33 protein-coding genes are annotated in these 46,188 nt (G+C 59.8%); 8 read left to right on the forward strand and 25 right to left on the reverse strand.

Annotated elements, in window-relative coordinates:
- Window positions 1-233: 233 nt before the first annotated feature.
- Window positions 234-1,547, reverse strand: coding sequence for a site-specific integrase (locus ACFE70_RS16625; protein WP_375418903.1), 1,314 nt, complete (start codon window positions 1,545-1,547; stop codon window positions 234-236).
- A gap of 519 nt (window positions 1,548-2,066) precedes the next feature.
- Entirely contained in the window at window positions 2,067-3,170 is a 1,104-nt protein-coding gene (locus tag ACFE70_RS16630) for a LacI family DNA-binding transcriptional regulator (RefSeq protein ID WP_375418904.1), read from the reverse strand.
- 492 nt (window positions 3,171-3,662) lie between these two features.
- Between ACFE70_RS16630 and nagB the strand changes: the two genes are divergently transcribed.
- The 5 genes from nagB to ACFE70_RS16655 all read left to right on the forward strand — a co-directional run bounded on the left by nagB (window position 3,663) and on the right by ACFE70_RS16655 (window position 13,743).
- Entirely contained in the window at window positions 3,663-5,579 is a 1,917-nt protein-coding gene (gene nagB / locus ACFE70_RS16635; RefSeq protein ID WP_375418905.1) for a glucosamine-6-phosphate deaminase, read from the forward strand.
- A gap of 207 nt (window positions 5,580-5,786) precedes the next feature.
- Window positions 5,787-6,701: a glycosyl hydrolase family 18 protein gene (locus ACFE70_RS16640; RefSeq protein ID WP_375418906.1), complete on the forward strand. Its 915-nt coding sequence runs from the start codon at window positions 5,787-5,789 to the stop codon at window positions 6,699-6,701.
- An 87-nt stretch (window positions 6,702-6,788) separates the two neighbouring features.
- The gene (locus tag ACFE70_RS16645) at window positions 6,789-9,872 is read left to right on the forward strand and encodes a SusC/RagA family TonB-linked outer membrane protein (RefSeq protein ID WP_375418907.1); all 3,084 of its coding nucleotides are present in this window, start codon (window positions 6,789-6,791) and stop codon (window positions 9,870-9,872) included.
- A gap of 171 nt (window positions 9,873-10,043) precedes the next feature.
- On the forward strand, window positions 10,044-11,627 hold the full coding sequence (locus tag ACFE70_RS16650) for a SusD/RagB family nutrient-binding outer membrane lipoprotein (RefSeq protein WP_375418908.1): 1,584 nt from the start codon (window positions 10,044-10,046) through the stop codon (window positions 11,625-11,627).
- A 238-nt stretch (window positions 11,628-11,865) separates the two neighbouring features.
- Window positions 11,866-13,743 (forward strand): beta-N-acetylhexosaminidase, encoded by a 1,878-nt coding sequence (locus tag ACFE70_RS16655; RefSeq protein WP_375418909.1) that lies wholly within the window; start codon window positions 11,866-11,868, stop codon window positions 13,741-13,743.
- 205 nt (window positions 13,744-13,948) lie between these two features.
- Here ACFE70_RS16655 and ACFE70_RS16660 read toward each other — a convergent pair whose 3' ends face one another.
- Window positions 13,949-14,809, reverse strand: coding sequence for a glycosyltransferase family 2 protein (locus tag ACFE70_RS16660; RefSeq protein ID WP_375418910.1), 861 nt, complete (start codon window positions 14,807-14,809; stop codon window positions 13,949-13,951).
- 867 nt (window positions 14,810-15,676) lie between these two features.
- Between ACFE70_RS16660 and ACFE70_RS16665 the strand changes: the two genes are divergently transcribed.
- From ACFE70_RS16665 to ACFE70_RS16675, 3 genes are all read left to right on the forward strand, one after another.
- A complete protein-coding gene (locus ACFE70_RS16665; RefSeq protein ID WP_375418911.1) occupies window positions 15,677-16,393 on the forward strand; it encodes an HAD family hydrolase in 717 nt (238 codons plus the stop codon).
- 5 nt (window positions 16,394-16,398) lie between these two features.
- Window positions 16,399-17,430: a UbiA family prenyltransferase gene (locus ACFE70_RS16670; protein ID WP_375418912.1), complete on the forward strand. Its 1,032-nt coding sequence runs from the start codon at window positions 16,399-16,401 to the stop codon at window positions 17,428-17,430.
- A gap of 99 nt (window positions 17,431-17,529) precedes the next feature.
- Window positions 17,530-19,206: a hypothetical protein gene (locus ACFE70_RS16675; RefSeq protein ID WP_375418913.1), complete on the forward strand. Its 1,677-nt coding sequence runs from the start codon at window positions 17,530-17,532 to the stop codon at window positions 19,204-19,206.
- Window positions 19,207-19,313: 107 nt separating this feature from the next.
- Here the strand turns inward: ACFE70_RS16675 and ACFE70_RS16680 are convergent, their stop codons facing one another.
- The 22 genes from ACFE70_RS16680 to ACFE70_RS16785 all read right to left on the reverse strand — a co-directional run.
- Window positions 19,314-20,798: a hypothetical protein gene (locus ACFE70_RS16680; protein ID WP_375418914.1), complete on the reverse strand. Its 1,485-nt coding sequence runs from the start codon at window positions 20,796-20,798 to the stop codon at window positions 19,314-19,316.
- Between the two features lie 58 nt (window positions 20,799-20,856).
- Window positions 20,857-21,282, reverse strand: a complete 426-nt coding sequence (locus ACFE70_RS16685; protein WP_375418915.1) for a hypothetical protein — start codon at window positions 21,280-21,282, stop codon at window positions 20,857-20,859.
- A 52-nt stretch (window positions 21,283-21,334) separates the two neighbouring features.
- The gene (locus ACFE70_RS16690; protein WP_375418916.1) at window positions 21,335-22,771 is read right to left on the reverse strand and encodes a GMC oxidoreductase; all 1,437 of its coding nucleotides are present in this window, start codon (window positions 22,769-22,771) and stop codon (window positions 21,335-21,337) included.
- Between the two features lie 139 nt (window positions 22,772-22,910).
- Window positions 22,911-24,419 (reverse strand): phytoene desaturase family protein, encoded by a 1,509-nt coding sequence (locus tag ACFE70_RS16695; RefSeq protein ID WP_375418917.1) that lies wholly within the window; start codon window positions 24,417-24,419, stop codon window positions 22,911-22,913.
- Window positions 24,420-24,455: 36 nt separating this feature from the next.
- Window positions 24,456-24,956 carry a c-type cytochrome gene (locus ACFE70_RS16700; protein ID WP_375418918.1) on the reverse strand — a complete coding sequence of 167 codons (501 nt, stop codon included), beginning with the start codon at window positions 24,954-24,956 and terminating at the stop codon, window positions 24,456-24,458.
- Window positions 24,957-25,045: 89 nt separating this feature from the next.
- The gene (locus tag ACFE70_RS16705) at window positions 25,046-26,041 is read right to left on the reverse strand and encodes a hypothetical protein (protein ID WP_375418919.1); all 996 of its coding nucleotides are present in this window, start codon (window positions 26,039-26,041) and stop codon (window positions 25,046-25,048) included.
- Between the two features lie 63 nt (window positions 26,042-26,104).
- Entirely contained in the window at window positions 26,105-26,968 is an 864-nt protein-coding gene (locus ACFE70_RS16710; RefSeq protein WP_375418920.1) for a beta-1,6-N-acetylglucosaminyltransferase, read from the reverse strand.
- 92 nt (window positions 26,969-27,060) lie between these two features.
- On the reverse strand, window positions 27,061-28,434 hold the full coding sequence (locus tag ACFE70_RS16715) for an oligosaccharide flippase family protein (RefSeq protein WP_375418921.1): 1,374 nt from the start codon (window positions 28,432-28,434) through the stop codon (window positions 27,061-27,063).
- Between the two features lie 60 nt (window positions 28,435-28,494).
- On the reverse strand, window positions 28,495-29,655 hold the full coding sequence (locus ACFE70_RS16720) for a glycosyltransferase family 2 protein (protein ID WP_375418922.1): 1,161 nt from the start codon (window positions 29,653-29,655) through the stop codon (window positions 28,495-28,497).
- A gap of 104 nt (window positions 29,656-29,759) precedes the next feature.
- Window positions 29,760-30,377, reverse strand: a complete 618-nt coding sequence (locus ACFE70_RS16725; protein ID WP_375418923.1) for an acyltransferase — start codon at window positions 30,375-30,377, stop codon at window positions 29,760-29,762.
- Between the two features lie 89 nt (window positions 30,378-30,466).
- On the reverse strand, window positions 30,467-31,618 hold the full coding sequence (locus ACFE70_RS16730; protein WP_375418924.1) for a glycosyltransferase family 4 protein: 1,152 nt from the start codon (window positions 31,616-31,618) through the stop codon (window positions 30,467-30,469).
- Window positions 31,619-31,680: 62 nt separating this feature from the next.
- Entirely contained in the window at window positions 31,681-32,892 is a 1,212-nt protein-coding gene (locus ACFE70_RS16735; protein ID WP_375418925.1) for a glycosyltransferase, read from the reverse strand.
- A gap of 140 nt (window positions 32,893-33,032) precedes the next feature.
- Complete coding sequence (locus ACFE70_RS16740) at window positions 33,033-34,238, reverse strand: glycosyltransferase (RefSeq protein ID WP_375418926.1); 1,206 nt, start codon at window positions 34,236-34,238, stop codon at window positions 33,033-33,035.
- Between the two features lie 87 nt (window positions 34,239-34,325).
- Window positions 34,326-35,363, reverse strand: coding sequence for an acyltransferase family protein (locus tag ACFE70_RS16745; protein WP_375418927.1), 1,038 nt, complete (start codon window positions 35,361-35,363; stop codon window positions 34,326-34,328).
- A gap of 96 nt (window positions 35,364-35,459) precedes the next feature.
- Window positions 35,460-36,371 carry a glycosyltransferase family 2 protein gene (locus tag ACFE70_RS16750; RefSeq protein ID WP_375418928.1) on the reverse strand — a complete coding sequence of 304 codons (912 nt, stop codon included), beginning with the start codon at window positions 36,369-36,371 and terminating at the stop codon, window positions 35,460-35,462.
- Window positions 36,364-37,812 (reverse strand): O-antigen ligase family protein, encoded by a 1,449-nt coding sequence (locus ACFE70_RS16755; protein ID WP_375418929.1) that lies wholly within the window; start codon window positions 37,810-37,812, stop codon window positions 36,364-36,366. Before ACFE70_RS16755 ends, ACFE70_RS16750 begins: the two co-directional genes overlap by 8 nt.
- Window positions 37,813-37,863: 51 nt before the next feature.
- Window positions 37,864-39,990, reverse strand: a complete 2,127-nt coding sequence (locus ACFE70_RS16760; protein WP_375418930.1) for a hypothetical protein — start codon at window positions 39,988-39,990, stop codon at window positions 37,864-37,866.
- Window positions 39,987-40,709, reverse strand: coding sequence for a TolC family protein (locus tag ACFE70_RS16765; RefSeq protein ID WP_375418931.1), 723 nt, complete (start codon window positions 40,707-40,709; stop codon window positions 39,987-39,989). Before ACFE70_RS16765 ends, ACFE70_RS16760 begins: the two co-directional genes overlap by 4 nt.
- Before the next feature lie 11 nt (window positions 40,710-40,720).
- Window positions 40,721-41,923: a sugar transferase gene (locus ACFE70_RS16770; protein ID WP_375418932.1), complete on the reverse strand. Its 1,203-nt coding sequence runs from the start codon at window positions 41,921-41,923 to the stop codon at window positions 40,721-40,723.
- Window positions 41,920-42,297, reverse strand: coding sequence for a response regulator transcription factor (locus ACFE70_RS16775; protein ID WP_375418933.1), 378 nt, complete (start codon window positions 42,295-42,297; stop codon window positions 41,920-41,922). Before ACFE70_RS16775 ends, ACFE70_RS16770 begins: the two co-directional genes overlap by 4 nt.
- Window positions 42,298-42,700: 403 nt before the next feature.
- Complete coding sequence (locus tag ACFE70_RS16780; protein ID WP_375418934.1) at window positions 42,701-44,791, reverse strand: ATP-binding protein; 2,091 nt, start codon at window positions 44,789-44,791, stop codon at window positions 42,701-42,703.
- Between the two features lie 396 nt (window positions 44,792-45,187).
- A partial coding sequence (locus tag ACFE70_RS16785; RefSeq protein ID WP_375418935.1) for a PA14 domain-containing protein occupies window positions 45,188-46,188 on the reverse strand: 1,001 nt, incomplete at its 5' end.

The raw sequence follows: 46,188 nt of genomic DNA on the forward strand, positions 1-46,188 counted from the left end.
GACCTCTTGCAAAACCTACCTTAGCGTACTGTCCGTTTTTACTAGACCACCCCAATTCTCGTCTACTTCATCTAAGAAGCTTTCATATGTAGCTTTCGCCTCGTCTTGTTTGGTTTTAAGTCCTTCAGTCAACCAGTGTTGCAGTAGTAGTTTTCTAGGCTTATTGTATACCCATCGGTCCGACGTCCTCGAAGCTTCTTCCAACTCAAAGGTGGCTTTATATATAGCCGACCTCATAATAACTGTTCAAAGGCCGCGTCCAAAGTTTCGGAAGCGAATGAATCCAGATAGTCTCGGGTTGTTTCTTCTGAGGCGTGCCCCATTGTTTCGCTAATGATGGCAATCGCTACCCCGCTACGCTTCAAGCTTGTGGCGAATGAGTGACGAGCCACATAAGTAGTAAGCGGGGTATCGATACCAGCAAGAGGTGCCAGTACCTTAAGGTCTTGGTTGACCTGCCCAAGAACTTTATGAAGGCGGTTCTTTACCTGGGTAGGCGTTTGATGCTTTACCACATCAAGTATAGGGAAGATGTAACTGTCAGGTGTGGCATGAGTAAAGCCTCGGAATCTGGCCACAATAGCAGCAGCTGGGGGCAAAAGCTTAAGGCCAAACTTGCCCTGCGTCTTTTGCCGCACATAGTTCAATCGAAACGTCGTAGCGCTTGCATCAGTGGCCGTGAGCGCGTGCCATCGAAGCTGCGCCAAGTCCACAAAGTTGATACCCCCGCAGTAGAAGGAAAAGAGAAATACGTCCTTCGCCAACTGCAATCGGGCCGTGTCAGGAGACAAGCCCTCCAGCAACCGAATAGCATCGCGGCTCACAGCTCGTTTCGTGGTGCTCACGTCGAACTTGCCTACACTGAATTTGTGGCGTTCGGCGGCCGTCCGAGCGAAGGGGTAGTGTTCGACTTTCGCCAAGCCGTTGGCGATGGCTTTATTGAGAACAGCCCTCAAGGTGCGGAACCTTAGGGAAAGGGTGATTTCCTCAGCCCCTGTTGAGCGTAGGTAACGCTCCCACTTGTCGCAAAATGATAGGTTTAGCCGTTCCAGCGGCAAGTCCTCCACGCTGTACTCGGCCACAATAAACTTAGCCAGTTGATTGCGCAGGTCCTTGTAGATGCCAGCATTTCCCGCCTTACCCGTGGCACGGTACGAACTGCTCAGTTCATCGCAATAGGCCAACAACTTCCCACTTCGGGTTTTGCTGCGATTTTCAGCAACACGGGTTGCTACTGAACGTGCATCGTGTTGCTCATCGGCTTCAGCGAGTTCATCGGCTGCCTCTTGATACTTGTCTTCCCAAGCTTGGAGAGCTTTCTTCAAGATTCGACGGTCGGCTGGATTTGGAAAGTTGTTCTTTATCCTCTTGTTCTCCTTGTCCCAGTGCTTAGGGTGCAAGCACAAGCCGGTGGCTAGGTACTTGCGCTTACGGTTCTTCGTTATGCGAACAAAAAATGGGTGTGACCCATCAGCGAGCGTGTTGCTGGTGTAGTACACTACCTCCACACTGGCCTTACCTTCTTTGTGCTCAGTAGTCTTGCTCATGGGGTGTAATTCGTTGTTTTGTCAATTACACAGCAAATTACACAAATGTAGTTAAGGGCCTGATATTGATGATAAGCTACAAGACTAAAAATCTTAAAAATACCCTTTAAATGCCATAGAATACACTATTAATAAAGTAAAGACTACGTAGTGGCTAAGCTTCCCAAGCTGAGGGTCGCGAGTTCGAACCTCGTTTCTCGCTCGTTTAGAATCAGCCACTTAGGTGTAAACTTGGGTGGCTGATTTGTTTTTGGTTTAAACCAATTTTGGTTGGATAGAGCCAGAAGAAGTTAGGTGAGCAGCTATCTTTTTCATTCCAAGCCGTAATTGCTGGCCTGAGTTGCGGGTGGGCCGCTTCGCAAGAGGTGTGTAGCGGCCTTGAATCTGCTGCGCGAGGCACTCGGGTGGTGGGCGAGCCCATAGAGCAAGTGGGTCCGGCCCGCCAAGAAAAGGTAGTTTGCCGGGACGAAATGCGCCCGCCATTTTTCAGTTTGGTGCTTTCCTCGGCAGCAGTACGGCCTATTTATCAAGGTAATAGCTTATGTTTTCCTTGGTTATGATGTCGAGTGGCAAGTACTTCAGCGCTCCTACTTCCTTCTTGAACAGGAGCAGGTCAGCCAGGGCGAAAATGCCCCGGTAGCCCTGCTTTTTCGGGTTTTGGTTAATCAGGAAGTCAATAATACCCTCGTTGAGAAAGTAGATGTTTTTTTCCAGCAAGTCGTAGCCAACGAGGCGGATGTCCTCGCGGTGGTAGGCTTGCAGGTAGGGCGCAATCTCGTAGGCCTTGGACGTGCTCACGAAAATGCCCTGGAGCTGGGTTTGCTCCCCATCCAGCAGCCGGTTGAGCTGCCGGGCAAAGGCCGGGTCGGCGGGCGGGGGCAGGTCGATGCTAACGATATTATGAAGCTTTCCGGATGGCGGCCCCCCATTGGCTTCGCCCGGCGGGGGGGGGGTAGGGAGCTGGGCGAAATAATCGCGGAAGCCGCGCTCCTTCTGCGTGACATGGACGGAGTTGGCCACGTCCTCGGCGATGTGGGCAATTACGAAGGTGCCCGGCTCGGCCTGCCCGAACTGCACCAGCTTGCCGGCCAGAAACCCACTCTGGTAGGAATCCTGCCCGACGTAGCTCAGCGCGGGCAGCCCGGCGATGTAGGTATTGAAGAGCACGTAGGGAATGCCCTGCTGCCGCCACTGCTCAAAAAAAGCCAGGGACTCGCGGTAGAACAAGGGCGCAATCAGGATGCCATCGGGCCGGGCGCGCGTCGCGGCCTCGGCTTGCGCCAGAAAAGAACCGACTTCGGTTTGATTATAGGAGTAAACCGTGACGCTCACCCCGTACTGCTTTAGCTCGCGGGCGGCTTTGTCGATGCCGTTGCGCGGCGCCTGCCAGTAAGGGTCGAGGGTGTGGTCGGGCTGCAGGGCGGCCAGCTGATAGGTGCGATTTGAGCCTAGGGTGCGCGCAATCAGGTTGGGCTCGTACTCCAGCTCCTTCATCATCAGCAGCACCCGTTGCCGCACCGGCTCGGACACCCGGCCGCGGTTGTGCAGCACCCGGTCCACGGTTCCGACCGACACATTGGCCTTGGCCGCAATATCCTTGAGGCGCACCGCATTTTTCTCCATTCGTATTCGCGCTTTCCTGGCCAGCTCACTTAAACTCCTTCAAAGGTAGGCGGGAAAGCCACTGGGTCGGCGGGTAAGCTGCGGCCGGAGGCAGGCTCTCTTCGTCTTCGCTTTTTCATACCTGCTTCACCAAACAAATAGTTGCTGCGGGCTCATGCCCTCCTTATTGCGTGGGCGCCCACGCGCCACCACTACTTTTTGCGTGCGCGCGCACATTTTTTTCTGCGGACACTTGCTTTTCATTCGGCGGGCAATTATGTTTGGGCCGGGTATGCCATTAGATGTTAAGAAAGTCCTATCGGAAGCTAAATGAAAGCGCGGTAGCCAGCTAATTAAGTACCCTACTTATCATCTTTAAACGACCACGTTATAAACGCCCGCGCCCTACCCCTCATTTAAGCCGGATACGCTTGCAGCTAGTAGCCAGCAGCAAGTAAGCTGCCCCGAGCTGCCTGGTTGTACATTCCTTCAGCTTGTCATTCGCACCCCGTCATGGAAGTCCTGAACTACTCCGAAACGACCTTCGAGAAGCTGCCGGTAACGATTTTCGAGGACTCCGGGGAGGGCGCTATGCGCGTGGCCGCCGAAATCGCCGACCTGATTCGGGAAAAGCAGCGCCGGGGCCAGCGGGCCGTGCTGGGTCTGGCGACCGGCTCGTCGCCCATCGGCGTGTACAAAGAGCTGATTCGCCTGCACCAGGCCGGCGAGCTGAGCTTTCAGAACGTGGTCACCTTCAACCTCGACGAGTATTACCCGATGGCGCCGGACGAGCTGCAGAGCTACGTTTATTTCATGCACGAGCAGCTGTTCAACCACGTCGATATCCGGCCCGAAAACATTCATATTCCCGACGGCACCCTCCCGATTGAAAAGGTCAAGGACTATTGCCGCGACTACGAGCGGCGGATAGAAGAGTGCGGGGGCTTGGATTTGCAGCTGCTCGGCATCGGGCGCACCGGGCACATCGGCTTTAATGAGCCGGGCTCGGCCATTACGTCGGCCACGCGACTGGTGAAGCTCGACCCACTCACCATCACCGACGCGGCCAAGGACTTTATCAAGGAAGAGTACGTGCCGCTGAGAGCCCTGACGATGGGGGTAGGGACCATCATGAAAGCCCGCCAAATCATCCTGCTGGCCTGGGGCGAGGGCAAGGCCCGCATCTTGCAGGAGACGGTGGAGGGCCGGATTTCGGACGCCGTGCCCGCGTCTTTCCTTCAGCAGCACCCCCGCGTGCAAGTGGTGGTGGACCAGTGGGCGGCCCTGGAGCTGACCCGCATCAAGACGCCCTGGCTCGTGGGCATGTGCGCCTGGGACGACCGCCTGATTCGGCGGGCCGTTATCTGGCTGAGCCTCAAGATGCAGAAGCCCATTCTCAAGCTCACCGATGAGGACTACAAGGATGGCAGCCTGAGCGACCTGCTGGTGGAAGCCGGCAACGCCTACAACCTGAACCTGAAGGTGTTTAACGCCATTCAGCATACCATCACGGGCTGGCCGGGGGGCAAGCCCAACTCCCACGACGCGCAGCGGCCGGAGCGGGCGCTGCCGGCCCGCAAACGCTCGCTAATTTTCAGCCCCCACCCCGACGACGACGTGATTTCGATGGGCGGCACGCTGCTGCGCCTCGTCGACCAGGGCCACGACGTGCACGTGGCGTACCAGACGTCGGGCAACATCGCCGTCTTTGACGATGACGCGCGCCGCTTCGCCGATTTTGCCCTGGACTTCGCCCAGAAGCAGGGGGTAGGGGCCGCGCAGATGCAGCAGGAGCACACCGAGGTAGTCGAGTTCCTAAAGCGCAAGAAGCTGGGCGAAGAGGACAGTCCGCTGGTGCAGGACATCAAGGCCCTGATTCGCAAGGGCGAGGCGGAGGCGGCCTGCCGCTTTTGCGGCGTCAGGGAGGCGAACGTGCACTTCCTGAACATGCCCTTCTACGAAACCGGGCAGGTGAAAAAGAAGCCGCTGGGCGAGGCCGACATTCAGGTAGTGGTGGACATTCTCCAGGAAATCCGGCCGCACCAGATTTTCGCGGCCGGCGACCTGCGCGACCCCCACGGCACTCATGCCGTGTGCTTAGACGCCATTTTCCGGGTCCTGGCCCGCCTTAAGGGCCGCGAGGCCTGGGTCGAGGACTGCTACCTGTGGCTCTACCGCGGGGCCTGGCAGGAGTGGGATGTGACGGAAATCGAGATGGCCGTGCCCATCAGCCCCGAGGAGCTGCTGCGCAAGCGCAAAGCCATTTTTAAGCACCAGTCGCAGAAAGACAGCGCCGTGTTTCCCGGCAACGACAAGCGCGAGTTCTGGCAGCGCTCCGAAGACCGCAACCACGACACGGCCCGGCGCTACGACCGGCTAGGGCTGGCCGAGTACGAGGCGATGGAGGCCTTCGTGCGCCACCGGTTTTAGGGGGGGTAGGGGGGCATAAGAACGTCATGCTGAGCTTGCCGAAGCATCTTGGCTGCTTGGTAAGCAGCGGCTAACAACGATTCAATTTCCTGTCCCCTTCACTCTGGCAAGATGCTTCGCGTTGCTCAGCATGACGTTTTTTTCATCTGTTTATTTCGCCCCAGCACTCAAGAAAGGACTATGAGACGCAAGCCGCTCCTGTTCGCAATGCTGTTGGCCCTGCTGCTGGTGCCGGGGGTAGGGCGCGCCCAGTTCCGGGTGGTGGGCTACCTGCCGGCTTGGCGTGGTGAGGTAAACACGGCGCAGCTCGCTCAGCTCACCCACGTCAACTACGCCTTTGTGCAGCCCACGCCCACCGGCGGCCTGGAGCCGCTCAAAAATCCCGACAAGCTGCGGCGCCTCGTGGCTGCCGCCCACGCTAGCGGCGTGAAAGTGCTCATCTCAGTGGGCGGCTGGCACGACGGCGACCACAGCGCCTTCGATGCCATTGGCGCCGACGCGAGCCGCATTAACACGTTTACTACTAATCTGGTCAATCTTGCCAAGGAGTACAGTCTCGATGGTATTGACATCGACTGGGAGCACCCCGACGCCAAAGCCGCCCCGAGCTTCGCGGCCTTGATGCGGCAGCTCGCCACCCGGCTGCACGGCCAGGGCAAGCTGCTGACGGCAGCCGTGGCCGGCGGCACCTGGGCGGGGCCAGGCATCCAGCCAGGCGTGTTCGCGGACGTCGATTTTCTCAACATCATGGCCTACGACGACTCGCCACCGGCCCACTCCACCTACGCCGGCGCGGCCCAGACGCTCGCCTACTGGCAGGGCCTGGGCCTGCCGGCGAGCAAAACCGTGCTCGGCCTGCCCTTCTACGGCCGCAGCACGAGCAGCGAGGAGCCCTACGCCGCGCTGGTAGCCCGCGGCGCCAACTCCAGCGCCGACTTGTTTGAGGGCGTGGGATATAATGGCCTGACCACCACTCGGTTGAAAACCAATCTGGCCCTCGACCAGGCCAGCGGCGTGATGATTTGGGAGCTGACGCAGGACGCGCCCGGCGCCAACTCGCTGCTCAGGGCCATTGCCGAGGTGGTACGGCAGCGCACCCGCGCGGCGCCCGCTCCGCGCTAGCGCCCGCCGGCGCCGTTATCCAGTGAAATTCATTGAGTTCGTTTCGCGGCCCTTTCCTACCCCCTCACTTCCTTAAAACCCTCTCTCATGCGAAAAATTACCTGGCTTACTTTCTTACTGCTCCTGAGCCTGCCGGGCTGGGCGCAGGCCCAAACAACCGTCACGGGCAAGGTGACGGACGCCAAAGGCGGGGCGCTGCCCGGCGTCACCGTCCTGGTGCGCGGCACCAACCAAGGCATTAGCACCAACGCCGAGGGCACGTACTCGCTCACGGTGGCCGCGCCCGACACGTCGGCGCTGGTGTTTTCGTCGGTCGGCTTCGATGCGCGCACGGTCCGCCTTGGCGGGCAGTCAGTTGTCAACGTAACCCTGAATGAGAGCACGCAGGCGCTCAACGAGGTAGTGGTAACCGCGCTCGGCATCGCGCGGGAGCGCAAGGCTCTGGGCTTTTCGGTGACCGAGGTGCAGGGTGAGTCCCTGACGCAGGCGCGGGAAGTGAACGTGGCTAACTCCCTGGTGGGCAAGGTGGCGGGCCTGAACGTGAACTCGACCTCCGGCGGGCCGGGCGCATCGAGCAACGTCATCATCCGGGGCGCGTCGAGCATCAACCAGACCAACCAGCCGCTCTACGTTATCAACGGCGTACCGGTGGAAAGCCAGCCCAGCCTCAACAACAGCGGCGGGCAGTACGATAACGGCCCCGACCTGGGCGACGCCATCTCCAATATCAACCCCGACGACATCGAGAGCATCTCGGTGCTTAAGGGCGCGGCGGCCTCGGCCCTCTACGGCTACCGGGCCAAGGCCGGCGTGATTCTGATTACGACCAAAAGCGCCAAGGGCAATGACGGCATTGAGTTCAACAGCAACTTCGTGGCCCAGCAGGTTTTTAACCTCACCGACTGGCAGTACGAGTACGGTCAGGGCGCCAACAACATCAAGCCCGACTCGGTGGCGGCAGCTTTGCTGGCGGGCAACTCCAGTTGGGGCGCCCGGATTGATAGCGTCAACAGGCCGGGTATTCCTTATGACAACACCCTGGTGCCGCAGTTCGACGGCGTGGCGCGGCCCTACGTGGCGCAAAAGAATAACATCAGGAATTTCTACCGCACCGGCAGCAGCTTTACCAATACCATTGCCTTCAACAAGAGCTTCACGGGTGGCGCAGTGCGTCTGTCGGCCAGTAACCTGGCCAACAAGTCGGTAGTGCCCAACTCGCGGCTCGACCGCCAGACGTTCAACTTCGCCGGTACGTTTGACCCGTTTAAGCGCCTGACCATCGACGCGCGAGCCAACTACATTCTGGAGCAGGCCAAGAACCGGCCCATCCTCTCCGACGGTCCCGGCAATGCCAACTTCAACGTGGCCTTTCTGCCGACTACCCAAGATGTGCGCGACCTGCGCGGGCCCAACGGCAACGGTACGCGGGCCAATGGCGCCGAACTCAACAGCGGCGACATCTACGGCACCAATCCTTACTTCGCCGCCAATAAGTTCGTCAACGACACTCGGCGCGAGCGCCTGCTCTCCTCGGTGTCGGCCCGCTACACCCTCGACAACGGCTTGTTCTTGCAGGGGCGGGTAGGGCGCGACGCCTACACCGACCGCTACACCAATGTGACGCCCTCGGGCACGGCCTACCGCACGGCGGGCAGCATCGCCGAGATAAACACGCAGTTCACGGACCTCAACGCCGACGGACTGGTGGGCAAAAGCTTCCAGGTCGGGGAAGACTTCGCCTTCACCCCGAACGTGGGCGCCAGCTACCGCCGCACCAAGCTCAACGGCTTCCAGAATTACGGCAATGAGTTCGCTGTGTTCGGCGTCAACTCGCTCGGCAACACCAAGAACCGCTCGGTGGGGCTGGTCTTCAGCGACCAGCAAGTACAGTCGGTGTACAGCTCGCTGGACTTGTCCTACAAGGACTTCTTGTTCTTGACCGGCACGCTGCGGCGCGACTGGTTTTCGACGCTGGCCACGCCGGGTCTCGACAACGACCTGAGCATCACCTACCCAGGGATAAGCGGCTCGTTCGTGTTTTCGGAACTGTGGAAGCCGGATTTTCTGTCGTTCGGTAAAATCCGGGCCGGCTACTCAAAAGTAGGTCAGGCCACCGACCCCTTCCGCACCCAGCTTAATTATTCGCTTTCCTCGAACACGCTGCTGGGCAATCCGTTCGGCGGCCCGTCCGACTCCAACATCCCCAACAGCAGCCTGCTGCCCTCACAAGCCACCGAGATTGAGGTCGGCACGGAGCTGTCGTTCGTTCAGAACCGCCTGCGGCTGGACCTGACGGTCTATAAGAAAAAGTCGTCGAAGGAGATTGTCAACACGCCGGCTTCCATCACGTCGGGCTATTCAGGCGCCGTGCTCAACGCGGGCGAGCTGGAAAACAAGGGCGTGGAGCTGCTGCTCACCATTCTGCCGGTGCGCACCACCGACTTCACTTGGACTTCTTCCTACAATGTGGCCTACAACAAGAATACGGTGCTCTCGCTGGCCGGCGGCCAGCAGCAGTCGGTGTATGCCACCTCGCGCTCGGGCGTAGGCTTCGTGGGACAGCAGGTGGGCAAGCCATTTGGGCAGGTGCTGGCTTACGACTACAAGCGTGACGCGGAGGGCAACATTCTTCTGACGACTACCGGCGTGCCGGACCGCGGCAACCTGACGGCATTCGGCACCGCCTTCCACCCCTGGACGATGGGCTGGAGCAACGACTTCGTGTACAAGCGCCTGAGTCTGGGCGTGCTGATTGATGGCAAGTTCGGGGGTAAGATTTTCTCAGCCACCGACTACTACGGCACGGTCGCTGGCCTGCACAAGAACACGCTGGTCAACCGCGAAGGTATCTTCGGCACTACGAAAGACACCTTGGATGCCGCCGCCTACTACGGCACGCTGGCCAGCAACGTCTCCCGCCAGTTTGTGGAAGATGCCAGCTTCATCAAGCTGCGGCAGGTGACGCTGGGCTACGCGTTTCCGAGCAGCCTGTTCGGTAATAAAATCCAGCGCCTGAACCTGAGCCTGGTGGCCCGCAACCTGTTTTTCATTCGCCGCCTCACCGACAATATCGACCCCGAGGGCAGCTACAGCGCCTTCTCGCAGGGCCTGGAGCTGGGCGGGGTGCCGCCCTCGCGCACCTACGGCGTCAACCTAAGTGCCAAATTCTAATAGCTAGACAGCCCAAAAGGCGGTCATGCTGGGCCCTATGAAACATCCCGCCCGTCACTTATTAAATCGCTAGGTCAAGCTGATTACTTTCCCCGGCGAGATGCTTCGCAGGACTCAGCATGACCGTCTTTTGGGTAGCTTCTGTAAACCAGCTTTTTGTCTCCTTTCTTTATGAAACGCCGATTCCCTACCCCCCCTCTGGCGCTGCTAAGTGCCGCCGCCCTGCTGCTGGCCGGTGCCTGCACCGACAAGTTCGCTGAAATCAACACCAACCCGACCACCTACAGCCAGGCTTCGTTCCCCCCGAACTACGTGCTGACCCAAACCCAGCTCACGTATACCGGCAGCACTGACTTTGCCTACGAGACCTGGCGCGGCAACCTGATTTACGCCTCCGGCATCGTGCAGGGCATGTCGGCGGTGCTCGGCTACTGGGCCGGCGACAAATACCGCCTCAATGAGGGCTACACCGCTGCCTATTGGGAGCGCAGCTACAGCGAGCAGGTTAAGCCCGTGACCGACCTGGTGGAATCGACCCGCGGCAAAGCCGAGTACAAGAACCTGCACCAGATTGCCCGCATCATGCGCGTGCTAGTCATGCAGCGCATCACTGATTTGTACGGCGACGTGCCCTACTCCGAGGCCGGCCAGGGCTACTACCAGGGCATCATCACGCCCAAATACGACGCGCAGCAGGCCATCTACGCCGACATGCTCAAGGAAGTAGAGGAGGCCACCGCCGCCCTTGACCCCGCCGCCGACGTGGCCAACGGCGACGTGTTCTATAGGGGCAACGTGGCCCAGTGGCAGCGCTTCGGCAACTCGCTGTTGCTGCGCCTGGCCATGCGCCTGACCAAAGTCGACGAGGCCACCGCCAAGGCCTACGCCACCAAGGTGCAGGGCAAAACCATGACCAGCAACGCCGACAACGCCTTCGTGCTCCATGACGAAGCCGGGGGCCGCGCCACCCAGAACCGCAACAGCCAGGTGCTGCTCGGCGACGGCGGCCAGGAGCACTACTACGTGAAGTGGTCGAAAACTTTTATCGACTATTTGAAAGCCAACAACGACCCGCGCCTGTCGAAAATCGCCGTCACTCAGCTCTACCTCACCGACGTCAGTAAAGTCCAGAGCACGAGCTTCAACACCGGCGCCGCCGCCCAGAAGGGAATGCCCAACGGCCGCGACCTGAGCGGCCGGCCCGGCCTCGACATCAAGACCGACCCCACTTTCACTTCCTTTCCCGACTACTCGTCGCCGCACCCCGGCATGATTAAGCGCACCGGCCCCACGTTCGTGCTCACCTACGGCGAGTCGGAGCTGCTGCTGGCCGAGGCCGCCCAGCGCTTCGGCCTGGGCACCGCCGCCGGGCACTACACCAACGGCGTGACCGCCGCCATGACTTACCTGAGCCAGTACGACCCCAGCATGGCCGTGACCCCGGCTGAGGCCAGCGCCTACCTTACCGCTCATCCTTTTAGCGCCGACCAAGCGCTGGAGCAAATCAATACGCAGTACTGGGCCCTGACCAACACCATGCTTGATTTCTACGAGTCGTGGACCAACTGGCGCCGCAGCGGCTTCCCGGTGCTCAGGCCGGTAGTGTACCCCAATAATGCCACCAGCGGGCAGATTCCGCGGCGCTTTCCCTACCCCACCGCCGAAATCACGAGCAACCCCGACAACTATAAGGCTGCCAGCGCCGCCGTGGCTGGCGGCGACAACCTGGTGGGCCGCGTGTACTGGGATAAATAAGCCCGCCCGTAGTTGAACCTAAAAGAAGCTTCGCTGCAAAGCCGAAGCTTCTTTTGGTTTTGGCTAACTGACAGCGAGGCGAGGGGCGCGGTAGCTAATTGCATTCCCTACCCCCTTTAGCGGCGTTAGCGACGAGACGCAGGGATGCGTCTCTACCTTGCCAAACAAGCTTTGCGAGCTACTCAAAAAATACCTATTCCCCTTCTTCTGCCCCACCGCCCACCAAGCCTACTTCTTCATGCCCTTCTCTTGCCGATTTCCTACCCCCCTCGGCGCGCTCCTGGCCGCCGCAACCTTGCTAACCACTATTTCCGCCGCCGCGCAAAGCGAAATACCCGGCGATAAGCTCGGCCTCGTGCCGCTGCCGCGCGAAGTCAAAGCCTACGCCGCCACCTACACGCTGCCCCAGAAAATCAGCCTCTACGCTAAAAGCAAAGACGAGCTGAACGTGGCCAGCCTGCTCAGGGACCAGCTCACGCAGCTCGGCCACACCGTGACTGTGACCACCAGCCGCCCGGCCGCCCAAATCAGCCTGGTCACGGCCCCTACCCCCTTGGCTTCGGCCGAAGCCTACCAGCTGACCGTGGACAAGGCCGGCGTGCGCATTTCGGCCAGCGGCGGGGCGGGGCTGTTCTACGGCACCCAGACCTTGTTGCAGCTGCTGCCGGCCCGGCCGGCGGCCACGGCCGCCGTGCCCTACGTGCGCATCCAGGACCAGCCGGCTTTCGCGTGGCGGGGCGGGATGCTCGACGTGTGCCGCCACTTTTTCCCGGTCAGCTTCGTGAAAAAGTATATCGACTTTCTGGCCGCCTACAAGCTCAACACCTTCCACTGGCACCTGACCGACGACCAGGGCTGGCGCATTGAAATCAAGAAATACCCCAAGCTGACGCAGATTAGCGCCTTTCGGAAGGAAACCCTAGTTGGCGCCCAGCAGCTGTTTAAGACACCCGCCGAGTTCAAGTACGACGGCACGCCCTACGGCGGCTTCTACACCCAGGAGCAGGTGAAGGATGTGATAGCCTACGCCCAGCAGCGTTACGTCACCATCGTGCCCGAGATTGAGATGCCGGGCCACTCGGTCGCCATCCTGGCCGCCTACCCGGAATTAGCCTGCAAGCCCGGCCCCTACGAAACCTGGACCATGTGGGGCGTCAACGAGGACATCGTGTGCCCGACCGAGCCGACCTTTCGCTTTTTCGAGGACGTACTGACGGAGGTTAGCGCCCTGTTTCCGGGTAAGTACATTCACATCGGCGGCGACGAGGCGCCCAAAACGCGCTGGAAGGAAAGCGCCGCCGTGCAGGAAATCATGAAGCGCGAGGGCTACACCGACGTGGAAAAGGTGCAGGGCTGGTTTAACCGCCGCATCGAGAAATTCTTACAGGGCAAGGGCAAAAAGCTTATCGGCTGGGACGAGATTCTGGAAGGCGGCATTTCGCCCAGCGCCACCGTGATGAGCTGGCGCGGCGAGAAAGGCGGCATCGAAGCCGCCAAAATGGGCCACGACGTGGTGATGACGCCCACCACCCACTTCTACCTAGACTATGGCCAGAACCCGCAGCCGCACAGCCCCTACGAGCCCCTGATGATTGGCGGCTACCTGCCCCTGGCGAAAGTCTACTCTTATAATCCCCTGCCTAAAGAGCTGACAGCCGAGCAGCAGAAGCACATCCTGGGGATAGGCGCTAATATGTGGACCGAGTACATCACGACGCCCGAAAAAGCGGAGTACATGTTGTTTCCCCGCCTGCTGGCCGCCGCCGAAGTGGCCTGGACGCCAGCTGCCGCCCGCCGCTACGACGCATTTCTGCCGCGCCTGGGCCAGCAGTTCGCCCACCTCGACCGCAAGCGAATCAACTACCGCGTGCCCGAGCCGCTGGGCCTCGACAGCGCCAGCCTGGTGCGGCAGGGCGACCGGGCCGTACTGACGCTCCGCTCGCTGGTGCCCGGCGCCCAAATCCGCTACACCCTCGATGGCAAGCTGCCCGACGAAACCACTGACCGCTACACCAAGCCCCTGGCCGTGCCACTGGGCCGCCAGCTGCTCGTGCGCGCCGTCACTATCGCTCCCAACGGCCGTAAAAGCCCGCCCGCCGAGCTGCGGATAAAATAAGGCTTCTTGCATTTGAACCGGGCCGCCGTTCAGCGCAGGAGCTGAACGGCGGCCCGGTTTTAGGCCGGTGTCTTTAGGCCGGTGTCTGGTGCTGTGGTTAGCAGCTGCTTTGGTTTTCTGGTTTGGCAAACGCTTTGTGAGCCGTTAGACAGAGACAGACCGGCCTTATTCCTTCCCCTTAAGCGGTGGGCAGCAGGTGGCGGCTTCACACGTACTCACCCAACCGGGATACGTGCCGTTTAATCCGGTTCATAAAGGCCTTAAGAATGCTGCCGTCTTGCAGGACTTTGCGCGGCGACGTATAAACCAGCGCCTTGGGGTCGGTCACCATCTTCAGGCTACCCCTGGTTTTGAGGCGCACGGCCATGCGGCCGTCTTCCGACTCTTCCACGTTAAGCTCGTTGTTGAAGACACGTGCCTGGTCGGTTTTGAAGCCGCCGGTTACGCGGCCCAGCTCGGCCACGAAGCCCATGTTAAACCCCAGCACATTCACGAACTCCTGGTTTTTCTTCCGCATCTCCACCAGAACGCTCGTGAACAGCTCATACACCCACAAGCCCTGGCGGCCCTGACCCGGCGGGGGCACGAAGCCATAGCGGCCGTAGACGCCCACAATCTCGTTGGGCTGTAGCATGGGCCGGGTCATCAGCTCAATCCAGGAGGGGGGGTAGAACGTATCGGCGTCGGCGCAGAGGTGGTATTTGCCCCTGGCTTTTTCCAGGCCCAGCTGCCGGGCAAAGGATATCCCCTGCGTCGATTCCAGGTAGCTTGTCACTCCTAGCACGTCGAGCACGTGCTGAAGCGAGTCGGTGGAATTGTTGTTGATAACAATAATCTCGACCTTGAAAGATGTTACGTTGGAAGCCAGCGACGAGAGCGCCCGGTAGATGTTGTTGGCCTCGTTCCAGGCCGGAATGACAACCGACACGTCGGGCTGTTCGTGCTTGAACGCGGCCAGGCGAGTGGATAAATCTGCAATTTCCGAGGGCAGCAAATCGGTAAAATTCTTGTTCTCGAAAAGATGCGGCTTTATCCAGGCCGGTAGGGAAAGTGGGGTCAGGTTCAAGTCGGTGATGGATAAGGAGATAAAATTTTTACTAAAAACCAACCAGAATGTTGGCTGCTGAGAGCAGAAACATTCAGGGCAGGGTGGGCGGGGGCTGAGAAACGAAACCCGGCACAATGCTGCGGGCAAGGTCGATGGCGGGCAAAGTTACCATCGCCTCGCTACTCCAGCGGCGGGGTAGAGCCGCAGCCTCTATATGCTGCTATACGCTGTTGCTTGGAAGAAGCCTTGGTGCGCTGGTGAGCCGGCCCGCAAACCAAGGGCCAACACCAGCTATCCAAACCCGACGCAAACTGCCAGATATGCTGCCGGCCCTGAGGTGCTGGTCGGGCAAAAGCAAAAACCGGCCAGCTGCCGCCCGGACCGGCGGCTCACGCCTCACGTTTCTGCGCCCGCTGCCCAGCGAACTGACAAAGACAGCGCCGCCGCTAACCGGCCCGCGCTCACTACCTGAAATCGTAGGGAAGCGTGAATAAATAATAGGACCGAGAAGTCTGATAATCAATAGTTTATTTGATAGACTGCTAGGGCAGAAGCTGCCGCGCGTGGAAGTTGCCGGAAGCCCTCGCAGGCAAAAGCCTGGTAGCCGTTTGACGTAGCAGCCAAGAATAGTCTTCATTTTGCGCTTAATTTAGCTTCAAGCCAGCAGGGGGGGGTAGGAAACGTAGCCTCTCCTGCCTCATTTATTTGGCCTTGCTCTGGTTTGTTTCTTTGTCTCTGCGGGCGGCCACCAGGCTATCAGTGCCTGGGCAGTAGCAGGGTGCTGCCTCTACTTTACAACCATAAGGCGCTATCTTCGTAAAGCGGCGTCCGAAACCAGGAATACATTTTCTTGCAGGTATAGTAATATATATCTAACTTTGCACAATGGTTGTATTTCCTGGCGTTGATTGGCAGAAGGTTAAGGCGGTTATCTTCGACGTGGATGGCACGCTCTATGCCCAGGACAAGCTGCGCGGCAAGCTGCTGACCGACTTGCTGGCCTACTATGCCCTGCGGCCGTGGCGCCTGCGCGAGTTGCTGCTGCTGCGCCGGTTTCGGGCCGAGCGGGAAAAGCGGGCGGGCGGCCATTTCGCCGGCCTTGAACAAGCTCAGTACGCCTGGTGCGTGGGTTCAGACCCCGTTGCGTTAGCCCAACTCCGGCGCGTAGTAAACCATTGGATGTTTCAGCACCCCAATCAATACTTGCCGGCTTGCACGTATCCGGGCACTACTTCCTTCTTCAACGCGCTGCGCCAGCGCGGCATCAAAATCGGCATTTACTCTGACTACCCCGCCCAGGCCAAGTTAGCGGCCATGCACCTCAGTGCCGATGCCGTCGTCAGCTCGACGGACCCGGAAGTGGACCGCCTCAAGCCAGACCCGCAGGGCCTGCGGCACGTAACCCAACTGCTGGGCCTGACGCCCGCCGAGTGCCTGTTTATCGGCGACCGGCCCGAGCTGGACGGAGCCTGCGCCGAACAGGCCGGAATGCCCTGCCTGATAGTGGAAAAGCAAGCTTTTCAACATTTCACGTTTTACCAAGACCTCGAACAGCAGCTCGCGGCTCAACCGAATAGTTCGGTTCTTTACCAAGCAACTTAGCTCCCATGACGCCATCTGATACGCTCACGAACACGAATGAGCCCGCCGTGCTGGTACCGGCCGGCCTGAAAGACTACATCGCCATCGCGCGCCCCGACAACTGGGTCAAAAACGTGTTTATGATGCCGGGCGTGCTGTTCGCCTTCATCATCTACCGCGTGCCGCTCGATGCCGCGCTGTTTGTCAAGCTGGTGTTAGGCCTGGCCAGCACCTGCCTAGTCGCCTCGGCCAACTACGTCATCAATGAGTACCTAGACGCGGAATTTGACAAATTTCACCCACTGAAAAAGAAGCGCACTTCGGTAGTGCGCGTCGTCAACCCCACGCTGGTGTACACGGAGTGGCTGGTGCTGGCCGTGGTTGGTTTGGTGCTGGCTTATCAAATCAGCATTCAGTTCGTGCTCATGTCGGCATTTCTGCTCTTTATGGGCGTGATGTACAACGTGCGGCCGTTCCGGACCAAAGAGCGGGTATACCTCGACGTGCTGTCGGAATCGGTGAACAACCCCATTCGATTCGCCCTGGGCTGGTTTATTGTGGCCCCGGCGCTGTCGCTCGCTACTTTCAATGCTGCGGGGTTTTTCAGTAGCCTGCCGCCGTCCAGTATCATTGTAGCTTACTGGATGGGCGGCGCCTTTCTGATGGCTACCAAGCGCTTTGCCGAGTATCGCCTGATTAAAGACCCGCAGCTGGCTGGCTTGTACCGCCGCTCGTTTAAGTTCTATACCGAGCACAGCCTGCTCATATCGATGTTCTTCTACGCCCTCACCTGTTCGTTTTTTCTGGGTATCTTCCTGATTAAGAACCGGATTGAGCTGCTCATTAGCTTTCCTTTCTTTGCCCTGCTGTTCTCCTGGTATCTGCGCATCGGCCTGCTGGAAAACTCGCCCGTACAAGGCTCCGAGAAGCTGTACACGCGCAAGTGGTTTATGCTCTACGTGTTTCTGTTCTGCGGCCTACTCATCACGCTTATGTTCGTGCGCATCCCCTTTCTGAGCAATCTGCTGGAAGAGCGCTACAACTTCAATCAGCTGTAGGCCCGGCCAGCTACAGACTCGTGTATCCAACAAAACGGGGGGGTAGGGCGGCGTTAGCTGCCCGCCGCCTAGTGGCCCTGCGCTGCGCAATGTCAGCCTATGCTCATACGTCCGGACCAGCCGCTTAAGCCCCCGCCCGGTTCTTCTGTTGTTCTCGGCGACGAGAGCGAAGCCGCTGGTTTCAGCTCCCAGCTCCAGCGCCGGCTGCTGTACGGGCTGCTGGCGGCCGGCGTGTTTTTTCGGCTGTTTCACTTTCTTAACAACCGTTCTTTTTTCATTGACGAGCTGTTTCTGAACGTCAATATTATTAAGCTCAACTTCGGGCAGCTGGCTACGGGGCCGTTCGAATACCAGCAGAAAGCGCCCCTGGGCTACCTGTGGACGGTACGCAGCTTGGTGGCGCTGTTTGGCCGGCACGAGCCGGCGCTGCGGCTGTTCTCGCTGCTGAGTGGGGTAGGCGCGCTAGGACTTTTCGTGCCAGTCGCGCGCTATTTTCTGCGTTCCTGGGGCGCAGTGCTGGCGGTTGGCGTACTGGCACTGGGCTACCCGGCCGTATATCACTCCGTCGAGGCCAAGCAGTACAGCACCGAGCTGCTGGGCACGGTGGCGGCGCTCTATCTATATATACGCTACCAGTCCGCTACCACCCTGGCGCCGCTGCTGGCCTGGGGCCTGCTGGGCGGCCTGCTGCTGTGGTTTTCTTTTTCTGTCATCTTTATCCTGGCCGCCATCGGCCTTGTCATCGGCTTGCGCGCCCTGCGGCGGCGCGATTGGCGCACCCTACTGCTCTACCTGGTGCCGGGTGGGCTTTGGCTGCTGAGCTTCGGGCTGCAATACCACTTCTTTATCGGGAAGTATCAGGATTCCGGGTGGCTGGCCGACTTCTTCAAAGTGAAATATGATGCCTACCTGCCGCTGGCCCGGCCCGCGGAAGCAGTGCAGTGGCTTTGCCTGAAGGGCTACGACTTCCTGAGCCATCCGCTCGGCGTGCTGCTGGAAGTGGATGACACCCGCTCCTACTTCGGCCTGCGGCACGTGCTGAAAATGGGCTGGCTGATGGCTTTGCTCTTGATTATTGGCGTCTACTACCTGCTGCGGCACGACCGGCAGCAGCTGCTCCTGCTCCTTTTGCCGCTCGGGCTGGCCCTGGTGGCGTCGGCACTCAGTCAGTTTCCCTTTTATCAGCGGTTTACGCTCTTTCTGGCGCCGCTGGCAATTCTGCTACTAGCTCATGGCGCTCAGTATGGGCAGCGGCTTTTCCTGCCCCGCCGGCGGGGCATCGTGGTGCTGCTGGCGCTGGTGCTGCTGCCCGCCTTTCTTAACTCAGCCCGGCAGGTTATCAACCCTGATTCCTTCTACAACCGGGAGTACTACCGCGACGTGGTGCTCCACGTCAATGAGCAGTACCGGCCCGGCGATGCCGTGTACGTGTACTGGAATATGCGCCAGGCCTACGAGTATTACCAGGCCGCCTACGGGCTGAAATACGGCGCTACCCTGGCTGGGCTCACCAAAAACCGCTCGGTTTCGCAGGCCGACTACCTGCAAAACCTCGACCCGGATTTTAAGGCGTTTGCCGGCCGGAAAAGGCTGTGGTTCGTGTACGATGTCAACAACCGCGATGCCATCGGCGACTACGTGAACCGGCCGGCCTGGTACCACGACCCGGCTTTTCCGCCCGGCCGCCTGCTGGACGAGAAGTTCGCCAGCATGGGTCGCCGGCTCGCGCACTATCAGCGCGGCAACTACGCCGCGACGCTGTATGAGCTACGGTAGCTGATTTAATCAGCTTATCGATACCGACGGCATGAAGCCAATCGAGGGGGGTAGGAAAGTACAATTGCGCTTTCCTACCCCCCTCGATTGGCTTCATGCCTGTTTGCCTAGTGCTGACAGGGCTGCGGCTCCGTTTTGGAAATGGCGCGAAACCGCAGCAGCCGGCGCAAAATGGGCGAGCTTTTCTGTAAAAGCTCATCGTTGGGCGAAGCAGTGGCCAGCGTGAAAGTGCGCCGCTGCCCATTGCGCACGTAGATTACCTGAGTCGGCCTGGTGCTGGCAATGTGGTTCTGAAACTGGAAGAAAGTGATTAACTTATTTTCATCAGCAACCTTTTGTAGCTGCGGCTCCGAGGAGTGCACAATCTCTATCATATCCTTCTGGTAGTCGAACACCTGGGCGCTGATAGGAATAAAGAAATGGTTTGTCACGCCGCCTTCGGTTCTTAAATTAGAAAACATAGCGAATGAAGACTCGGTCTTCAAGCCCAGGTAGGGGCTCATACCATTTAAAAATACTACCAGCGGGAACAGCAAAAATGCTGCATTGGCAATTTTAAAGGCACGAGGCGGCTCCTGACGCCGCTCGATTTTAAGCGCCAGTGAGAGCAGAAATACGAAAATGAAAAGAAAGCTGTAGAAAGCCCAGATTAGCTGAAAATAATCATTAAAAACCTTGGTGAGGACGCGAAGCAGCACCAGGCCACCCAGAAATAAAGCGAGCAGAATAACTAAGTTTCGGAAGCTAAACTGAACTAGCTGCTGCTTAAGCCGCGCCTGATACTCCACCAGCTTCCGATAGCCGATATAAATAGTGTTGCTGAAGCTATAGCGCGTGAAAAGAAAATACGCCCCGAAAACCATCGAGGAGAAATCGTAGAATCCGTTGAAGGAGTTGAAGGCAATAACGCAGTGAAACGCCAGACCGAGCAGCAACCCTGCATTTCGGGTTTTGCGAAAAATAAGAAGGAGAGGAATTAGGGCCTCAATAATAATGGTGAGGTAGATATTGGCTTTAATCAGGTTTTCTGAAATTGGAAGCAGCAGGTCCAGATGCTGCTCCTTGAGGAGCAAAGCCGCGCAACTGTTTTCCAGCGAGAAGAAGCCCGAGTTCAGCTTGTGCAGGACGACAAAAAAATAGAGCAGGAGCAGCTCAATTCGCACTATCGGGGCCAGCGTCTTGATAAAATCCGCCTTATTTATCCAGAAGCTTTGCCGCTTGATAATCAAGTAAATTAGCACCTGCGCAATCGTTAGATTTACGAAGGTGGCGAATAGCCAGTGGTTGCTTATCGTTTGCAACATGCTGGCCTCGTAGAGCTGCAAGGCCACGAAAATTACCAGCCGCAGCACCGAAGCCGTTCCTACTAGCAGGGCTAGCGCGGCGATGGTCAGCAAGACATAATGCAGGGCGCTGATGTAAATCCGCGACTGCGCCATGTGAAACAGGGTGCCAGTGGCCCACACCATGCAGAAAACCCGGTACCTTATGATGTCTTCAAAATCATTGCCGGCGGCGCGCTCAGCTTCGGCAGGCAGATAATTTGTACCAACGAGTGCGTCCGAAAGGGCCGCACGTGTTAACAGACGCATAGGGGGGTAGGAAAATTAGCCTAAACGTTTGCTCAGATTAACTTATGAGTAAGTGGAATCAAGCAACCGCCGGGGGGTAGTAAATAGATGAGAACGGGTTGGCGCAGGGCGTCTTGTGCGGATTGTACCAGCCGAGATACTTCACTTTCCGGCTTTCATCCATGCGGTTCTGGAAGAAATCGGTAGAAAGTAAATAGAGGGTGGTGATGGTGCGCACCAGCTGCGAGCGTTCCGAATCTATTTTAAACAAATAGTATGCCTTGGTTTTGAGCTTGGTGGTCAGAGTGCTGCCGCCGCCCGTGAGCTGGTAGTAATCCTCGACGAATTTTTCCACCCCGGCCTGGTCGAGTTTCAAAAAGCGAAACTCGTGCAGGATAATACCAGCCGTAGCCTTGACTGTGGAGCCGGAGGTGGCGGCCACCGCCGGCACGGCGATGGCCGCCGTGCCCAGACCCGCGATTTTAAGAAAGTTTCTGCGGCGCATAGCAAGCTGCTTAATTCGTTAACTTAATTATTTTCTAAAATCCCTACCCCCCTCAAAACGACTTATCGGCCGCGAACAGCGAGAGGGCCGAGAGCGTGAGCGTCGGGTTGGCGGGGGTGTAGGTGGGGAAGCTGCTGCTGCCCAGCACGAACAAATTGCGGTACTGATGGTGCCGCAAGTGCTTGTCGACTACGCCGTCCTGCGCCGTAGCACTCATGCGAGCAGTGCTCAGAATGTGGGCCTCGGAAGCGTAGGGCGGCTCGTAGAAAATCTTCTCCACGGGCAGGCACGACAGGATTTCGGGCAGGCGCTGCTTCATGCGCTCGATGCCTTTGAGGGTGTACTCCGAAGGTCCTTTAAAGTGCAGCTCGGGCTTGAGGGGGTCGGCGGTGGTGGCTACGCGGTTTTCCGGGTCGGGCAAGTCCTCGAAAATCATGCGGAAGCTGGCCAGGTTGCGCCACTTGCCGCTTTCGGGCCGAAACACCGGCGCGTTGCTGGACTCCATCAGACAGGCGGCGGACTCGCGGCGGTGGTCGCCGTCGTAGAGCATGTAGCCGTTGGCGTTGACCCAGGAGCTGCCGCCCACGCTCTGCATGTTGTCGAGGTACACGTAGGCTTGTAAGCCCAGCTGCTCACCCAGGCCGCGCCCAGTAAACGGGTTGGTGTCGCCGGAATTGAGTAGGATGTTGGCGTTGAAGATGGCGTTCGTGGCCAGGGCCACCACTTCGGCGCCGACGTGAAAATCCTTACCGCCCTGCCGGAAGCTCACGCGCCGCACCCGGTCCTGCACCAGTTCGAGGCCGTAAACCGGCGCGCCATAGAGCAGCTCCACGCGCGGGTCGGTGTGCACGCCGAAGTTAGAGTTCTCGACGGTGAACTTAGCATCGACCGGGCACACGCTGCACACGGCGCTGGCGCAGCAGGGGTTGCGGCCGTTCATGGCCACGCGGGCGCGGGCCGTGGGCTGGTTGATGTAGAGCTTGCCGTACTTCTCGTGTAGCCGCGTGTCGACGGCCGTGAACAGGTGCGGGGGCTGCACGTAGGGCTTGCGGCGGGGGTAGGGCGTCTCGGCCGGTCCCGACACGGCCATCAGGTCCTCGACCTGCTCGTAGTAGGGGTCCAGCTCATCGTACTGCACGGGCCAGTCGCTGGCCACGCCGTACAAGGTCTTCATCTTGAAGTCGTTGGGCAGAAAGCGCGGCGTGCAGGCGTACCAGCAGTTGGAGCTGCCGCCGTAGCCGACGCTGAAGTGCCAGTCCTTGCTGGGGCGGTTGTTGACGAAGGTCTCGTAGGATTCCGGATTGAGCTTGGCGTAGGGCGTTGGCTCGCCGCGCTTGTCTTTCACCCGCTCGGCCCGCGGGTAAAGGTGGCCGCGCTCCAACACCAGTATCTTGGCGTTGGCGGGGGCTTTAGCCAGGTATTGCTTCAGGAAAAAGGTTGAAGCAAAGCCTGTTCCGACCACAATCAGGTCGTAAGCGGTATATTTCATGCTCTCAAATCAGGTGCAAAGGAAGGATGGTCGGCAGGCGCAAAACGCCGTTTTCAGACCGCCCATTCTTACAAGAAACGGGCCGGATGAGTTCTGATTTCAACCGTGAAACTACGGATATTGCCGTTCTAATGTTGAGCTAGCTTTGCCCCGTTGCGAGGGGGTAGGGATGAGCTGGCCGGGCCGTAACCGCCGCCGACGCAGGGAGCGAGGGCAGCCGCACATTGAACACGTCGCGCAGCGCCCGGCGCGCCGCGTGGTAGCCGCACATGCCGTGTACGCCGCCGCCGGGCGGGGTCGAGGACGAGCACAGGTACAGCCCTTTGGCCGAGGTGCGGTAGGGCGAGAGCCGCAGCGCCGGCCGGGTGAAGAGCTGGCCGATGTCGAGCACGCCGCCGTTGATGTCGCCGCCGATGTAGTTGGCGTTGTAGTCCTCCATCTGCCGGGTGTCGAGCACGTGCCGAGCCAGAATGCGCTCCCGGAAGCCGGGCGCGTAGCGCTCTACCTGCGCCTCGATGGCCGCCGTCATGTCCTGACGGGAGCCGTGGGGTACGTGGCAGTAGGCCCAGGCCGTGTGCTGGCCCGCCGGCGCCCGCGAATCATCAAACAAGCTCTGCTGCGCCAAAAGCACGAACGGCCGTTCGGGGTGCTGGCCGCGCCAGGTAAGCTGCTCGGCGGCGGCAATCTCCTCGAACGTGCTGCCCAGGTGCAGGGTGCCCGCCTCCCGGCACTCGGGCGCGGTGAAGGGGATAGGGCCGGCCAGCGCCCAGTCGACCTTGAACACGCCCATGCCGTAGCGGTAGCGTCCCAGCTGCCAGCGGTAGAGCGCCGACAGCTTGTGCCCGGCAATGCTCAGCAGCTGCCGGGGCGTCACGTCGAAGAGCACGGCGTGGGCCGAAGGCAGCTGCCGCAGCGAGTGCACGTGGAAGTTGGTTCGGACCTGCCCGCCGAGCGAGACGAAATAGGAAGTCAGCGCGTCGGCAATCTGCTGCGAGCCGCCCCGCGGCAACGGCCAGCCCCGGCGGTTGCCGAGGGCCAGCAGCACCAGCCCGATGGCCGAAGTCGCCACGCTGTCGAGGGGCAGCTGGGCGTGCGCCGCCATGCCCGCCCACAGAGCCCGGCCTTCGGTGGTTCTCAGGTAGTGGTTGGCCAGAGCCTGGGCCGGCAGCAGACCCTTGAGGCCGAAGCGGGCCATCACCAGCGGATGGTCGGGGATATGCAGCGGGCCGAGGATGGCGGGCGCCAGCTCCGGCCAGTCAGTTGCGACGGGTCCTACCAGCTGCTGGTAAGTTGGCCCGTCGGCGCCGAGCCGGGCAGCAGTCTCGGCCACCGAGCCCAGCAGGGCCGCGGCGGTGCCGTTGTCGAGCGGGTGGGCCGCCGCCACCGGGGGGTAGCAGTATTCGAGGCCGTGCGCAGCCAGCGGCAGGGTCTTGAAGAACGGCGACTCGGCCGCCATTGGGTGAATAGCGGAGCAGATGTCGTGCAGGAAGCCCGGCAAGGTCAGCTCGGCCGTGCGCAGGCCGCCGCCCACGGTGTCTTTGCTTTCCAGCAGCAGCACCGACTGGCCCGCCTGCTGAAGCGTAATGGCCGCGGCCAGCCCATTGGGACCGGAGCCCACCACCACGGCGTCGAAATCGCGTTTAGTCAAAGCGGTAAGGAAAAGTGATTGGCGAAAGAAAACCGCCTATTTGGTGGTGGCCCGCACCTTGGCCACCGTGGTGGCAGCCACGGCTTTGCCGGTGTTGCTCCAGGCGCCGCGCACGTAGGTTGCCACCGCCGCAATCTGCTCGTCGCTGAGGCTGGCGGCGTAGCCGGGCATGGCGCCGTATTCGGGGCGGGCATTATAGCCGTGCAAGATGATGGTGGTCAGCTGCGTGGCGTCGGCGCTATTCACCACGGGGCTGCCGCGCAGGGGCGGGAAGGCGCCGGGCAGACCCGTGCCGGCGGCCTGGTGGCACTGCTGGCAGTTGCTGGCGTAGATGGCCGGCCCGTCAACCTTGGCCACGACGGCCGTCGCCGGGGTTGCCGCCGGGTTCGTGGCCGCAGGGGGGGTAGGAACCGTCTCGGCGGACGCCGCAGCCGCGCCCGCCGAGGCGGCAGAAGAGGCAGTGGCCGGCGGCGGGTTGGAATCACAGGCGGCGAGCCCACCAAGTAAAATCAGAGCGGAAAGCAGAAGTCGTTTCATAATTAAGGAGAGAAGCGCCGTGAGCCGGCTGGCCATTGGCGCGGAGTTGCGACACGGCCGCGGGCCGCGAAGTTTCCTGAACAACAGCCTTACGCGTATTTCTTCTTCAGAATGGTGAATACGCTCTTGATAAAGTCGCCGTCGAAGGGAGAGGTCAGCAGCGCCTTGGCCACGTATTTCAGTCCCGCCACCAAATCGCCCTGCGCAAGGGCGTAGAGCGCGCCTTCGCGCACCTGGTCCAGCTTCACGGCGTGCCACCACTCGCTGCTCAGGTGGCGCACCTGGGATAGGCGCTCGGCCAGGGAAAGCCGGCCGAACGGCCCGGCGAAGAGTTGCGCCAGCTGGCGGTCCATCAGCTGCTTCTGCCCCGCGCCCCAGTAGTGAAACACGAACTCGTCGCTGGGCATGAGCTGGGTTTGGGTGGGCAGGGCCAGCGAAAAAGCAATCTGCTCGACCGTCATCCAGCCGCTGCCGGCGTAAAAAGCGTCGTTCAGCGCCACGATATCGGGCATCAGGGCCGCGATTTCGGGTCGCAGGGCCAGCACGCCGGAATTCCACATGTGCTGAGTTCTCAGGAATTTTCGCGGCTGGCCGCCCACCTGAAACGTCTGGCTTTCAATCAGCTCGATAAAGCGGCGCGGATACTCGTCCTGGGCGGGCTTATAGCTGGCGTACACGTCCACCGCCTCGGCGTAGGTAAACTCGCGCTGGTGCAGCAGGCTCACGCCGGGCCGCAGGCGCTCAAGCAGCGCCTCGGCCGGCGCCACGAAAAATGTGTCCGAATCGCAAAACAGCAGCTGGTCGCCGGGATAATCGCGAAAAACCTGGTCCACGGTGGCGAGCTTGATGCGGTGCACGTACTGCTGGGGTCCGCGCATTTGCTGCATGGCCTCGGCTGTGAGGTGCACATAGTCAGCGGGCAGGTCGCCGAGGTGAGGCTTGAAAAAGTCGGGGCGGTCGGTGAATATTAGCGTGCGCACCTTGGCCTTGTCGCCGGTATACCAGGCCCAGAAGCTCAGAATGGCAAAAATGGCCCGCCAGTATTCAGTTTCCCGGCCGTAAGCGAGAATAACGTGTCTTGTCATAAGCTAAAGTTGGCGGAGGGGTTTGGGAGCAAAGAGGGGGGTAGGGAATACGCGGCGCGGCGGCTAGCGCCGGGCCGGCCGTAGCGACTCATCGAGCAGGTCCAGGATTTGCGCGTCGGTAGCGGCGTCGAACTTCCGGGCCAGAAACCTGGGCGACTGCGCCAGCTTGTTGGCGTCGGCCACGGTCAGCACCTTGGGGTTAGGGCCGCCCAGCGACCAGTCGATGTAGCGGTAATTATCATTGATGACGGAGTCTCTGAGGGGCGAATTCATTACAATCGTGGGGACCAGGAACTCATCCGAGCCCCAGGTGAAGCGGCTGAAGCGGCCCAGGGCGGGGTTTTGCTTCACAAAATCAAGCACGTAGGCCGCCGCGTCGCGGCTAAGCGTCCACCACGAGCCGTTGGGTCCGCCGTAGAGCGTGTAGGGCAGCGGAAACCGGCGCTTGGGCAGCAGGCGGTTGAGGATAGTTTGTATCGTATACTGATATTTGAACTCAAAGTAGAGCAGGTGATACTGCTCGACGCGGTTGATGGCGTGCTGCCACCAGTCGGAGCCCTGCGCCTCATACGAGAGGAAAGAATGCCCCTGGTGCCGGGCCAGATAGGCGTGCATACTCGCCGCCGGCTTGATGGGGTAGTCCTGCCCGCTCAGCAGCGCGATAAAATCATAGGTGGTACCGGTGCTTACTATCTCCTGCATACTCTGCAAGACACCCTCGGTGAACCGGTAGGAAGCCCAGCGCGCCCAAACCCGGTGGCGGATGAAGTACACTTGCGGCAGACCCCGCAACTGCGCAAACTCCTCGATGTCGGAGCGCTTATCGACGTGAATAAAAAAGTCAAAGTCCTCGTGCGCCAGCGCCTGAATCAGCCGCCTGATTTGGGCGGCGTTCTTGTGGACCATCAGAAGGTGCGCTACTCTCATATCCGTATCGGGAGGCTACTGCTCTAAGGAAGTAGCGTTAACTAGTTGGAATATTAGCAGTTACGTGCTGAAATCAGCCTGGTGCGGGCCACTTAGCGGGGTTTGGAGCTGGCGGCGGCCGGCACCAGCTTGCCGAGGAAGCGCGCCAGCAGGGCCCGGCCTTCGTCCCAGCCGGTGGCCATGATGGACTTGAGCGACAAGGGCAGGTGGCGGCGCAGGTGGAGGTAGCCAAACGTGAAGCCCGCGATGCCGGTGGGCAGGCTGGCCAGGGCCACGCCATAGATGTTGGGCCAAATCGTGAGAGCCGTTACGTCGCCCACTACATTGACCACCAGCATCAGCAAGACCTTGTACAGATTCAGCCGGGGCTGGTTGAGCACGTCGAGCGTGACGCCCACGAACCGGTCGATGGGGTAAATGATAGCCAGGGCCATGCCCATGCGCAGCAGGTTGGCCGCCTCGGTGTCGCCGTACTTGGCGCCGCCGATAACGTAGATGAGCAGGTCGGCCAGCAGCCAGGCGCCCAGCGTGGCCGGCACGAAGGCCCAGGTGAGCATCCCGGCGTTCTTGCGCAGCAGGTGCGCTACTTCGCCAAGCCGGTTTTGGTTGTAGGCCGCCGAAAGCGCGGGCATAGCCGTAGCTACGAAGCTGCGCAGCGGAATCTCAATGATTTCCATAAAGCGCCCGGCCAGGTTATAAACCGCTAGCGGGGCGGGGCCCAGCATGAACTTGATGACAAACGAGTCGGAGCTGCGCAGCATGGTGCTGCCCACGTAGCTGCCGACGCTGTACTTGCCAAACTCGGCCAGCTCGCGGATGCAGGCGCCGCTGCGGCGGCTCAAGCTGCCGAGCCGCGCCCAGCCCAGCACCAGAACCATGACACTGGTAACCACCGACGCGCCCACGTAGCAGTACACCACTTTCTCGAGCGAGGCGGTGCCGGTCAGCATCATCACCCCGATGCTGAGCACAAATAAGCCCTGCGAAAGCAGACGGATATAGAGAATGCGGTCGAAGCGCATTTCGGCTTGCAGCACGCACGAGGCCATGAAGTAGGGCAGCGTGGCCACCAGCACCACCCCGAACCAGCGCAGTAGCAGGGCCGTCTCAGCATCGGCCGTGCGGCCTACCGCTAGCCAGGCGCTCAGGCTGAGCAGGCCCAGCGCCCCCGTGATGCCCAGGGCAATGGCCCAGGCCGAGCCAGTGACTTCGCGGGCCCGGTCGGGCGTGGCGCCGGAGCAAGCCCGGATAAGGGCCGTGGTCAGGAAGCCCGCCCGAAACGAATCAGCCAGCCCCACCACCGTAATGAAGAACACCCACACGCCAATCTCCCGAATCGGCAGCGCCCGGAACAGGAGCGATACCGAGATAATACCCAGGCCCGACGCCGCCAGGTTGCCAGCCAGCGACATAAACTGGTTGTTGCCCAGGTAGGAGTAAAGCTTGGGAAATCGGTGGTTGGTCATCAGAAGCAAAGAAGGGGGTAGGCAGAGCTGGCGGGTGCTTTGGGCAACCCGCCGGCCCGCTTACTGAGCAGTGGCGCGCTGGGCTTTGTCCCAGGCGGCAGGCTGGGCGTTGCGCAAAAACCGGCCCGCGCCCTGAAAAACGGCCACGTTCATCATCGTGAAGTAGAGCGGCACCAGCAGCGGGCCCGCCGGCCGGCCCTGCGCCGCCCGCCACCAGCCCAGCGCCGCCGCGCCATAAAACAGGATTTGGAGCGCCAGCAGCCCGGTGTAGATACCGCCGTCGGTCAGGGCCAGGGCAGCGTTGAGGGGTAGGAGCAGCAAGAGCAACAGCGGCGTCAGGCTCCAGCGCAGCACCCGGTGCGAGAGGTACAGGAACGCCACCACCGGCTGGCGCAGCGGGTTGAGCAGCGGCAGCAGCCGGCTCATGGCCTGCCAGCCGCCGGCGCAGATGCGCACCTTGCGCTTCATCTCCTCCTTGAGCGAAAAAGACGGCGGTTCCATCGCGTAGGCCTGTGGCTCATACACCACTTGGTAGCCGGCATCGACGATACGCATGGACTGCACAAAATCATCGAGGATGGTGTCGGCTTCGAGCGGCTTGAACAGGCTGGTGCGAAACGAAACCAGCTCGCCGGCGGCGCCCATCAGGCTGTAAATATCCGAATCGCATTTCTTTAGAAAAGACTCGTATTTCCAGTATAGCCCCTCGCCGGCCCCCGACGTGCTGCCGTCGCTGAGCACCCGCTTCTCGCCCGACACGGCGCCGACCGCGGGGTTGGCGTAGTGACGCACGAGCAGGCGCACGGACTGCGGGTTGAGCATGGTGTTGCAATCGGTGAAGATGACGTAGGGCGTGGTCACGTGGCGAATGGCCCGGTTCTCGGCCATCGACTTGCCGGCCCGCGCCGACTGGTGCAGGTGCTGCACCTGCGGAAACCCGGCCAGCACCCGCCCCGAGTCGTCGGTCGAGCCATCGGTGATGAAGAGCAGCTGCAGCTGCTCGGCGGGGTAGTCCAGGGCCAGGCAGTTGCGCACCTTGTCGGCCAGGATATCGGCCTCGTTGTAGGCGGGCACAACCAGCGTTACGGTCGGCTCAAAGGTGCTGGGTAGGGGCCGGGCACCGCGCCGCGCCAGGCGGGCCCAGACGCCTACTACCAGGGCGTAGCCGACGTAGGTATAGAGCACGCCGGCCATCGCTAGCCAGAATAAAGTTTGCAGCATAAAAAAATAATGTTTAAATCTGAAGCACAGAAGGTTGAGTATAAGTACAATAGCGCAAGCGCTGAGCGTGGTATAGGGTACGGGCTGGTGGGTTGCCGGTGAAGTTACTTCACTCGCTCCCATTGCCCGGTTTCGGGGCGGTACTGCTTGAGGGCGCGGGCCGGGTTGCCGCCCACGATGGTGTAAGGCGGCACGTCTTTGGTCACGACGCTGCCGCCCGCCACTACCGCGTGGCGGCCAACGCGCACGCCAGCCGTGATGACGCTGTTGGCGCCAATCCAGGCTTCGTCCTCAATGATTATCTCGGCGGTGGTGCAGGGCTGGTCTTTGATAGGAATGTTCAGGTCAGCGTAGCCGTGGTTGAGGCCCGAAAACACGACGTTCTGCGCGATGATAACATCGTTGCCGATGCGCAGCGGGCCAATCAGCACGTTGGAGATGCCTACGAAGGTGCGGGCCCCGATGTGCACGTCGCCCATGCCATTGTTAACGGTCGCGTAGTCTTCAATCACTGATTCAGCTCCCAGGGAGAAGTTATTGAACGGCACCACGTCCATCCGGGTGCGCCAGCGCACCAGTGAGCGGCGGCCATATTTATGACGAAATGGATTCACAAACCACTTAACCCACAGGCGCGGACGCGCCTCGCCGGGCACGCTCAGCAGATACAGCACCAGACTTTTCAGCCGGGGGCTGCTTTTAACACGGTCAGCTATACTCATCAGGCACGCAGGATATAGTAGGATATAGCAAAAATAGAGGTACGGCAGTTCGGCGCTGACCAGGCTTAGCGTCGGTCGGCGTCAGCCGCCTACGAAGCCAGCGCCGCCCTGGCCGGCTGCCCGCCGGTTACCTGCTCGTAGAGCTGCTCGACTTCGCGGGTCATAACTTCAACGTTGAACTCTCGCAGCACGGTCTGGCGGGCGGCGGCTCCCAGGGTTTGGCGCAACTGCGCGTCGCCAGCCAGGCGCACAATAGCCTCGGCCAGCTTTTGCGGCGATTTTGGCGGGATGAGCAAGCCATTAACCCCATCCTGGATGGCCTCCTTCGTGCCATCGACGCCCGTCGCGACGATGGCTTTGGCCATCGCCATCGCCTCCAGCAAGCCAATGGGTAATCCTTCCCAGAGGGAAGGCAGGCAATACACGTCGAGGGCTCGCAGGAAGTCCGGCACGTCCTGCCGGGCCTCCAGAAACTTGAGGCGGCTACCCAGCTTCAATTCTTCGGCCAGTTGCAGGGTCGCTTCTTTCAGGTCGCCGTTACCGACCAGTAGAAACTGAATTGGCAGGGAGGCAGGCACGGCGGCAATGGCGCGCAGAAACGTGAACGGGTCTTTCTGCACCGTGACGCGAGCAATACAGCCCACCAGCAGCGTGTCCTGGGCGATGCCTAGCTCGGCGCGAATGTCTTTAAAGGTGCGGTCGGGATTATATTTCTGCAGGTTTACGCCGTAGTTGACCACCACGGCTCGCTTCATCTCGCTGAAAGCTCGGCCGTCCCGATAGTTGCTTTTGGACACGCAAATGGTGACGTTGGCTTGGCTGAGCAGCAGTTTTTCGCCGAGCTGCCGGGATTTGAGCAGCAGCGGGTTCTGGTCGACGTGAAACGACCAGCCGTGCACGGTGTAAAGGATGGGCAGCCCCAATTGCTTGGCGGCCCAGAAGGTGTTGGAGCCGGCCCGGGTCCCGTGGGCGTGCACTATATCAATCCTCTCATCCTTTAACAGCTGCTTCACTTGCGGCCACTTTAAGATATTAAAGGGCTTTTCCGTCTCAATGACGTGCGTTTTTATTCCCATCTCCCGCAGCCGGTCTACCATCGGGCCGGGGGTGAAGGAGAGCACAATGGGCTCATACAAGTCCTTGTTCAAGGCCTGCGTCAGGTCCATTACGTGCGTCTCGCCGCCGCCGATGGTGCCTTGCCGGATGGTTTCCAGAACTCTTAGTTTGCGGGGGGTTGACATTGGAGGTACTCAGGTTAGGGGAGGCGCCAGCCACGGGTTGGCGCCGGCAAAGCTACTTGCGCTCAGGCCGGCACGGAGGAAAGGCGCTTGGTGGTTTGCTCGACGGCGGCCGACAGCTTCTGCACGCTCGCAGCCCAGGTGTGGCTTTGGGCAAAGGCAATCCGGGCGGCGCTGCGGGCCGGGTCGTCGTCGGCCAGGGCGGCTTCGATGGCTTGGAGCCACTGCTCGGGGCCGTCGGCCAGGTGCACGTGGTCGGCAAACAGCTCCATCGTGCGGGTGGCCGTCGCCACTACGGGCTTGCCCATCGCCAGGTACTCATCGATTTTGAGCGGGTAGTTGCCGGCCGTCACCTCGTTGTTGGCCTGCGGGTTCATGCACACGTCGAAGTGCTGCAAGTAGGCGGCCAGCTGATTCGGCGCCTTTGAGCCCAGAAAGTGCACGTTGGGCAGCTCGTGCAGGTCGCTGGCCTGAAAATCAAAGTCCTCAGGACCGACTAGCACCAGGCTCCACTGCGGGCGCTGCTCGGCAATGGCGCGCAAAAGCTTGATATCCAGCCGGATGCCGGTTAGAAAGCCCGTGTAGCCGATGTACGGCCGCGGCAGGGCGCTTAGGTCGGGCGGGGGGGGGTAGGGAATATCGGCCTGGTACATCGACAGCACGCAGCCCTGCCCGATGTCGTAGCTGTGGGGGTTGTGCTGGCGGGCGTAGTCGTTCAGATAAGCCGAGTTGGCCACCACCGCGTCGGCCTGCCGCATCAGCTCCGCCTCCACCCAGGGCCCGTGCCGCTGGAAGTAGGGCACGGCCAGCATGTAGTCGCGCACGTAGTACGTAAAGGTGCGCGGCGCCAGCAGCTGCTTCAGCTCCAGGCCCTGGTAGATGATGCCGTCCTGAAACAGGTGGTAGGAATCAAACCCCAGCGCCTGCGCCGCCTTGCGGATGCTGCCGGCCAGCAGCGTGCTGTTCCAGCGGTTCAGGATTTTGAATAAGGAGCGCGAAGTCAGCCAGTTAATGGAAAGGCCGATGACGCCGGGCGTGAGCACCCACAGATTTTCTTCGGCCTGCACCAGGCCCTCCTGCCGGCCGAAGAGAATGCGCAGCCGCTTTTTCACGTCGGGCTGCCCAAAGTTTTTAATGGCCGTCTTGACATCCAGGGTGGTGTTGACGAACAGCACCCGGTTGTTTTTGGCCAGCTCCTTGGCCATGTTCTTGGCGTTGAAGCCCAGGCCAATGTCCCAGCTTTGCTGGCACAGCATAATGATGTTCTGGTGGTTCATAGGCCAGACGGGGTAAGCAGCCGGCTACCGGCGCGGGGTGGCCCGCAAGCCGCGCCGAACCCCGATAATGAGGCAGATAATGGCGGGTAAAAAAATAATCTCCCAGGGCATGGCAACGGGGGGGTAGGAAGCGGGTTAGCTCAGGATTGGGAAGGCGTGCCCGTGGCGTGCGGGGCGTGCGGCGTGGGTATGAACGAGGTTTTGGCTTTTCGGATTTGCAGCAAGGCCAGCAGCATGGCGCCGAGGGCCACAGGCAGATGCAGCACCGCTTGGCCTACCTGCCGGGTGTAGAGGCGCGCTGGCAAGGACAGCAGCAGGGCCGCGCCCGTGCCCGCCAGCAGCGCCAGCCAGAAGCCCGGCCCCGGCCCTACCCCCCCCCACAGCAGCGAAAGCCCCAGCAGCAGCCCCAGCAGGCCTAGCAGCAGCACCCGCGGCAGCAGCGCCGACTGCACTATCTTATCAAAGAAATCGATATTGCCCTGGCTGAGCTGCCGCAAACCCTCGCCGCAGTACTTGCGGAAATACTCAATTTGTGCTGCCAGCCAGCGGGTGCGCTGGTTGGCAAACACCTGCGAATTGGGGATTTTCTCGTCGTACACGTAGGCTTCGGGCAGATAGGCTATTTTGACCCGGTCGCGCAGGGTTCTGAAATCCAACTCCTTGTCCTCGCCGGCCGTGTCGCCAATATCGCGCAGCAGCCGGTGCAGGTAGCCGTATTCGAAGGCCATGCCCGAGCCGATAAGCGACGATGACATGCCCAGGCTGGCGTGGCCCTGCCGGAAGATGTGGTTGCTGATTTCCTCGTTGCAGGCGTCGAGCACGGCGAAGGGTGAGTTCAGGTTTTTGGCCGTGCGGTGGCCCTGCACCACCCGGTAGCCGGCGGCAAAAGCGTGGTTGACCTGCGCGAGAAAGCCGGGTGCCATCTCATTGTCCACGTCCAGGATTACGGCCACGTCGTAGGCCTGGGGGGGTAGGGAATCGAGGGCCGCGAGCAGGGCTTTGCCCTTGGTGCTGCGGGCAAACGTCACTTCCACCACGCTAGCGCCCTGCTGGCGCAGGGCCTGCACGGTAGCGGGCTGCAAGCCGTCGGCGATGACCTGCACATCGGCCGGACCGGCATAGTGGTGGCGCACGGCGGCGGGCCCCGTTTCCATAATCACGGCGTCGGCGCGGTAGGAGGGCATGAGCACGCACATGCGGCGGGGTGGGGCCTGCTCTGCTGCTGGCATAGCTGGTTGGCGGCGGTGGCCCGCCAAGGCAAAAAACAGCAGGTACAGCACATTGAACAGTAAGTAGCCGCCCAGCAGGTATAATAGTAGCGTTGGTAGAAATGCTAGGATAGTCATAGTTCAAATGGGTAGCGTGCCTGACAGGACACGAAAAAGCCTGGAGCAAATGCCAGGCCCGAAAGAAGCGGACGCTGTAAATGCTGTTTATACGCCCAAAACGGGCCGGGGACGCCCAAGGCGCGCGTTGGTAACCAGTTGAATCAGTCTATCAAACAAAAGAGCTACGCCAATGCAAAGCGCGGTTACGGCTGGCACTTCGTACAGATTGAGTCGCGCCTCAGACAGCACTTTAAGGTAGAGAAAGAGTATAAACAGGTGGACGATGTAGAGCGAATACGAAAACGACTCAATCCAGAGCACGAATCGGATAATAAAGGGCAGTTTCTGGCCCAGCAGATAAAGCAGAATGTTGGCCGAGAAATAAGCAATGAACATGAAATAGTCATTGAATGGGCTTCCTCCTCCGCCAGCGAGCTTGCTGATGAGCAAGGCTAGAACTATTCCGGCTATTAAAAACAAGCCATATCTGAACCCACCTAGTTGCAAGAGTCGGGGCAGGCATTGTTCTTTGGCCGCAATCAGTCCTAGGGCAAATACCCAGGTATATTGAATGACTGAGCTATGCCAGATGCGCTGATGCTGCAAGTCGAGCCTGACTATCAAAACACTGTACAGCAGGGATATGCCAAAAGAAATCAGGAGTAGTTTGCTATTGCTTACGTGCTTTGAAGCCAGTAGAAACAGAGGCCATAGCAGGTAGAATTGAATAATGGTTGAGATAAACCAAAATTGCAGCCCATAGCTGCTTATGTACTGCTCGCAAAACATTTTATACAGCAGCAAATGGCTGAGATAAGCCTGCCAGCTGTTAGGATAGATACCGACGAAATAGTTAATTAGTACAATCAGCGTCACCCCGATATAATAAGGCAGCAGTATTCTTTTGAAGCGTTTGAAGTAGAAGCTTCCCCAGGTCGTCGCTCTGGAGAAGTACAGCCCATAGCTGGAAGCAAACAAGAATATATAAATACCCGACCCGCCTAATAGACTGGCCTGGGCCAGTGGGGGGGGTAGGCGGGCGCGCTGCAGAAAATGATACAGAATAATGGTGAATATTGATAGGCCGCGCGCAAAGCTTATAAATACTTGTCTTTCAGAAGGAGAAGGGGCAATGGTCCGCATGAGCAAAAGGTTTACTGGGCTCAACGCCAACTGATTAATTAGCTAATGCTGGTTTTGATAATAGATTAGCTGCCAAGCTGTGGCGTCTTGGCCCCGCTACTGGGGTAGGAATTGATTCTGATGCACATTGCGGCCCCGCAAATGCCAAAAGATACCTTTCCATACCGCCTGCAGGTGCTTTATCTCGCTACGCAGCAAGTACAGCAGGCTCTGTTTGGGTGCTGCAACCAATAGGAAGAACAGAATGCCGCTCCACCGTTGCATGCCAGTGGCATTACGCCGGATGAATAACAGCCGGTTGCGGTGCATGTAGTAGGTCCGGAGCACGGAGCCGCGGCCTACCGATACTGATTCCTTGTGATAGACGGTGGAGCTTCCGACGTAGTACACCTGATAGCCGGCGCGCTTAACCATCTCGCACCAGTCCAACTCTTCGTAATACAGGAAGTACAGCTCCGGCATCAGGCCCGCCCGACGGATAGTGTCCATCGGTACGAGCATGGCGGCGCCGTGCGCGAGCTGGGTGGGGTAGGTGGCGTTATGCTGGCCCTCGTCTTTCTCCAGATTGCCAATGGTAGCGCTACGGCCAGTCCACGGATTGATGGCGCTGCTTCCCGCGTACTGAATCAACTGGTCGGTGCCGTAAAAAATGAGCTTGGGCGACACCATGCCAATGGTCGGATTGGCTTCCATCGCGGCTACCAGCGGCTCCAGAAAATCAGGCTCAACCTCGGTGTCATTGTTCAAAAACAAGGCGTACTTGCCTTTCGCAACGGCAATGCCCAGGTTGTTGCCGCCTGCGAACCCCAGATTTTGCGGCGAACAAATGAGCTGAACACCCGGAAACTGCTCGGCGATGCGCGTGGGCGCCTCGGTGGGCGAAGCATTATCTACTACAATCACCTCCACATGGGGGTAGGTGATGCGCGCTAGTGAGGCCAGCAGCGCACAGGTCACTTGGGCCTGATTGTAGTTGATGGTGATAATGGAAACCAGCGGCTCAGACATTCTCGGCTGCAACTGAGCGGGGCGTATCCAGGTCGGGACCTGATAGAATGAACACCCAAGTGAGGTATACTATCATGGATGAGGGCATCTGGTTCATAATCTCGTTAGCATAGCTGCCTAGTAGAATGCCACTGAAGCCGGCCGTCAGGGCCAGTAGCTTTTGCCGCAAGCCGGGGTCTCTGATGCGCCAGACGATGCCGGCGCATTTGCCCAGAGTAAAAAGGATGATACCAAACCAGATAAGGAAGCCCACGATGCCATACTGCCCCCAGACCTTAACGAAATAGCTGTCGGGTGGCACCTTTGAGAGAAAAGTACCCGCATTATATTTCAGGCCCAAGGAGCCCATAGTTCCGGCGCCGCCCCCAAAAGGCCGGCTGCTGAGGTACTCGCGCAGCAGCGCTTGGTTGGCCAGCCGTACTCGCAGCGATGGGTCATTAGGGTCGACGGCCGTGCGCATCCGAAAGACGTCGGCATTGCTATTGCCGATAGTAGTGTATTTGAGGGTCATGAACGCCCCGCCCGCCAGCAGGCAGCCCAAGATTAACACTTTAAGACGCTTACTGAGCAGCAGATAAACTAATATGCCCACTACCAGCACGAAAAAAGCCCCACGGGTGCCCGAGATGAGCATACCGTAAAGCAACAGCAAGCACGCGCTGGCTAACAAGAGCCGTTTTTGCCAGGAGTAGGGCCCTAGCGCCAGGATGAGACAAATGAGCGCGACGTGCGCCTGGGAGTTGCCAAACTGAGCGGCCTCGCTATAGCCGGAAAATACGCGCAGCTTGCCCCACAGAACGTGGGTGCGGGCCGCGCCCTGATTGAGCCAGTACTGCTCCATGTCATCAACGCCCAGGTACTTCTGCTTGATGCCGTACAGGGCACCCAGCGCGGAGAAGCCGATGACCAAATATATAAACATGTTCAGGTCCCGGCGCTGACGCAACACCAGGAAGCCTAGCGGCACGGTCATCAGCCAGAGTAAGGCGTTGCTGCGCAAGTCATAAAACCAGCCTTGCAGGCTGGCGCCAGCGGGGTTAACTACCTCCAAAAGGTTGATAACAAACCAAACCAGCGTCAACTTACACAGGTCATTTTGAACGCGGCGCCAGTCGGGCGGCTCAGAGCGGTAAAACAGAACTGCCAGCCAAGTAATAATTAGGATAGCTTCCATTGCCAGCCCGACCGGCACCTTGAGCACGTGCCGGCTCAGGTGGTTAATCAGAAAGCAGTAGCTGATATAAGCTATGAAGCCGGCCCTTGGGTAATAGAATACTACTATCGTGAAAAGAACTAGCAGTGGCATTGCTATCAGCAGCCCCGGCACGGCCGGCCCTGCCTGGCCAGCCAGCCAGCCCAAACCCAGCGCCCCGGCCAGCGCCGCCGGTAGCAGCCAGCGCGAGTTGAGCAGGGTTTCAGAAAAGGATGGGGTAAGCTTCATAGCAGAAAAATAAGAGACGGCTGCGCGGCGCAAATAACTGGTTTACCGCGCCTAGCTCATGGCTGCTTCGCCGTGGTAGAGGTCCACGCCGGAGAGCACGACTTCAACCGGGGCTGAGGTAGCGGCACGCAAGCGCTCCACGGTCTGGTGGTCGGTTTGGCGCCAAGCACGGGTGGCCGGGACGGTTAGGAACACCAGATTAAGTTGCCGCAGCACTCCCACCGGCAAGGTTGCCTCGCGCAGGGCCGGGAACTCAACCAGCACCACCTGCACGTTGGGAGCGCTGATTTCCGTCATATGTTTAGGCACCGCGTGCTGAATGAGCTGGTCGAGCGGCCAGCCTTGCACGGCCGCCATCTGGGAGGAATAGTAGAGTGAAGGCGCTCCCAGGTCCCCGTCTATTTCGTCACTGTCGGGGTAGAGCGATAGTGTTTGCACTCCCATTTCCTGGCACCGCTGGGCTAAAGCTTGGCAGAGGGTGGTTTTGCCTTCCTGCCGCTGCACGCTGAACACGCCTACTACGAAAGGCAAGGGGGTAGGCGACGTGTTAGCCTTGAGCAGAATATGCCGCACGAGCTGGTCGAGGCTGCGCTGCTGAGAGGCGTGCAGCTGCTTGGTAGGCTCACCATGAGAGTTGAGCGTGAAGCCAGCAACTGGCAGCCCGATGCGCCGCTCGGCCACGGCCGGGTTTTTCAGGGAGTTATCCAGCATCGCCAAGCCGACAATCAGGCCTCCGGTAAACACAAGACCACCGACGCCGCTCAGTAGCACTAGCACTAGCAGCAAGCTGTCTTTGGCGCTGGAGGGCAGATTGGGCGGGTCAATGACCTTGAGGTCCGCCATGAACTGCGTGTTCTGTTGGGTAGCCTTGCTCTGGTTGAGGTTATAGAGCACCGAGATGTAGTCTTTTTGGGCGATGTCGATGTCGCGCTCGATGCGCTTGAGTGTGGCGCCGAGCGGAGCCATGCGCTGGTATTCGCGGTCGAACTCCCGCTGGCGCTGGTTCATCACGGCCAGCTTGGCCCGGTTGGTTTCTACAAGCACCACATTCTGTACCCAATTATCAAGCAACTCTCTATTGGCTAAGCCCTCGGTTGTTGTGCTCTGAGAGTAGTAGGTATTCACATTGCCTTGCATGGCTTGCGCGGTTTGGTCGGCCTCTGCCTGTAGCTGCTTGAGTTTGGCAGCGGCGGCAGCATCCTGCGGGCCCGAGAGCTGCTGGTCGGCAATAGCCGCGTTCAAGCGGTTCAGCTTCTGGCGCTGGTCCAATAGCTGGCGGTTGTTGAGCAGGGTGTTTTGGCGCCCGCCCAGCCGCTGGTTTACTGCACTCAATCCGGCCTGCGCGCCAGCGTACTCCTGGCTTATCTGCGTTATCTGACTTACCAACTGCTCTTTCTCGGCCGCAATGTGGCTCGATTGCTCGTTGTAGTTGATAATATTATTGGCGCGATTAAAAGCCAGGTTCTCACTTTCGGCCTTCGCCAGTCGCTCCTTAGCTTTCTCCAGCTCCTTTTCGTAGTACGAAACGACCGAAGAAGTTTGCCCCTGCCGCAAGTTCTTAGACCGCTCCAGAAAAACCTGGGTTACCAACTCCAGCGTCAGGCGGCAAATTTCCGGGCTGTAGCTGTTAAAATCCAGCCTTACTAAGTCGCTCGACCCCACGCGCGAAGCCGACAGATAATCGAGCGCGGCCAGCGAGTAGGTTGAATTGGTGGAGTTCAGCAGTTTACGCAGGGCGTTCGCATTGTCGGCCTGGGCATAGCGCCGTACATTTTCTAGCGTAGCCTGTTGGGTGGGGCCCGTGAGTTGACGCCGCAACTCTGGCGATATTTTGGTGCTCAGGGCTTGATACGGGGCGGTATCGAGCAGCGCAGGGTTCTGGCTGGTGTGCCAGAGGTGGGTAGCCAGCAACTGAAATATTACCTCTTCTTTGGTTGAGCGGGCCCTAATAAGATTAACGAGGTTATCAAAAGCGTTGCTGGTCCGGTTATCGTTAGCCTCCGGATTGCCCAAGAGGGAATAGCCCGAGGCGATACCCGTATAGATAGTGGTGTCAGAAGAGTACGTCTTGGGAAGGTTGCGGGCAAAAAAGTAAGTTGAAACGCTAAGTACCAGCGGCACGAGCACAAGCAACAGCCATTTGCGCGCCAGCAGCCGGCGTAAATCAGATAAGCTCATCGGGTGGTCATTAAAGTTGAAATCTTGGCGCCCACTATTTCTTCCAATATCAGAAACGCCGTGTCGTACTGGTTACGGGCCGATTCCTGCGCGATAGAAGCGCTTGTAAGCTGACTATTAGCGCTTGAAATCTCCGGCAAAGTCAGTTGCCCCTGCCGGAACTGCCGCTCCGAGAGCTGGTAGTTGGTGCGCGCATTCACCAGCGCTTCCTGTTGCAGGGTGAGTACTTTCCGGGCCAGTACGACGGTCTGGTAGAGTTCGATAACTTGCTGGCGCAACTGGTCTACCCGGTCCTGCCGGGCTGCCTCGGTGCTTTGAATACTCAGGTCTGCTATGCGAACCGTGTTGCCCCGGTTTACGAGCAGGCTAAGCGGTATGGAAAGATTGGCGTTGACCGAGTAGCGAGGCGCGTTATTTATCTCAACACCGGGACTGGGAGCTTGATTACCACCAAAGGAAAACAGGTTTCCATAGCTATAATTTGCCCCTACAGCTACAATGTTATAGAGAGATTTTCGGGCCAGCTTAGCTTGTTCCTGGCTGATGGATTTCGAAATCTCCAGGCTCTTGAGCGAGGCTGAGTGCTGGATGGCGGCGGCAGTGAGCCGGGGTAGGGCGACAGTTGGAGAATCAAAAAAAATGGTTTGCCAGCTCTCGGTCGGGGCTGGTTTGGTCTGAGCCAGCGCCAGCGATGTGTGCAGGGCCAGCAGGCCGGCCAATAGTACTTTCCTCATACGTTTTCTTTCTGAAACAGCGCAGGAATAGTTTTCAATATGATTTGGATGTCCTTTTTGAGCGAGTAGTCTCGGGCATACTCGTTATCCAACGCCTTGCGCTCTTCTTCCGACATATCGCCGCCTTTGCCACGACGGCTCACCTGCCACAGGCCCGTGATGCCAGCCGGCGCGATGAAGCGTTTGGAGTACTCATCGGTGAGCAGCTTCTCCGCCTCATAGAGGGGTAGGGGCCGGTTACCGACCAGCGACATATCGCCACGCAGCACGTTGTAGAGTTGGGGCAGCTCGTCGATGCTGGTGTTGCGCAGAAACCGCCCAATCTTGGTCACGCGCGGGTCGTTTACAATCTTAATAAAGGCCGGCGTTTCGGCGGCCTTCTGCTGCCAGCGGTACTGCCGCTCACAAATCAGCTGACCCCGCTGGTCAATCAGCTGCTGCTGGCACTGCGTGCCTGCCGCCGCGCAAATCGTGCACAGACCCAGCGGCGCGGCCGACTCGGCACCCGCGCTCGACCCGCCGGTCTGGTACTGGTTCAGGCCCTTCATCGAGCCCAGCAGCTTGTCGGCATCCGAGCGCATCGAGCGCAGCTTCCAGAACTTGAACACCCGGTAGCCGGCCCCAACCCGATACGAGTAGTAGAAAACCGGCCCCCGTGATTCGAACTTAATAAGGACGGCGATTATCAGAAAAATAGGCGAGAGCAGCAGCAGCGCGATGCCCGCGCAGAACACATCCACGAAGCGTTTGCCCATCGGCATACGCAGCGCATGAGGCGCTGGCGCCGCGGCCGGGGCTACTTTGGCTTGCGCCAGAAAGTGCAGCCGCGTGAGCAAGCGCTCGTAGTCATTAGCCGCTGAGAAGGTCTGAGAAAACACCTCGCTGCCGCTAATCTCGACCAGCAGCGCGCGTAACGCGGGGGTCGTGTCTTCCTTCGTGAGCCAGAGCAGGGGCTGCGGCAGACGCAAATCCTGCTTGAGCACACGCATCAGTCGCAGCCCCAGCGACGAGGCCGGGCTGGCGGCGTTCAAAATGGCCCCGAACGACTCTGGCTGCTGCGAGCAAATGGTTAGGGCCTGCGCCGGGGTCGTCACGACCAGTACGTCGAGGTCAGCGGCCATTTCGCGCTGGAAATGGCTGGCCGCCCGCACATCGGTAGTCAGGTACATGACCACCATCTTGTTGCTTGTGGACGTCATATTCGTATCCGATTAAGCATGTTCTGAATCCGTAGGCTTAGCTCTTCCGGGTTGAAGGGCTTGACTAAATAGTCATCGGCGCCTAGCTTGAGGCAGAGAATCTTGTTGCTGGTGCTGTCTTTCCCCGAAAGGATAATCAGGCCTACGTCGCGGTGTCCGCTGCTGGCCCTGATTTGCTTGATAAAGTCGGGCCCGTCCATGACGGGCATATCGTAGTCGGCCACGATAGCGTCGGGGCGGTTGCCCTGCTCCAGCCACTGCATCGCCTCCAGGCCATTAGATTTCAGCACCACCGTATAATCCTGGCTGAAGTAGTGCTCCAGAATCAGCCGGATAGAGGGCTCATCGTCGACCACAAGTAGGGTTTTTTTCATAAACAGGATAAGAATCAGTGAGTTGGTGGTGGGACTGGTAACCAGTAAGACGGATAGGGCAGACTGCTCTTTTACTAGGGCCAAGTCAATAGGTTGTTACCATACTGCAAACTTTGCGAAACGGTAAGATAGCGCAGACTGCTAAAACTTCAGCCACCTAGACCGCCGCGCCTCAGCGCTCCACCCCATAAAATGCCGCGAAGGGCAGCCTGCTGCCGGTGGCGCGGCCAATCGGCCATCCCAAATAGCAAGCCGGCTCCTCTCATGCGGCATTGTACGGCAAAGGTAAGCAGAAAGATTCAATAAAATATATTTCTTATTATACAAGTGTTTAAACGGTATAACATCTCCTTGAGCCCATTCGCTCCTCAAGTATCCGGCCAATATCCAGCTCTGAATTGGATTAGTGCTGAAGCTTCACAGCCAGCTTATGGGTCAGCTCTTCCTGAAAAAGGGCGCAAAATAGCTCCGTGCCTTTTACGACGGCGTTGATCAGCGGTAGGAACTCCGCCTTGGGCGCCCTGGCTTCGGCCAGCTCTTCGAGCTTTTTCAGGTGGCTGGTTTCGGGCTGAATACTGAGGCTGCCAAAGGTGGTTTTCAGGCCGTGGGCAGCGTGGGCAACCGCGGTCCAGTCTTCGCGCTCAATGGCCTCGTGCAAGCCCCACACCTGGCCGGGCACCCGCTCGACAAACATTTCCAGCATCTTGGCAATGAAACTCTCGTCGGAGGCCAGCCGGCCCAGCATGGAAAAGTCGTAGTGCAGCCCCCGGCTGGCGGGCAGGTTCGGGGCGTCGGGGGGGGGTAGGGATGCTTGCGCCCGTTGGCTTACCTGCGCCAGAATCTTATAGAGCGCCAGCTCGGTGTAGGGCTTGGTGAGGTAGTCGGTGAAACCCAAGACATGACTGGACTCGGGATTAACCCGGATGGCATCGGCGGTGAGGGCAATGACAGGGACCTGCTGGTTGGGGCCGGGCGTGGCCCGCAGCCGGGCCGTGGCCTCAATGCCATCGAGCTGCGGCATCTGAATATCCATCAGAATCAGATCGTAAGGTCGTTGCTGGGCCTTAAACAAGGCTTCCTCGCCATTCTGCGCCATATCGACCTGCACCTGCCACTGGCCGAGCATCGACACGGCAATCAGCTGATTGACAGCATTGTCTTCGGCCAGCAGAATATGCAACCCTTGCAGCAAATCAGCCTGCGGCACGATGGCGGGCTCCTTCACCAAGGGGGCCTCGCTTACGGAATAGGGAATGGTGAAGTAGAAGCAGCTGCCCTGGCCGGGCTCGCTGCGCACGCCAATCTGGCCGCCCTGCAGTTCGACCAGGTTTTTGCAGATAGTCAGCCCCAGCCCCGTGCCGCCGTAGAGGCGCGGAATGCTGCTGTCGGCCTGCCGGAAGCTATTAAACACCTCCCCAAGGTGGTTGGGGTCGATGCCGATGCCCGTGTCGGCCACGCTGAAAGTGACCGGCAGCTGCCGGCCGGCGTTCGCGCTAGCGTCGATAGTGATGGTGATGGCACCGCGCTGGGTAAACTTGATGGCGTTGCCAATCAGGTTCACCAGCACCTGGTGCAGGCGGTAGGGGTCGCCCAGGGCCAGGGGTAGGGGCTCGTCGGGGGCCACGATGCGCAGCAGCAGGCCTTTCTCGTCCATCTTGAAGGTGAGGGAGCGGGCGGCATCCTGCACCGTTTTGAGAACATCAAACGGAATAGTCTCCAGACTGATTTTACCTGACTCAATTTTAGCGAAGTCCAGAATGTCGTTGATGACGACCAGCAGGTTTTCGACGCTGTACTGAATCATGTCCACGTAGTCGTCCTGCTCGGCCGAGAGCGGCTCTTTCTTGAGCAACTCGGCCAAGCCCATCACCCCGTGCAGAGGCGTGCGGATTTCGTGGCTCATGTTGGCCATGAAAATTTGCTTGGCCTGCACCGACTCTTCGGCCACGCGGGTAGCGCGCTTCAGGTCAGTGATGTCGGACGAGAACGTGAGCAGGTAGCGCGAGCCGTCGGTGCGCACGAGTGGGCTTTTGGTGGTGGAGTACCACACGGTGCTGCCGTCCTTGAGCTGAAAGCTTTCCTCAAAAGAGGCCGAGATGCTGGTGTCGATGGGACCTACGGGGCGGGGATAGCCGGGGGCCGGGGCAGCGCCGGGCTGCTTCGCGCTGGGCCGCGAGGGGCCATCCTGCTGACGCAGCAGCTGCACGTAGCTTTTGTTGGCCAGGATGCAGCGGCCCTGCTCATCCTCGACGTACACCAGGTTAGGGCTCGTGTCGATGACTTGGCGCACGAGACCCTGCTGGTCTTCGAGCTGCTGCTCGGTAAGCTTGAGCTGGCTAACGATATCGGCTAGGTCCTGGGCGGCTGTGGGCAGGGGGACAGGCACCGAGGCCGTGGCGCTTAGGGCCTCTAGCTGAGTGCGCAGCCGGGCCACTTCGGCTTCGGCAGCTTCGCGTTTGCGGCGCTCGGCGGCTAAGGTCAGCTTAAGGCTCATGAAGCGGGAAGAAACAGGCTGATAGAGCATTATACGAAATTAGAAACAAATAAGGCGCCAACTTGCCGCGCCGGCCGGCGCGGCGCCGGGTTCGGCGGCTACGGTTGAGGTGATTGCCCGACCGAGGGGGGGTAGGAAAATGGCCCGTCGAGGGCTTGTTATTTTGCTCGCGCCGGCCCAGTTTCCGGAGACGACTGCGAAGGCGAAAGACTTGAAGCAGGCATTATATAATGGCAGGAGGCCTAGTCACCGAAGCCGGCCTTGGCGGGAGGCCGGCGCTGGCGGGGTGAGGCGTAGCCGTGGCTGCTGCGCGCTGTCAGCCTGCTGCCGGGCACTAATAGGCCCGCGGGCACTCTTCCTGGGAAAAGTCGCCCGCGGGCCCGGTAGGAAATCAGTTTATTCGCCCAGGTAGCTCAGCTTCTGGTTAATGACCTCGGTGCCGGTTACTAGGCGCACGAAGTAGAGGCCGGCGCTGAGCCCCGACCCGGTCAGTGAGATGCGCCGCGTCGCGCCCGCCGTGGCCGGACCCGCGTACAGCTGCCGCACGAACTGGCCTTTCAAGTTGTAGAGCGCCAGCGTGGCCGGGCCGCTCTTCCGCACGCTGAACTCGACCATCGCCTGCTGGCTGAATGGATTGGGAAGAATGCTCACCTCGGCGGTCTGGGCTTTGCTGGCGCTGCCGGTGGCCAGGGCCGTGACGAAAGGCACGACACTATTACCGGGCACCGGCTCCTGCCGCACGCCGTCGGGGCGACGCCAGGCCACCGACAGGTAGCCCGTGCCCTGGCCCTGCTGGTGCAGGGCCTCGATGTAGTAGCGCTGCCCAGCTTGTAGCGTAACCGGGGCCGACTGCTGGCTGGGAGAACGGGTGTAGTCGTGGGCCGACGTGGTTCCGCTCGCACAGGTGGCCAGGCGCACTTTGTGGGTGGGGTCAGCGTCGGTGCTCAGCCATAGCTCCGCGGCGTCGTCGCCGGCCAGCCAGAAGGTATAGGCGCCGCTCAGGGGCGGGCAGACGTAGCCGCGCACGCGGGCCGCGTAGTTGGTGCCGAACTCGCCCAGCGTCTCAAACTGGGTCAGGGCACTGCTGCGGCTGGGCGCCGCGGTCAGCGAAATGCTGGCCAGGGTGCCGCCGCTTACGTTGTCCCACTGCTCACGCAGCAGTGTACCGATGCCGGCGCAGGTGCCGCCTGCAACCGGAGCAGCCGGGGCGGGAGCGGGGGGGGTAGGCGGAGTTGGGGGCGTGGGCGCCGCTGGGGGGGTAGGCGGTGTAGGTGGGGTGGGCGGTGTAGGTGGGGTGGGCGCAGCAGGGGGAGTAGGCGGCGCGGGGGGAGCAGGGGGAGTTGGCGGAGCAGGCGGAGTGGGGGCAGCAGGGGGAGTAGGCGGCGCGGGGGGGGCAG

This window comes from uncultured Hymenobacter sp. (assembly GCF_964243305.1).
Taxonomy (GTDB): domain Bacteria; phylum Bacteroidota; class Bacteroidia; order Cytophagales; family Hymenobacteraceae; genus Hymenobacter.

What these genes read in the sequence shown, in the direction of transcription:
- ACFE70_RS16680 (WP_375418914.1), bottom strand. Translation starts at nt 20,798, where the DNA reads ATGCGTCTGTTAACACGTGCGGCCCTTTCGGACGCACTCGTTGGTACA.
- ACFE70_RS16650 (WP_375418908.1), top strand. Translation starts at nt 10,044, where the DNA reads ATGAAACGCCGATTCCCTACCCCCCCTCTGGCGCTGCTAAGTGCCGCC.
- ACFE70_RS16715 (WP_375418921.1), bottom strand. Translation starts at nt 28,434, where the DNA reads ATGACCAACCACCGATTTCCCAAGCTTTACTCCTACCTGGGCAACAAC.
- ACFE70_RS16665 (WP_375418911.1), top strand. Translation starts at nt 15,677, where the DNA reads ATGGTTGTATTTCCTGGCGTTGATTGGCAGAAGGTTAAGGCGGTTATC.
- ACFE70_RS16640 (WP_375418906.1), top strand. Translation starts at nt 5,787, where the DNA reads ATGCTGTTGGCCCTGCTGCTGGTGCCGGGGGTAGGGCGCGCCCAGTTC.
- ACFE70_RS16730 (WP_375418924.1), bottom strand. Translation starts at nt 31,618, where the DNA reads ATGTCAACCCCCCGCAAACTAAGAGTTCTGGAAACCATCCGGCAAGGC.
- ACFE70_RS16760 (WP_375418930.1), bottom strand. Translation starts at nt 39,990, where the DNA reads ATGAGCTTATCTGATTTACGCCGGCTGCTGGCGCGCAAATGGCTGTTG.
- ACFE70_RS16645 (WP_375418907.1), top strand. Translation starts at nt 6,789, where the DNA reads ATGCGAAAAATTACCTGGCTTACTTTCTTACTGCTCCTGAGCCTGCCG.
- ACFE70_RS16675 (WP_375418913.1), top strand. Translation starts at nt 17,530, where the DNA reads ATGCTCATACGTCCGGACCAGCCGCTTAAGCCCCCGCCCGGTTCTTCT.
- ACFE70_RS16625 (WP_375418903.1), bottom strand. Translation starts at nt 1,547, where the DNA reads ATGAGCAAGACTACTGAGCACAAAGAAGGTAAGGCCAGTGTGGAGGTA.
- ACFE70_RS16655 (WP_375418909.1), top strand. Translation starts at nt 11,866, where the DNA reads ATGCCCTTCTCTTGCCGATTTCCTACCCCCCTCGGCGCGCTCCTGGCC.
- nagB (WP_375418905.1), top strand. Translation starts at nt 3,663, where the DNA reads ATGGAAGTCCTGAACTACTCCGAAACGACCTTCGAGAAGCTGCCGGTA.
- ACFE70_RS16770 (WP_375418932.1), bottom strand. Translation starts at nt 41,923, where the DNA reads ATGACGTCCACAAGCAACAAGATGGTGGTCATGTACCTGACTACCGAT.
- ACFE70_RS16780 (WP_375418934.1), bottom strand. Translation starts at nt 44,791, where the DNA reads ATGAGCCTTAAGCTGACCTTAGCCGCCGAGCGCCGCAAACGCGAAGCT.
- ACFE70_RS16700 (WP_375418918.1), bottom strand. Translation starts at nt 24,956, where the DNA reads ATGAAACGACTTCTGCTTTCCGCTCTGATTTTACTTGGTGGGCTCGCC.
- ACFE70_RS16630 (WP_375418904.1), bottom strand. Translation starts at nt 3,170, where the DNA reads ATGGAGAAAAATGCGGTGCGCCTCAAGGATATTGCGGCCAAGGCCAAT.
- ACFE70_RS16775 (WP_375418933.1), bottom strand. Translation starts at nt 42,297, where the DNA reads ATGAAAAAAACCCTACTTGTGGTCGACGATGAGCCCTCTATCCGGCTG.
- ACFE70_RS16670 (WP_375418912.1), top strand. Translation starts at nt 16,399, where the DNA reads ATGACGCCATCTGATACGCTCACGAACACGAATGAGCCCGCCGTGCTG.
- ACFE70_RS16710 (WP_375418920.1), bottom strand. Translation starts at nt 26,968, where the DNA reads ATGAGAGTAGCGCACCTTCTGATGGTCCACAAGAACGCCGCCCAAATC.
- ACFE70_RS16720 (WP_375418922.1), bottom strand. Translation starts at nt 29,655, where the DNA reads ATGCTGCAAACTTTATTCTGGCTAGCGATGGCCGGCGTGCTCTATACC.
- ACFE70_RS16755 (WP_375418929.1), bottom strand. Translation starts at nt 37,812, where the DNA reads ATGAAGCTTACCCCATCCTTTTCTGAAACCCTGCTCAACTCGCGCTGG.
- ACFE70_RS16685 (WP_375418915.1), bottom strand. Translation starts at nt 21,282, where the DNA reads ATGCGCCGCAGAAACTTTCTTAAAATCGCGGGTCTGGGCACGGCGGCC.
- ACFE70_RS16740 (WP_375418926.1), bottom strand. Translation starts at nt 34,238, where the DNA reads ATGACTATCCTAGCATTTCTACCAACGCTACTATTATACCTGCTGGGC.
- ACFE70_RS16725 (WP_375418923.1), bottom strand. Translation starts at nt 30,377, where the DNA reads ATGAGTATAGCTGACCGTGTTAAAAGCAGCCCCCGGCTGAAAAGTCTG.
- ACFE70_RS16750 (WP_375418928.1), bottom strand. Translation starts at nt 36,371, where the DNA reads ATGTCTGAGCCGCTGGTTTCCATTATCACCATCAACTACAATCAGGCC.
- ACFE70_RS16735 (WP_375418925.1), bottom strand. Translation starts at nt 32,892, where the DNA reads ATGAACCACCAGAACATCATTATGCTGTGCCAGCAAAGCTGGGACATT.
- ACFE70_RS16690 (WP_375418916.1), bottom strand. Translation starts at nt 22,771, where the DNA reads ATGAAATATACCGCTTACGACCTGATTGTGGTCGGAACAGGCTTTGCT.
- ACFE70_RS16745 (WP_375418927.1), bottom strand. Translation starts at nt 35,363, where the DNA reads ATGCGGACCATTGCCCCTTCTCCTTCTGAAAGACAAGTATTTATAAGC.
- ACFE70_RS16705 (WP_375418919.1), bottom strand. Translation starts at nt 26,041, where the DNA reads ATGACAAGACACGTTATTCTCGCTTACGGCCGGGAAACTGAATACTGG.